Source organism: Aliivibrio sp. SR45-2 (assembly GCF_963890165.1).
In the GTDB taxonomy this organism is placed as follows: Bacteria; Pseudomonadota; Gammaproteobacteria; order Enterobacterales; family Vibrionaceae; genus Aliivibrio; species Aliivibrio salmonicida.
Genome location: NZ_CAWPRC010000156.1, coordinates 1 through 41,429, shown reverse-complemented (window position 1 = coordinate 41,429; position 41,429 = coordinate 1). Strand labels below are relative to the sequence as shown.

Genomic DNA, 41,429 nt, shown 5'->3' with positions numbered 1-41,429 from the left:
ATTAGCCCCAAGGCCTACTCCGGTGGCTTGAATATCAACAACCTTCGTTTTGCCATTAATACTAAGGGACGGATCTTTTGAAGGCGGTATACCAGCAACATCTACATTAACCGTTACATCACCATCAGCATCTCGATACAAATCTCCCATCCCATAAATAATATCAATACCACCACCGAAACTTAAATGTTCATTTACTCGATAAGCCAAACTTAACCCTAAGTTCATACTTTGAACGCTCGTTGTTCCACCAAAAATTGGGGCTTTATAATCAGATTCAAACTCTGTGCCGGTCCCAAAATTTGAGTACGCAGCAACACCGATTGCAAATTTTTCATTTATAGGGTGGATGTAATAGAAGTTTGGAACTACTGCTATTGGAGCGACGCCATCAACATCAGCCACATTGACTGAATCATAACCAACGGCAGCTGAATCAAACGATTTCTTTCCTGTTAGTGGATTATATTTAACGTTCAATGTCCCATTCGGACGATTATACGTTCCATTTTTAACGGTAACGTCAGGTTTGACGACTGTCATACCCATAGAAAACGCGTCTTTATCAAACATCATCATTGCCGCGGCGTTTCGGCTTAATACTGATGCGTTATCAGCAATAACCGCTTCACCTGCGAATGCGCGGCCTAAACCCGTTGCTGAATGTTCGTTGACTTGAAAACCAGCCGCTAACGATGCTGAGCTAATTAATAATGTGCTTGTTGCTAACAGTGAGCGAGAAAAAGGGGTGTTCATCATTTACTTCATATCCACGAGTAGTGGCTAAAATATTCGAACTCTTTTAATAAAAGAATGTCCTAGCATTTCGGCTCTCTTTTTTATAGTGCGCCGAGTGTATGGATATGGATCAATGCCAGAAATCTGACCAGTGATTTTTTGACGTTTATTTAAACCCCCTCTGACAATGGTTAATTCTATTTGAAGATTTTGTAACCATAAGAAAGCACCTAATTGTAATCTTTTGTTACATTATGGAGTAATAACTCTACTCATTATCCGTTTTTTCTACATTTATTGTGCCCATAGAGCGTGCAAGCAAGGTACACTAATGACACTTAATTTTATGAAACAATTTACTATGTTATTTTCATTTTCACCTAAAAACCGTATTTACGAACTCGTTGCTTTTTTTCTGTTTATTGCAGCGATGCTGTTGGTTATTTTGATCATTCCAACACCCAATTTATTTGACCCAATGTCAGAGACAGCAAATAGTCTTCTTAGCTTGTTAAGTCGTTCTGCCGGCCATCCTCTTTTTATCGTCACTTCGGCAATACTTTGTTGCTTACCTATTATTAAGCGTATGCCTTTCAAGAAGATATTGTCCCTCTATCTTCAATTTGCCATCTTATTAGTACTTAGCTTAATACTTAAAACCAGTGTTAAAGCCATCACTGAGATCCCTCGTCCTTTTACTCAAGCATTAACACAAGTCAGTATCGTTGAAAGCCCTGATGCGTTTTACTTATTAAAAGAACAAGATAAACAAGATATGATCTCAATGGTTGAAACGCTTGTTAGCCCAGCTCGTATTGATCAATGGCGTCAAGGTACGAATTATTCATTCCCATCAGGTCATACTATTTTTGCCGCTATCTGTGTTTTATTCTGGGGTGGCTTTTTACTTCGTCATAAGCACTATGTACTAACCGCGGCAGTGATTAGCTGGGGAGTTGGTGTAGGTTTAAGTCGCTTATGGCTTGGAATGCATTGGCCAACGGATCTCATGGCGTCCATCATTAGCGCATCGATTTTGATTCTTTGTGTACCAACAATAAATTTAGAAAAAGAACCCATCGACAAAAACTAAGATTCTATTTCGCAAAGAATGTTCCACACTTTCTCTCCTGCGGGATGCAATCTAGCTTGATAGCGATAAGCATAGTATTCAATCGGAAGTCGTAATGATTGCTCGCCAATGATTGCGACTTTTTTTTGTTTCAATTCTTTCTCAATACTATAAGCAGGAAGCCAAGCAATGCCTTGCTTATCAAGTACTAGCATCTTCAACATATCTGTCATTGACGATGAAAATACGGGTTTCAATAAAACCTCATCTTTTACAGTTTCAACTTGTCTTCCCATATATGAAGTAGAACTATAAGCAAGCCATGGAACTACATTTTTATTATCAAATTGATAAATAGGAGCCCCATTATCATCACATGCGCTCACAGGTAAAAGCTCTGTTTTTGCAATTAGTAATGATTGGTATGGCGGTAACCTTAAAATATCATCATCAAACGCCAATAGAATATCGCACGCTCCATCTCTTAGTTCTTTAGTCGCTTGGTCAACATCAATAGCTTCAATACTTAATATAGGTTTGTAATTACCTTCGGGTAATGTTTTTTGAATCTTAGGAATTAGATGGGTTGCTAATGAATGAGCCGCTGCAACTTGAACAACATTCCCTCCAAGTTGAGATAAATCTGAAATTTGGTCAATACCTGTCACAATTTGATTCACCAATGTCCTGGCGGTCACTCGAAATAACTTACCGCTAGGAGTTAGGCCAATAGGCTTACTTTTTCGATTTATTAATTCAGCACCTATTGTCTCTTCTAATAAACGGATCCTACGGCTAAATGCCGGTTGGGTTACATTTCTAAGTATGGCTGCTTGTGAAAAATTTCTAACTTTAGCCAATACTAAAAAATCTTCTAACCATTTACTTTCTATGTTCATGTCATTTTCTCATCGCAAACTTATAAGGGCAAATATCACTATTCCTAAAGTGCATTATTGCTATTTATTATCTTTTTTTATGCCAACAACCTCTAATAAGTCACTAAAAATTAAAGAAATAGAGCAATAATTGCATAAAAAATAGTCGTTATCTTAAAGTACCGAGAGATAGATTTAGTTTATGTGAAATCCACCATGCTTATTTAGCATAGCAAGATGATTCTTAGCATTTAACAACCTAGACGCCAGCTGACATTATTTATTCAACTTATGCATCGTTCTACGATGAATATAAAAATGAATTACTTAGTAGAAATAGGATGTTTTATGTCGGTATTAATCGAAATTTCAGTGGTATTGATATGTATCGATTGGGGGCTAAAAATGGGGTTCCTTGGTGTGTCTTTGTTTTACCGACTTACTCAACGTCTCTTGGTGCCATTGAGTTTGATTCAACTGGCTCAACACTAATAGGGAAAAAATGATGAATAAAAAACTAGGTATTTTAGGTGGTATGGGGCCATTGGCAACGGTTGAATTTATGATGAAGATTATCAGTCAAACACCTGCACATAACGATCAAGAGCATATTCCATTGATTGTAAGTAGTGTTCCACAGATCCCAGATAGAACGGCATTTATCATGGGTCACGGCACTAACCCTTATCCAGAGCTAAAACACAGTTTTGATCAATTAGAGCAATCGGGTGCAGAGTGTATTGTTATTCCATGCAATACCGCGCATTACTGGTATCCGCAATTGAGTTCAACAAGCCATGTTCACACCATTAGTATTATTGATAGCGTTGTACAAGAAACTCAATTACGTAAGCATAAAACCGTAGGATTATTAGCAACAACGGCAACAATGAAAACCAAGATGTACCAACAAAAACTCAACCAATATAATATTGATGTGATTGAAACTGACGATTTACAACAACAAGCAGTAATGGCAGGAATTTACGAAGTAAAAGCAGGTAATGTTGAGAAAGGGAAAGCGATGATGCTACCTGTATTTGAGGATATGCTAGCTCAAGGCGCTGAAGCGGTTATTTTTGGTTGTACTGAAATTCCAGTCGCATTGGCTGAACAAAATATGAATTCACCCAAGCAGTGCTTAGACTCACTAGAAATATTAGCAAAATATTGTGTTGAATGGTCTTATGAAGCAGAGCACACCGCACTAGCAAGCTAAACTTACTCTTTACGATTCTTCTTCACTGATTTAATCGCCATAATGCCAAAGCCAATAAGTAACAATAACGGCAATAGCCAAAGTACATAGGTTTTAGCATTTAATGGCGGTTCATATAGAACAAAATCGCCAAAACGATGAGTCATAAATGCCACCACTTCTTTATCACTCTTACCTGCTTTGATCTGTTGATACACTTCTAAACGCAGATCTTTCGCTATCGGTGAATTTGACTCAATTAAGTTTTGATTTTGACATTGCGGGCAACGCAAACTTTTCGCCAATGCTATCGCTTGTTGTTGTTGCTCTGAAGAATCAAACTTAAACAGTTCTACGCTTTCTATTGTCGCTTTGTCAGCGGCAACAAATAAACGGTTATTGCTATCCAATGATGCATTAACGGAAAAGACGGAACATAAACAGAGTAATGGCACCAATAGATTAAAAAAACGCTTCATTATTACTCCTCAAAAAAGTCAGCAAATTCACGTTGCCACTTTTTCTCATCTAAAGCGCCAGTAAAGCGATGCAATATCACTCCTTTCTGATCAATTAAGAAAGTGGTCGGCGTACCAAAAACACCTAAATCCATTGCGAGCGATCCTCTTGGATCAAAAATCACCGCTTGATATGGCGAACCAGTCTGCTCTAGCACTTGTTTAGCCGCAATGCGATCATCTCGATAATCTAAACCAATAATGGTTATGCCCTGCTCTTTTAACTGATGCAAAAACTGATGTTCTGTTTTGCAAATCCCACACCACGCAGCCCAAACATTTAGCAAAGTTAGTGGCTGTTGCTGAAATAACGATTCATCTAATAATATAGACGTATCCATGACTTCTGGTAATTCAAACATAGGCACGATCTCTCCCACCATCGCCGTTGATGTACTCGACTCTTTGGTTTCTAATCCTGTAAATAACACACTAAAGATTATCGCGCATATTCCAATCGCTAATCCTACTTTTATTGCTGGCTTCATTTCTTACTACTCTTTCGCTTTATCATTGCCAATACCCCGCCTAGCGCCATCAAAATAGAACCAAACCAAATCCATCGAACGTATGCCTTATATTGTAAACGTAATGCGAAACTGCCGTCTTTTAATTTTTCACCTAACGTCACGTATATATCACCATGCCAAAACCAATGCATTGCAGGTTCACTCATGTTCATTACACGCACTTGATAATGACGACGTTGTGGCTGAACCATGGCTATTTCTTTGCCATTTTCACTGATCAATAAATTTGCTTGTTCTGCAGTGTAATTTGAACCTACCAGTAATTCGGTTTCTTTATAAGTGATCTCATAATCGGCTAATTTAGCGGTTATGCCCGGTTCCATTTTCGCACTGTTTTCAAAAGAGTGTTCACTGTTCATCGCTGCACCAATCATCACTATCGCAATACCAATATGAGCGATAACCATTCCTATCGCTTTGCCTTTGGACTGTATCAGCGACCAAATAGACCCCATTACTACAGCGAAAGCTAGCACCCAAACCAAGCTAGGAATTACTGCGATATTTTCATATTGAACACGATATATTCCTAGCCCTAGCACAATAGACATCAAGCCTGAAATAACGATCTTCTTGGTATTTGCATTTGTCGTCTTTCCTTCCCAACGAACAAAGACCGACACTGCCATCATTAACAAAGCAACAATCGCCATTGGCACAAATAACAGATTAAAATAAGGCGCTCCAACGGAGATATTTCCTAATCCGAAAATTTGGAAAATCATAGGATAAAATGTGCCAAGTAATACCGTGATTGTTGCGATTGAAAATAAACCTGCGAGCAATAAAAATAGAAAATCACGACTGATAAAATGACGAATAGGCTGGCTATTTAACTGTCTACTTTTTAATGAATACAGAGAAAAGGAGACTAGCATAACCACAAATAAGATCAGAAGAAGAATGATCCCACGAGTTGGGTCCACCGCGAATGCATGAACAGAAGTAAGCACCCCTGAGCGGACGACAAACGTCCCTAAAATACTCAAACAAAATGTCACTAACGACAGGATCATCGACGTTTTTAGAAGTTGGTTTTTCTTATCACTCACGATTAAGGTATGCAGTAAACCCGTTGCGGTTAACCAAGGCAACAAAGAGGCGTTTTCAACCGGATCCCAAAACCACCAACCGCCCCAACCGAGCTCATAATATGCCCACCACGATCCTAAACTGATTCCTGCGGTTAATAATGACCACGCTAATAGTGTCCAATGTCTTGCGTGTTTAACCCAATATTGCGGTACGTCTTTCATCATCAACGCAGCAAGTGCAAATGAAAATGTCGCGGCAAATCCGACGTAGCCTAAATACAATAATGGTGGGTGAAATATCAATCCAATATCTTGCAACATTGGATTCAAATCTCGACCTTCTAATGGCGTGTTAACATAAATAATGAAAGGATTTGAAGCAAATAAAGTAAAGGCTGAAAAAATAGCAATTAACGCATTAAGCACCAACAAAACTCGAATAACGTATTCTGTTTGTATGGTTTTTCGATTAAGAGTTATGACACCTGCCCATAACGTTAAGGTTAATACCCAGAACAATAATGACCCTTCATGCCCTCCCCAAATCGCGGCCACTTTAAAAAAGACAGGCAAATCAGAATTAGAATGCTCGGCAATATATCGAATAGAAAAATCATCGATGTAAAACCCATAACCTAATGCAGAAATAGACAACAAACAAAAAATACAACTGAGCAGAGAAAGTGGCAATATCGACATTTGCCACGAGATATTCCCTTTCACGATTCCGTAGCTGGTAGAAATAACACCCACAACAGACAGCACCATCGTTGCTATTAACCAGAACTGACCTATTTCAGCAACCATAATGCTCCACGCATGCATTTTTATTCGTTAATAGTCACGATACTGCTTATAAAAAACAGCATCGCGACACTTCATTATACGACGGTCATTTGTCCAGCATAAAGAACAAAAGTACGTAGCATTAATACCCCAAGCAAACTTAATGAAGTCACAACAAAGATAAACCCTTTACCATGTGTGACTTCTTTAGGTGCAAACGCATTGAGCGCCAATGGAGCTATCATTCCTAAGCCAATCACACCAACCCAGAACCATATCCCCCAAAAACCACCACCAATTGCTGCCCAAGCCGCTACTTCACCTTGGCCTCCACTGAAGATCAATCCAGTAAAGAACGTGATAATAACAAACAATTCAAACAACACGACTGGTCGTTCAAAGTTATGTATCCATGACACTGAAGGACTCTTACTCGGCTCATTAAACCCTAAAATACCAAACAGCAAACACGCCGCGGCACCGGAAGATAAACTAGAGAACAAGAATAGAATCGGCAATACCGGATTATTCAACATTGGGTAGGTTTGTAATGCGGACAATAAAAACCCAGTATAGGCAGCAAGCATTATTGCAAGAATACCTAAAAACAATTCTAACGCATTTTCAAACTTCTCTATTTTCAACAAAATAGCATCAATAAAAGTAAACTTCCCTTTTAAAAATCCCATGATATCTTTGCGGAAAATAATCCCAATCCAAGCAAACAATACGACCATGTAAACTTGGAATAAAACCACCCCCATCGACATTACCGAAGTTGGGTTAAAGTAGATCATGATTTTCCAAAATGCTAACGGTTTTGTTAGATGGAATACCAAAATCAGCAAGCCGACAATAATGCCAAAAGGCGCTAAAATCGCCATGGCTTTTATAATGCCGTTATGCGCAGGATCTCCCTCAATGACGTTACGCTTCAAATACAGTGAAATCATCACCGCACCGGCAGACATACCCGCTAAGAAAAGATAGATCGCGATGATCCAATCCCAAACTAAGGAGTCAAAATTAAACGCAGCTTCCCATGCACTCATCTTAAATCTCCCCTTTTTGGTTTGGGATCTTAAATAACTTAGGCTTAGTGCCTAGATCCACTTTGTCTCGATAAAATACGCTATTGCTTAATACCGCATTAATCTCACTGTTTTTATCGTTCAAGTCACCAAAGATCAGTGCTTTTGTTGGACACGATTCAACACACGCAGGCTGTTTGCCTTGCGCTAAATTCGTCTCACGACAAAAATCACACTTATCTGCAGATTTAGTCACCGGATTAAAGAATCGAACTTGATAAGGACACGCCGCTAAACAATAACCACAACCAACACATTTCTCGTTATGAACATCAACAATACCGGTTGCTTCGTCTTTATAAGCAGCGCCTGTCGGACACACCATCACACACGGAGCATTTTCACAATGCTGGCAGGATTTACGCGTAAAGCGATAATCGACATCAGGGAACTCTCCGCGAGGTTCACTACGGATAATTTCTAATCGAGAAACGCCTTCAGGCACACTGTTCACTTCTCGACATGCTTCAGTACAGGCAGTACAACCAATACAAGCCGTCTCATCATGCACCATACCATAACGTTTTGCGCCATCTTCCATCGAATAGGCAAGTGTCTTTTTACTGCTGATTAATGATGTTGTAGCAACACCCGTAGTAAAAATAACCGCCCCTGAGCCCGCTAAAAAATTTCGTCTAGAACAACTCATACTATTCTCCTAGCTTATTTTCTTTCTGATTAAAATCAGCGTGGCAGTCAACACACATCTTTATCTTTGATGAATGGTCAAAAGAAAGTACCGCTTCTTTTTCTCCATGCACAATATGACAAGATGAGCAGGTTAGGTTTTTAGCATGAACATCGTGCGTCCAGCTATCATCACGTAATCTTTCTGAGGTATGGCAATCAGTACATTGGCTATTAGCTTTTAAAATTTCATCAAACGAAAGGGTCACTTTTTCCGTGCCTACTTTTGATTGTGCCGCAGAATATTTGGTTACTTGAGATGCGCCTTCTCGGTGATCAGGCCCAATTGATTTATGACACTCAACACAGTTCACATCACGTTTAAGAATGGCAAATGCATCTTCTCCGTGTGATCCTTTGAGTGTTTCTTTTTCGTCTTTATGACATTGAGTACATGCGTAGTCGCGGTCACGAATTAACGTCACTTCATATAGCGTCGATGAATTAGCCTCAATTTGGGGCGATTCATCTGCTGCAACATTGAGAGACAAACCATAGAGACAAAATGCGAAGAGTAGCTTCAACATTGTGGCTATGGCTAAATTAACTTTGCCCATGTTATATCCTTCCCTTTCCGATTTTATTTTTGCCTGATTTATCGAAAAATCATGGAGCATAAAAATAAAATGGATGAGTTATTGTATTGATGAAGAAATAAACTCTTCATTGAAATCAATTCTCATTGGATAGTTAGCCACAACGCTTAACAAGGGTATCTTATAGATAAATGTATCAAAATAATACAAATTGTATCTTATAAAACCACTCTTCTACCACTTTTGTGATATGCCGCAAATTTACTTATCTCACTGTTATTTAACATAAATAAGAACCATTATTAATAAGATGCATTTAATTTAATACTTTAGTGGTATATGCATTTATTGGTGATATAGATCACTTATGTAACTTGATGTAAATCAATACATCCTCCGATGGGAAAATCACCATTCCTTATCTACGATATACTTCTTCTGTTTCCAATTCTGATTGATAGTCGCTCTCACAACGCTTGGCTAATTCATAATAAGAATATTGGAGATACCAACAGTGAAAAAGCAATGGACCCGTCGTTCAGCCGCTGCAATTGCCATGGTGACTACGTTATTACTAAGTAGCCACAGCTTTGCCGCTTCTGAAAAAACAGAGCGAGTTGACCCTCGCAACGAAGCATATGCAAAACAACACGCCGATCAATATGAATCTTGGCGATCCACATCAGACAGCGTACAAATTGAAGATGCTTTAGCTGAAGATCCAAACATGGTCATTTTATGGGCCGGTTATGGGTTTGCTAAAGACTATAATAAAGCCCGCGGTCATTTCTATGCCATTGACGATGTACGTGAAACCTTACGTACCGCAGGCCCTACCGATGAAAACTCAGGTCCCATGCCGATGGCATGTTGGAGCTGTAAGAGCCCTGACGTTGGTCGTGTTATTGAAGAGCAAGGCGAAGATGGCTATTTCTCAGGTAAATGGGCACGTCTAGGCAGTGAAATTCAAAACCCAATTGGGTGTGCCGATTGCCATGACACTCGTAGTGAAGAGTTCAAAAATGGCGGCCCTGCTTTAGCCATCACAAAACCTCATGTTGAACGTGCAATGAATGCGATTGGCAAGCCTTTCGATGACCAATCTCGTTTAGATAAACAAGCCTCTGTTTGCGGTCAATGTCATGTTGAATACTATTTCACAGGTAAGACTAAAGCCGTTAAGTTCCCTTGGGATAAAGGGACAACCGTTGATGAAATGGAAGAATATTACGACGAAATTGGGTTTAGTGATTGGACACACAAAGTATCTAAAGCCCCTATGCTAAAAGCACAACATCCAGGCTATGAAACATGGCGAGAAGGCATTCACGGTAAAAACAAAGTGGTTTGTGTTGATTGTCATATGCCAAAAGTGACAAGAGAAGACGGTACGGTTTACACCGATCATAAAGTGGGCAACCCATTCGATCGTTTTGAAGATACTTGTGCAAATTGTCACACGCAATCAAAAGACATGCTTCGTGAAATCGTTTCTAGTCGTAAAGCTCAAGTTTTAAAAATGAAACTAACCGCTGAACGCCAAATTGTCGCGGCACATTTTGAGGCAGGAGCAGCATGGGATGCAGGCGCAACTAAAGAAGAAATGGCACCTATCCTACAAGATATTCGCCACGCACAATGGCGTTGGGATTATGCAATCGCTTCACATGGCATACACATGCATGCACCTGAAATCGCATTAGAAGTCTTAGGTTCGGCGGTTGATCGTGCCGCAGATGCTCGAACTAAATTAGTTCGACTACTTGCGAAAAAAGGCATTACTGATCCAATCGAAATTCCTGATATTTCAACCAAAGCCGCTGCTCAAAAAGCACTAGGTATGGATATGGAAGGCATGGAAGCGGAGAAAAAACACTTCTTAGAAACCGTTGTTCCTAAATGGGATCAACAAGCAAAAGAACGTGAAGCCGCAGATTACCACCCTCTATAAAATAAGGTAAAATAACTCACGCTTTATGCAATAACAAAAAAGCCGACAATTCATAAGAATGTCGGCTTTTTATTTGTCTCTTTTCTTGTTAAATACGACGATTAACGACGTGCTTGCATTAATTGCTTAGCTTGGTTAATCGAATTAATGATTGTCACTCTGTCTACATCAACACGTTCAGAATCTAAAATCTTTTGCCATGCATTGATTGCTTTTTGATAACGGAAAGTTACAAAGTGATCAGAAGCAATTAACGTTAAGGCCGCTTGATTGTATTCATCTAACGCTAACGCTTTATCGAGTAATGTTTCAATTTCTTCATCAAGTAATTGAGAATGTAAATAATATTGAGTCGTTGCCTTTGCTGCATATTGGTTTGCAGTTGGCTCCTCAGTTAATCGAATCGCATAATCAAAACAAATATTGGCTGGTTTCAATTCACCATTAAGTAAATAACCTTGCCCGATTTCAAACCATAATTCCGCATTATTTGGTGATTCTTTAAGCTGGTCTTCTAAATGTCTCATTTTGTCGCTATACGACAATGGACCTAGAGGTTCAGTAATTAAGGTATTATCAACCGCGTACTTTTCTGGTTTTAAGCCTGATGAAAAAACAACTATCATGCTCACTACAACCACAAAAATCATCCATGCCGGATTTAAAGACGTCGCATTGCCACGGCTAAAAAACCACCACAATACGGCGGCGATAAGAACAAAACTACACAACATCATAATTATCATATTTTTGTACTCAAAACTAAAAACGAGACGATCGTAAAGTAAATGGAGAGTGATAGCAATGATCACCATCATTACCTTAATCACAAAAAAAGCCTCAGACCTGCTGAAGCTTTTTTATCGTGTGATTAAACGGCCAATTAATTTGGTGGAAGTAATCTCATGCCAATACCAATACGACTGTGATCATAATTATAATCAATCAGCGTCTCACCATACCCCGTCCAACCTTGTACATAGAGGCCGACAAACTGGTTTACATAAAGTGTATACGCCGCCTCTACGCCACCCTTATCGGTAGCAAAGTTATAATGGAATCGTGTAGAAAATTCACCAATATCATTACCGACTTTTAGCCACACATCATAAGGAGCCATAAAATCATTAATGTCTTCATTGTTTTCTTCGTCGCTGAACACATACCATGCACGAACACCGTATTGCACAGGGCCATCAAGACGCTCTAGTCCACCGTAAATACGATCCCAACTGCGTGATAAACTCGATGTTTGACCATTTGATTCATGCATATAACCAAATTCTGCACTATTAAAAATCAGCATGTTTGATTGATGCATAACAAAAAACTGAGGCTTATAGTTCGTTTCTCTAAAAGGCGATGAAATCTCGCTATTCCCTAGTTGCCATAGCGACTTTTGCGTATAAGAGAACATGAAAGAAGTGCTGTTATTAATTTGAACGATCGGAACCGCTAAAGAAAACTGAAATTTCACTTCCACATTTTGAAGGCCATCGGCGTCTTCAAAACCTCCTGAAATGTATTCATCTTTGTTAATGCTATCAGTGTAACTTCCTAATAAATAGCTGTCTTCATAACCAGATATACGATTAAGCGCTTTTGCAGATGTCATAAAGGGTAGAGCCAATGCAATTAATAGCATCCATTTTTTCATAATTAACCTTTTGTCAGAAACTTGCCTTTAATCACTAACGAAGCAAAAATCATACCCAAAATGACACAGGCGTTCCATTATTGATTATTTAATATCAATGACTCGGCTGGCTTTCTTATATTGAATTTTCCACCCCGTCCAACTGGGTAATTCCCACCGCTTTAACTCCCCTTTTCGTCCTCCCATTTTGTAATGAAGTACTAATCGCTTGCTAAAAGGAAAATATTCTACCGTTAAAGCGAGCTCAGGCAGCAGTACCTGTTGCGGGTACTTGCTTATAAACTCATCCCACTCCCATTCAGGTATTCCGTTAAAGACAAAATCACTCTCATCAAATAACGCCATTTCATCTAAAGAAGTAATGCCGAGCTCGCCTAATTGTTCAGTAAACCAAGATTCAAACGTCAATTCATTCGCTTTTCTGTTGCCATTTAATTGACAATACAGTGTCCAAGCGGCAATTTTTGTCTCAATATCATGTCTAAACCCTGGAAATAATTGCCCTTTTTTCACTTGACCGACGATAGCCGGAATACTTGCTTCATTTTCAGGCTCGCAATAATCGGTATGTATTAAACGATTGGCATAATAATGATGGCGCTCTACTTGTAAAATATCACCATGAGAAACAAGTTCACCCATCTGAATTTCCGCCAATCCCCCGTCAATAAGTAATACTATATCAATCGGAGTAAGCACCGTTGCAATCGTCATCACTTGTTTACTTCCTCGGCCTGGAAGTGAAAATTGATCGAAGACGATCGCAGCCTCTTCCGTTTGAGAAAAGACACTCTCGCGGCCAAGAACCACTTCTTGATATCCATTACCAAAGGCTTCTCTGCGTTTTTTTCTACGTACATAAACAAGCTCTGGCAGCTTATGTACAATTTGAGCCAACACAGACTCTCTTTTAAGTCGGCTACTCACTTCTAAAGAAGGCAGCTCAAGCTCATGTCGTATTTGTTCTGAAAGTGCCTTAGCTTCTTTTAGTACCTCTTCATTAATGACTAAACCAGCGCAATCATGCCCACGAAGAAGAGAGACTAACGTGACAACATCACAACGTTTTGGATTCCACCGTAAAAAAGAATCTAATGCCATTTCTGATTTTTCAAACGAATACAATTTTTGGGAAGCAGACAATGCCGAGACTAAATCAACCACGGTCTCTTTTTCTGCTTTTCCCTCAATGATAGAAATTAAATGGGCAAATAAGGTATCGATTGGCAATGGGAATAATCGTAACCCGTACTCCGTTATCGCTTTGTTATCATCCAGCGCTAACATGGTTTGTAATTTCGTTTCAGCTAAACCCAATGCTTTTTCTGGTAACGGTTCTAAAAAAGACAATTCACACAATACCGACCCACAACTGGCAGCGGCTAGCACAGGCTCGACCAATTCTTCACGTTGTAATTCTGGAGGTGTCATTAGCTCTAGCGGAGCATGTTGTCCATACAAACGAATAGCATGACCTGCTTGTGTTCGACCGGCTCGGCCTGCTCTCTGATCCGCACTTGCTTTAGAAATAGAGTGTAACGCTAATGCTGTGCGTCCATTGCGTTGGTGTGTTCTTCTTTCTAAACCAGAATCAATGACCAACGTAATATTAGGAATGGTTAACGACGTTTCTGCCACATTGGTTGAGAAAATAACCCGCTGTTTTTTAGACTGGCTTAATGCTCGTTGACGTAATTCATCAGACACACCCGCATACAAAGGGATCATATCTAATTCAGGAAAGAGTGAACTCGCCATTTGAACACATTGAGTTATTTCTTTTTTCCCGGGAAGAAAAATAAGCACATCGCCTTCTTGCCCATTAAGCAGTGCCTCCTGCAAAGTAGACACAATTCGGGATTCAAGATCTTTACCAGAAGGCATCAATTGTGATTGTGTCGCAAGAAAAGAGAACGATACCGGATATTGGCGACCTTCTGCTTTTAATACAACCCCATCAATATACTGTGCCAGTCGTTCACTCTCCATTGTTGCGGAAGTGAGCAGTAATCGATGTTTATTGTGTGTATTCAACAACGATAACAAAAGATCACTGTCCCAACGACGTTCATGGAACTCATCAATCATGACAATATCAAAGTGTGCTAATTTATCTTCCATGAACCATTTTAATGCGACCCCTGGGGTAACAAAAATCACTTGGCTTTGATCTGAGTATTGGCTATCTAATTTAATAGCATAACCAATAGAGTCCCCTACCTTCTCTTTTCTTTGTTCCGCTAAATATTCGGCTAATGCAGTACACGCTATTCGTCTTGGCTCTATGACTAAGACTCGTCCGTATTCAGCCGCCCACAAAGGAAGATGAGTCGACTTTCCTGACCCTGTTTCAGATTTCACCACTAAATTTTTATGGCAAATTAAAGAACAAAAGTCAGAATGAATCGCATTTATTGGTAATAAAGACATATAAACCGAAAGATAAAAGAATATTTCACTACTCTAGCGGATTTGATTGATAAAAACATGACTCCTTTCGCACTTTATTCGCATTCACGCTTTGATATTTCAGTAAAGTAGGAATAGGATCGGTGGTTCATTCTTGATTTGAAGAAGCATAACAATGAATAATCACATACGTCCCCTATATATCCCTTATGCTGGCCCAGCACTTCTAAGTACTCCTCTGCTAAACAAAGGCAGCGCATTCAGCACGACTGAGCGTAAATATTTTAACTTAGAAGGCTTACTTCCTGAAGCCATTGAAAGTATCGAAGAACAAACTGGTCGTGCGTACAAGCAATACCAAAGCTTTGAAAATGATATGGATAAACATATCTATCTTCGTAATATTCAAGACACGAATGAAACTTTGTTTTACCGTTTAGTTCAAAATCACATCAGCGAAATGATGCCAATTATTTACACCCCTACGGTTGGCGCTGCTTGTGAAAACTTCTCTAATATTTATCGTCGTGGTCGTGGATTATTCATCTCTTATGAAAACAAAAACCGCATTGATGATCTACTAAACAACGCCGCAAACCAAAACGTAAAAGTTATCGTGGTGACTGATGGCGAACGTATTCTTGGTCTAGGCGATCAGGGGATCGGCGGCATGGGTATTCCAATTGGTAAATTAGCACTGTATACCGCGTGTGGCGGTATTAGTCCTGCTCATACTTTACCAATCGTTCTTGATGTGGGTACAAATAACCCTCAACGTCTTGCCGATCCAATGTACATGGGCTGGCGTCATCCTCGTGTTACTGGTGACGAATATAAAGATTTCGTTGAAGAGTTCATTCAAGCCGTTCAACGTCGTTGGCCTCAAGCTCTCGTTCAATTTGAAGATTTCGCACAAAAAAATGCGATGCCTTTACTTGAACGTTATAAAAACCGTATCTGTTGTTTTAACGATGATATTCAAGGTACAGCTGCCGTTACTGTTGGGTCTTTACTTGCGGCATGTAAAGCAGCAGGCAGTTCATTAGCTCAGCAACGAGTTACCTTCCTTGGTGCAGGCTCGGCGGGTTGTGGTATTGCAGAGGCGATCATTGCTCAAATGGTATCTGAAGGTATTTCTGATGCTCAAGCTCGTTCACAAGTGTACATGGTTGACCGTTGGGGCTTATTGCAAGAAGGCATGCCTAACCTGCTTGATTTCCAACAACGCTTAGTTCAAAAAGCAGAAAATACGAAAGAGTGGGTTTCTGAAGAACCAAATTACTCTCTTGTTGATGTCATGCGTAATGCAAAACCAACCGTTCTTATTGGCGTATCTGGTGCTCCTGGCTTATTTAGCAAAGAAGTTATCCAAGAAATGCACAAGCATTGTGAACGCCCAATTGTATTCCCATTATCGAATCCAACAAGCCGTGTGGAAGCAACACCAAACGACATTATTCGTTGGACAGACGGACAAGCATTAGTGGCAACAGGTAGCCCATTTGATCCAGTAACACACAATGGTCAAACCTACCCAATCGCACAATGTAATAACAGCTTCATCTTCCCGGGTATTGGTCTGGGCGTATTGGCAATTAAGGCGACTCGTGTCTCTGATGAAATGCTAAGAGAATCAAGCCGTGCATTATCAGAATGCTCACCACTTGCCATAAATGGCTCAGGTGCGCTTCTTCCACCATTGGAAGAAATTCATACTGTATCGAAGAAAATTGCTTTTGCCGTGGCTAAAAAGGCCATTGAACAAGGTTATGCTTTAGAGATTACAGATGAAGCATTAATGCAGAAAATTGAACAATATTTCTGGAAACCAGTATACCGTCGCTACAAACGTACTGCTTTTTAATTAAAAATTTCCATCGATATCAAAACCAGAGAAAATTTCTCTGGTTTTTTTTCAACTATCTGTTTCTATTAGCGCTAGAATACCCACTACATTACTATTTTATAAAAAGACGCATTGCATGAATCTCATTATTTCTTTCTTTAACACAATGGGCAGCTACTTGACCCCTTATTTATCCGATATCTCTGTTGCGATGATTGCTTGTGCTCTTGTCATGTTAGGCGGCGATATTAATCGTGCGGTTCGAGCTTTTCTATCAGGCAAGCATTTTTTAATACGTACAGGCGCATTTATTGGCATTAACGCCTTTGGTTATGGGTTACTTATTGTTAAAGCTGCCCCTCTTCTCAGTTCTACTTTACGCTCAATTCAACCGGCATTTATGCTTGCTATTGTACTCTCCACCTTTATTATTATTGGTGCATGGGCACAGAAAAATCGTCAAGTGTAAATTTTAAAAACAGTTACCAGAGGTACAATGAAGATCCTTTTTCCTTCAAAATTAAAAAAATGGCTGAAAATTATTCTATTAGTGAGTGGCATTTTTATTGCCATCGTACTGTTGATGGACCTTTATATTTCCTTATCAACTCAATCGCAGCTGTATGACGATATTCAGGCCCTTCCAACTCAAGAAACCGCATTGGTTTTAGGGACAAGTAAGTACATCCGACGAACACTCAACCCTTATTATCAATACCGTATTGATGCTGCTATTGAGTTATTTAAACAAAATAAAGTGTCCCATTTCTTGCTCAGTGGTGATAATGCCCATCGTTCTTATAATGAACCATGGACGATGAAACGAGATTTACTCAAAGCAGGCGTTCCCGAAGAAAATATAACGTTAGACTATGCCGGCTTTCGAACCTTAGATTCGGTATTAAGAGCCAAAGACATTTTTGATGTCGAGAGTTTAACGATCGTTACTCAGCAATTTCATTGTCAGCGAGCTCTGTTTATTTCTAATCACTCAGATATGGATGCAGTTTGTCTCGTGGTCCCCTCTCCGACAGGTTGGGCAAACACAAAAATTCGCATAAGAGAAGTATTGGCAAGAACCAAAGCAATGCTTGATTTGTATATTTTTAATGTGCAGCCTAAATTCTTAGGCCCAAAAGAACCTATTCAGCATAAAACCATTCCCGTTGAGTAATGCAATTAAATAAAAAAGCCTCGCTATGTATATACAATAGCGAGGCTTTTTTATAGCAGAAGACTAATCCATAAAACGAGAAGCCAATCTTTGATCGGGAAGATTATTACTTCTCACCACCCTATTACGCCCTTGATTTTTAGCTTTATATAGCGCGTCATCCGCTCTTGCTATGACTTCCGAAATACGCTCATTTCCCATTTCGGCCACACCAAAACTGCTGGTTAAAGGGTCATTATGACACCAAAGGTGATGCTCAATCGCACATCGAATATGTTCAGCTTTCTCAAGTGCTTGTTCTAAACTGGTATGTGGACTAAAAACAATAAACTCTTCACCTCCCCAACGAACAAGGAAATCAGTCGTTTTAATCGATCCTGTCACCACCAAAACAAATTCTCGTAGAATATCATCCCCAACTTGGTGACCGAGTTTGTCATTAATGCGTTTAAAGAAATCAATATCAATATAAATGACAGAGAATTGTTGTTTACCCCAACGTACTTGTTGAGACATTCTGTCTAACCAATCTCTTACTGCGTTTCGATTTCTCGCACCAGTTAACGAATCTCGATGTGCTAACTCGGCAAACTCAACATTTTTTTCTTTTAAATTATCATTCATCTTTTGTAATTTGGTTTCACGATACGTACTGGCTTTAAGACGCAGATTTAATCCTTTTTGTTCATAAAGGATGTAACCAATGATCATAGCCAACCAAGCATACAAAATAAATTTCAATAAGGTCGTTTCTTTAACCCAAGAGCCACGTAGTTCAATGCGGTTAATTGTCATTTCAAAATTACCGACACTAAGGCCTGAAGATGTCGCAATTTCAATAATCGATACATTAGAAAATTCAGGCGCAGCATGTTCTACGGCTACTTTGTAATCCGCAATCCACCACGTTAATACTTGAAAATCCGACAGTGATATTTCTTTTGGACCCGTTTTAAATCCAGGTTCATATTCGATGCCATTAAATTTCAATGACGCCGCGTCGTTGCGTTTAGTGTATGCCGGGTTGCTGTTTCGTAAATATACCCGTAAACGACCATTAGGATCGGTACTTTTATAATCGATATCGAGTACCAAGGTAGAATAACCCGAGAGATCGATACCTTCAAAAATACTGCCTGATAAATGAATCGCAGCCTCGCAATAAGGCCAAGCATAATCCCCTTTTTTCATATTACACAACATGCTTGGCACATTATTTTTATCTATTAATGTCGCTTCACTAATCCCTCCAACCTTGCGATCATCAGTGCCGTAATAGCTGTATTTTTCAGGACTAATTGTTAATGTTTTAGTATCCCCTCGAAAATGATGCCAAATAAGTGCACTAATTGAGAGGATTAGCATTACTATTATTATTTTTTGAAATACCCGCATACGACGTTCCTTTCATAGCCAGTAAAAGTTGATCTCCATTCCAAAAAAATAATACCGCACTTAATTTTCATCGCAAAGAAATAATACTTTGTTATTGACTGACTCATGTTTTTACTTCTTTTTTTATGACTAATCTCTAACTTTTCAACTCTATTTTTTATATTTTTTAACAAGAACATCCACAATATAAACCCATGATTTAAATGGCATTTTTTCGACACCATGACAAACCTTTGACTAATGACCATATTTCTCTTTGTCAAGACTTGAAGATCATATTATATAATGGTTTGATCCCCCTCCTGAGTTTTGCATTCCATTTTCTATCTCTATGACGCAGTAAGGTCTTCTACATGCCACAATCTAAAAATGCGACAGTTTCCCTAGCGAATCCCACTGAAATTGCTTACCAATCGACCTCAATGGACATTTGGGAGAGTAAATATTGTCTTAAAAACAAACAAGGCAATCGTGTTGATCTTTCTATGGACGATACCTTTAAACGTGTTGCCAAAGCTCTGTCTGATTTAGAACAACCCGCAGAACAAAAACAATGGAATGAACAATTCTTATGGGCATTGCGTAATGGTGCGATACCGGCTGGACGCATTACATCAAATGCAGGTGCCTTCGAACATAAACCGGCAACATCAACCATTAACTGTACTGTTTCTGGCACCATCGTTGACTCTATGGATGACATTTTAGGAAAAGTACACGAAGCTGGGTTAACGCTTAAAGCTGGCTGCGGTATTGGGTACGACTTTTCAACATTACGTCCTCGTGGCGCATTTGTGTCTGGTGCTGGCGCTTACACGTCAGGCCCTCTGTCGTTCATGGATATCTACGATAAAATGTGTTTTACCGTTTCTTCTGCTGGTGGACGCCGTGGCGCACAAATGGGCACCATGGATATTCGACACCCTGACGTTATCGACTTTATTCGAGCAAAACGAGAAGATGGTCGCCTACGCCAATTTAACTTATCACTGCTCATTACCGAAGATTTTGTAGAAGCAGTTAAAAATCAAAACGATTGGCAACTGATTTTTCCAATTACACTAAAAGAAGCGAAATTAGATCACATGGATCTATACAGCGATAACAGTGTGGTATGGGCTGACTGGCCAGTAAAAGAAGGGTTCGCAGAAAATGAAGAAGGCTTAGTTGCTTGTAAGGTCTATCGTACGATGCCAGCTCAAAATCTGTGGAACATCATAATGACATCAACGTATGATTACGCAGAACCTGGCTTTATTCTAATCGACAAAGTAAACCAGATGAACAACAACTGGTTCTGTGAAGAAATAAGAGCAACAAACCCTTGTGGTGAACAGCCTCTTCCTCCTTATGGAGCTTGTTTATTAGGATCGATTAATTTGACTAAGTTTGTCCGTAATCCATTTACTGACACTGCTTTTTTTGATTGGGGTGCTTATCGTAATGTCGTTTCTATCTTCACTCGCATGCTTGATAACGTTGTTGAAATTAATCAGTTACCACTAGAGCAACAACGTCATGAGATCATGCATAAACGTCGTCATGGCATGGGTTTCTTAGGCCTTGGTTCAACATTAACCATGCTACAACACAAATATGGCAGTATTGAATCCATTGGGTTTACGGAACAAGTTGCTCAAGAAATGGCGGTTACTGGTTGGAAATCAGGACTCGATTTAGCCGCTGAGAAAGGCTCTGCACCAATCATGGAAGAAAGCTTTATCGTGACAGCAAAAATGCTTCGCCAACGCCCTGAGATGGCAGAGGATGGCATTAAACTGGGTGATAAAGTAAAAGGAAAAGTATTGCACGCTAAGTACAGTCGTTACATGCAACAGTTGGCAATCATTGAACCAGAACTCGTCGCTAAGATCATTGAACAAGGTGTTCGTTTTACCCACCACAGTTCTATTGCACCAACAGGCACAATCTCACTATCTCTTGCTAATAATGCAAGTAATGGCATAGAGCCAAGCTTTGCACACCATTACACTCGTAATGTCATTAAGACAGGTAAAAAATCAAAAGAAAGTGTTGATGTCTACAGCTATGAATTACTAGCGTATCGTGCATTAATTAATGACAAAGCAATGCCATACAGTACTAATGAAGAAAATAAGCTACCTGATTATTTTATTACTGCTGACGACATAACCCCTCAGCAACATGTTGCTGTGCAGGCTGCGGCTCAGAAATGGATTGATTCATCGATTTCTAAAACAGCAAACATACCGACAGACTTCCCATTCGAAGAGTTCAAAGACATTTATATGGATGCTTACGACAAAGGATTAAAGGGCTGTACAACTTTCCGCTTTAACCCTGAAGTATTCCAAGGGGTTCTCGTTAAAGAAGAAGACCTAGAAAATACAACGTATTGTTTTACGCTAGAAGATGGCTCGACATTAGAAGCAAAAGGCAATGAAAAAATTGAGTACGATGGTGAGATGCATACCGCCGCTAATTTATATGATGCGCTAAAAGAAGGTTACTACGGTAAATTTTAATTTACCGCCCTCATCCAATTCAATATAACTAATAATAAAAATTAGGGAGCATTCCTCCCTATTTAAAGATTAAGAAGGGTTTACCATGGTCAAGAAAATTGACAGCAAAATCATTGGCTTTAAAGTAAAATCAAAAGAAGACATCGCACAAGGACAGGTTGCTGAGACAGAAGAAACAATAGAGCAAATGCATGAGATGATCCAACGCCCAGAGAAGTTATTAGGTTCAACCTACAAACTAAAAACACCTGAGCATGTTTCTGAACACTCTTTATTTATCACAATTAATGATGTGATATTAAATGAAGGAACAAAACATGAGATCCGTCGTCCATTCGAAATGTTTATTAATTCAAAAAGCTTAGAACACTACCAATGGATTATCGCCCTCACCCGCATCATGTCTGCCGTTTTCCGTAAAGGCGGCGATTGTACGTTCTTAGTAGAAGAGCTTCGCTCAGTGTTTGACCCTCGTGGTGGCTACTGGAATAAAGGCAAATATGTGCCTTCTTTAATCGCTGAAATTGGTAATGTCATTGAACAACATTTAAAAGATATTGGTTTAATTGAAGATCCTGAAATGGATAAACACCAAAAAGCATTTTTAGACGCAAAAAAAGCAGAACTAGCGACTAAAGAAGAACCGAAAGAAGAGACGATTGAATCTAGTTTTCCACCAAGCGCAACACTTTGCTATAAGTGCCATAATAAATCCGTGGTTGTTAAAGACGGTTGTCAAACCTGCTTAAACTGTGGCGACTCTAAGTGTGGTTAATCGTAAAAACCAGTAAACTATAAATATAAAATGGCTCTATATTATTGAATATAGAGCCATTTTTTACACTACTAACAATTAGTGTTAAATATCAAATTGAACATAAATACTGTTATAATTACTTCCGCCTTTAATTCGTCCATATTGAGATGAATTTTCAAAAATAGCCGATCGATGATGAATACTGTAACCAAGCCAAACACCATCTAACTCTCGATGATTAAATAAGTCGCCTAGGTTCAAGTCAAAAGAGAAATCAAGATAGTTTAGTAGTTTGCTTTCCTTGTACCCTTTTTTATCCATTTCTGATTGTTCAATATAAGACACATTATTAATATAAGACAAACCTTCAGCTACACCAAAACGCCATTTAGTCGGCCATGGAATCGTTACATACGCTTTAATGGCGACCACAAATTCTGAACTTAAATTTTGAACGTCTGATTTCCAATGCTGAACATAACCAGGGGTTAAAAATAAATCCACTGGCAATGAAAACACTTCATCAGTTAGCGGTAGGCCATAAAAAATAGAGGTCATTTGGTTATTATAAGGATCTTTTTCTGAATCCAGATTGATAATATCCCCAATATTCGAAGGCGTAGCCCAACCATGCGCTATACGTAAATAAGGTTTATTACTGATGTCTTTTTTTGAATTATCACTATTTGTAAAAAAACCAACACCCAGAAAATACTCATATTCCCATCGCTGATCAATATATTGGCTACTGTAAGCATTATCATCAAGACGATTAATATAAGCACCGCCTAGAAGGTACAAGTTAGAGGTCACATGATAACGAGACATAAAACCGGCTTTAGCATCAATACCTGCGCCTAAATTTTCGTCATTGCTTGTCTCACCATTCAATGCATAATAATAACTATTAAAATCAGCACTTTTCCATCGAGTTTCAATCGTAGGATTAAACCACCAATCACCAGATTCAATCTCTGCACCTATTTTAAATGTTAAGTACGATCGGAACTCAGGGTCAACCATTACGCCAGAATCAATATACCATTCATCATTAAAATGATAACGAGCTTGAATACCAGTATCTACAACATCCCCACCCACTTGATTCTGCAGTTCTTTAGGCAAATCAAAATAACGTAAGCGCATCAACGCACTTAGTTGCCAATCACGGTACTGATATAAATAAATTCCACCTTCCATACCATTAATAAAGACGTAATCATTTTCAAAAAACATCATTGGAATAAAAGTGGATACCGTCTCAATATCGGTAGCATAAGGTATACTGGCTGTTCGGATTACCGCTGCAATACCCCACTGTTTTTCTTTTTCTGATATAACATCTGTATTCTCTGTATTCTCTGTATTTTGATGACCCGAAGCATATACACTAGGTACATTCATTATTTGAAGAAATAATAAACCAATAAATGGTAAGGTGAAAATGCGTTTGAACAAAAGTGATAATCTCTAAATTAGGGGGGATAAGATAACCAATTGATATAATATTATTTCAATCAACTGTAGATTTTCAGTATAGTGTCGATAACGTTTATAGTAATCAAAGTCTTGAGAAAAAATGTGAAAATATCAGAACTTATACAAGTTTTACAAACAATCCAAGAAACAACGAGTGATGACTTAGAAGTTGTGACTGGCGAAGAATGGTTTCCAGAACAATTACTTGAATCTAATGTAAATCACAACATGGCTTTTTTAAAGTTTGACCGTATGCCAAATGATATTCCGGCTGAAATTGATGCCAGAGGTTTTTTTGAGCATGAAGAATTGCTTATTAAAAATATAATCAATAAAGTAATTTTCAGTGAATTAGAACCCGAAGAGATGGTAGAAAAACTAGCTACGATGCTTTTTTTCAGTCACGAAAATATCAGCTCTGATGTCATTGAAGCCTTTAGCCAAGAAATAAAATAATTATCATCGGCCAAATTCAATAATAAAAAAGTAGGTACTGAGCCTACTTTTTTATTATCTACGCTACATAGTGACTAAAATGGATACCAGAATAACGACGTTTCCATCACTCTTTTAGTAATCGCCATCACGACAATGAATAGTAAACCACTAATGACCCATACATCGATGTTCGTCATCGCTTTTTCACTAAACCACGTTCGACTTTTACCTCGACCAAATCCGCGTAACACCATTGCGTTTGATATTTCATCCGCACGATCTAAACTTGAGAAAATCAATGGCCCTAATATTTTTGCGATATTACTAATGCGAGTAAACACCGGAACATTTTTAGATAGATCGACACCACGAGCTTGCTGGGCGTGCATTATATTAACAAAATCACTTTTTACTTCAGGTAAATAACGCAATGTTAAACTCACGGCATAAGCAATTTTATACGGTAATCCAAGTCGATTTAAACTTGCAGCAAACTCCGTTGGATGCGTTGTAAATACAAATACCAACGCAATTGGGAACATACTAAAATATTTCAGTGTCACCGTAATAAGATAAAATAACGTTTCTTGTGTTACCACATAGCTCCCAAAAATAGGAAATAATACGGTTGTAGAACCCAATAATTCATTACCTTGATTTGGAGCTAATAGAAACATAAAAATAGCATTCATACTAAGTACAGATGCCGTTCCTATTAATAACGGTTTATACGTAGCTAAAGGCACCTTTGTTTCTTTTAATAACCATAAACCAAACAAAATCAGCGGGATAATAATACGGAGATCAAACGTAGTTAATACCACCGTAATCCAAGCAATAAACAATAAGAATTTAGTCACCCCGTTTAAACGGTGCAGCCATGTATCTAAATCCACGAAATTAATACCGAAACTTTGCTTTTTAGTGGACATTCTTATCACTCTCACGCTCAGTGCTAATAAACTGATTCATAAAACCCGTTATATTCTTTATGCCTGCTTTATTAGCCAGCTCATACAAACTGGTCACCGTCAAATTGGCTTTATCTAATAATTCTGGTTGACTAAATATAGAAATAACGCGGTCATCCGCAACACAATGGCTATCTGCAATCACAATGGCACGAGTGGTATGCTCAAGTACTAAATGCATATCATGAGAAATGATAATCACTGTTAAACCCAACGTTTGGTTCAGCTCGTTAATGAAGTGAAGCATTGATGTATAGTTTCGATAATCTTGACCTGCCGTTGGCTCATCAAGGATCAATAATTCAGGTTCAAGAACAAGAATTGACGCGATGGTCACTCGTTTTTTCTGCCCGTAACTCAATGCATCAATAGGCCAATGACGGAAACGACGTAATCCACACAGATCTAATGCTTTTGTTACTTTACTCTCAATCTCCGCCTCAGACAGGCCGCTATTAACTAAGCCAAATGCGATTTCATCAAAAATCATGTGATGCGAGATCATATGATTTGGGTTTTGTAAAACAACGCCCACTTTTTGGGAGCGTTCAAAAATGGATAGTTGACTTAAATCTTGTCCATTCAAACTGATCGAACCCAGATCCGGTTGTAAAACACCCATGATCAATTTTGTAATGGTTGACTTACCAGAACCATTTTTACCTAAAATTGAAACAAATTCGCCTTTGTTTACATTAAAAGAAATATTATCTAATGCGTTAACGTCGCCATCATAAGAATAAGTTAAGTTATCAATACTAAGTAATGCTTCTGTTTTACTTTCAACAAGAACATCACTGTCGGTATTTACAAACCATTGGTTCATACTTAACGCTATTTTTTGATTATCTAATGATGAAAGCTGACTGATGTGGGGCTCTTGAGATATATCAAACCCACTGGATTTTAATGCAGAGATATAAAGTGGTTCACGGATACCATGCTCAACAAGCAGTGATGTTTGCAGCAGTTTATCAGGGGTTGTATCTGCAACAATCTCGCCTTGATCCATTAAGATCACTCGATCGATCGAACGATGTAAAACATCCTCTAAGCGGTGCTCAATAATAATAACCGTTTTGCCACGATTTTTATGAAGCTCATCAATAATCTCAATCGTTGCTTTGCCGGTTTTAGGATCTAGACTTGCTAAAGGTTCATCAAATAATAGAATATCGACATTATCGACCAGAATACCACCCAATGACACACGTTGCTTTTGACCACCACTCAAATCATAAGGTGACTTTTTAAGTAGTGCGGTCAAATCTACCATTTTGGCAACATCACGAACAACTGGGTACATTTCAGCTTTTGAGAGCATTTGATTCTCAAGTGCAAAGGCAATATCTTCCCCAACCGTTAATCCAACAAATTGACTGTCTGTATCTTGTAAAACAGTGCCCACATTCTCAGTGTATTGTTCGATTTTCCAATCAGCAACATCGCATTCATTAATGAACAGTTGTCCTTCTACCTCACCTTTGATGGTGTGAGGGATTAAGCCATTTAAACATTGACCTAATGTTGATTTACCGCTGCCACTTGGCCCGATAATCACAATCTTTTCGCCTTGTTCTATCCTTAGATTGATATTTTTAAGCGTCGGTTTATCCTGTGACGCATATCGAAAAGAGAAATTAGAAAAGGTTACGCTCATTAATTATTGAGCCTCTGTTAAATGAGTACTTTGTTTCTTACGTTTGGCTAAATTTGTCAAAATAAAGTAACCAACAACAGCAATAAGCACGGTATTGCCTGCAGCAATAATACAAAGTTGAGCGAATACTTTTGTAAATGGTTCTGCATAAAGAACGGTGTCTAAAAATGCAGACGTCCCATAACCAATCACGTTACCAACAAAGGCCAGAACAACAAAAATAAAGAAGTCTTTTTTATCAAATAAACCTACTTCAATTCGTCTCTTAGTTAAGATAGGAAATAAGCCAATAATCATACCAACAATGCCAGAGCCTAATACCCATGTTAGCCACACTCCCCATCCTGCAAATAAGTCCGTAACCCAGTGGCCAATAAAACCAACTAAGAACCCTACAATTGGCCCATACAATACAGAGAACAACGCTAGAACAGCCATTGCTGGTTTTAAGGTTGTATTAGCAAATACAGGAATACCAAACATAGGTAGACCACCGATGCCATAAAGAGCAGCACCGATAGCGATAACGACGACAGTTTTAGCAGAAAGGTTCATAATGTTCGCCTTGAAGCAAAAATGAGATTAATAATGAGGCGCGAATTATACAGTAACTCAAGCGGTTTGGAAATATTTACATCTAGACGGCTGTAATACCAAACCACGGATATATTGAATAAAATCAATGTGGAATTACAGGCAAGAAAAAAGGCTTATCATTTCTGATAAGCCTTCTTAAAAGATGGTGCCCCGGGCCGGACTTGAACCGGCACAGCGCGAACGCCGAGGGATTTTAAATCCCTTGTGTCTACCAATTCCACCACCAGGGCACGCAATTTAATGCGATGCTTCTAACCATGTTCTCTATAAATAGAGAGGCTGACACCATCTGTAATTATCGCCTAAGCAATAACTTTTAATTCTGTATTAAGAAATGGAGGCGCCTCCCGGAATCGAACCGAGGTACACGGATTTGCAATCCGCTGCATAACCACTCTGCCAAGGCGCCATCTCTCTTACGGGGCTTAATGTAACCGATTTAAAAAAAGAGTCAAACAAAAATTGTGTTTTTTATTTCGTTTGAATACTTTGCCATCAATCCGTACATTATTCACTCTAAGATCATGAAAGCAAACTTATTTTGCTCGCCATACTTTAATAGTAGACTGCGGTTTATCTTGATCTCTACCCTCATCTCTTCGTTGAGAGTACGATTTACCAAAACCACGATCTTTCGATTCTTCACGGCGTTTTTGACTAAATGTATTATTCGAATGATGATTACGTCCAGAACTTGCCTTTTTGATGGTTCTAATTTTCCCATCAACTTCTTTCACTTTACGTGACGCTTCTTCTGTCTTACTTGATGTACCAATCATATTATTGATTTGTTCCATCTCTGAAGCCGTTAAATAACGCCATTCACCAGACGCAAGTGTGCCTAAGTCAATATTCATAATTCGAACGCGTTTAAGTTTAAACACTTCATAATCTAAGTATTCACACATACGACGAATTTGACGATTTAAACCCTGCGTTAACGTAATTCGGAAAACAAAGCGTGATTCTTGTTTAACCTGACAAGGTAGCGTTACGGTATCTAAAATAGGAACACCCGCCGCCATTTGTGCTAGAAAATCATCAGTAATAGGTTTATCAACACGAACGACATATTCTTTTTCATGCGCATTACCCGCACGAAGAATCTTATTAACGATATCTCCATCACTGGTTAAGAAAATCAAACCATCAGACGGCTTATCCAATCGACCAATAGGGAAAATACGCTGTTCGTGGTTAATATAATCAATAATATTACCTTCGACATGACGCTCGCTTGTACAAGTAATACCGACTGGCTTATTGAATGCAATATAGATACGTTCTTGCTTTGCTTTCAATGGTTTTCCATCAACCAGAACATCATCACCTTCAGCTACTTTTGTACCCATTTCAGGAACGTTGCCATTAATAGTAATTCGCTGCTGATCAATCAATTTATCAGCTTCTCTTCGTGAGCAATAACCCGTATCACTAATGTATTTGTTTAAACGAGTTAGTTTAGGTTCTGGTGATGTCATGGTGTACCTCAAAAAAATGAACAGCCGGAGTGTATCAGAAACTTTAAAAAATAAATAAAAAAAGCGCTCTAGACGGTAGTTTAGAACGCTTAATTATAATGACTAATGATTATTTAACCACTTATTCAGAAACAATCACGCCTTCATTCGTTGTCTCTTCATTTACTGTTTTCACAGCGACAGGGGCTTTAACTGCTGCTTCTTGAGTTTTTGGCTTTGTTACGACAGGAACCACTACCGCCTCTTCCGTACTTTTCGCCTTCACTTCATCGGCAATAATCGCCGTTTTTTCAGACTCAACAACAGGAAGCTCCGCCTTCTCTTCGGCCACTTTTTCAGTCGCTTGTTCTTTCTCTTTAAACGATGCAATCACATCATTTAGGTTTTTAATTAAATTATCGTTACGCTCTAATTGCTGCGTTAGTACTAATACTTGTTTTTGCACACCAGAACGGTCTTCAGTTTGGTTCTCAATGGTAAGCGCTTGGCTTTTAATTTGTGCACTGAGTTCTTGTATTTTCTTCTCTAACACAACGGTATTATTTGCTTCGTGCATTTGCTGCACCGAATCTAAAATAGACGTTGTTTGAGTTCTTAATGGTTGATCGCGGTAATCGTTCCCGTTAATCGCCTGAGATATTGATAATAATTTATTTTCAAACTCTAATACTGGCTGTTCAAATTGACCATTTTTAACCGCCTGCAATAATTTTACTTCAGCCGCCATATTTTTAAGATGATCTAATTGAAAAACAGTACGATTTACAGCACTGCTAATTAGCGCTTCATCGCGGTTATTCGCTTGAACTGCTTTCTGAGTTTTATCTAATTCGGCTTTCGCTTGGCCGTAACTAATAGGCGCGATGGTTTTAAACCCTTTTTGAGAGAGTTGATTAAATTCTTTTTCAAGAGGATAAACATAAATCTTTAACGTTGTATCTATTTCAATCGCTTTTGCATTCGTTAAAAAAGAAGCTTGCTCAGTTTGAGCTTCTGCAATATCGTCTTCAATCACCGTAATAAATAACGTTTTATATTGCGAATTTAGAGATGCAAACTCAGCAGGATAATAAGCATTTACATCAATAGAGGTCATGTAATCCATTTGTGATATCGCATCGGAAAGAACAACATCGGCTTGCTCTTTATACCCTTTAAGCTTACCAAGCTCTGCATCTGCTTTCGTTATGTATTCGCTGTATTTAGCGGCATAAGATCCAGAAGAAAACATCGAATATTCTTCATTAATTAATCCTGGTTCTTTTTCTACCTCTAAATAAATCTCTTTAGCATCATTCCATGATTCGGTCATTATGTTGTAAGTTGGCTCAGAGTAAAGTCTAAACTGCTCAACAGAATCAAACGTTGCTTTGTCTAAAGTGTATTGTTTTTGTAATACATCAAATGTTGATACTGATGATACGGATCTGTTTTTTTCTACAGCTACCGAAGTCTCCGTATTATTCGTACTTTGACAACCAACCACACTAGACAATGCCGTAGCAATTATTGCCATCTTAAAATATTGTTTCATTCTGAACCTATTTTTATTATATGAATAGACAAAGTGCATGTGCACTTTTTTCGAATCCTACTACATAACAACAATTAAATCAGTATTTACAATGAGTTCACGATTAATTATAACGATTGCATTATAGGTATAAAAAAAGCCGCTCAAATAAGAGCGGCTTTAACATTATCTTTTTTATCGATGATTAAACTAAAATCAATCACCAGCAAACATGTACCCTTCACCATGAACAGTAACAAATATTTGAGGATTTTTTGGATCCACTTCCATTTTGGCACGCATTCGCCTGATCAAAACGTCAATCGTTCTGTCATTTGGCGCATCAACACGGTGGCTGATCATATTTAAAATACGTTCACGTGATAATACCGTGTTCGGATAAGACGACAAAGCAACTAATAGCTCATATTCGGCTTTCGTTAACTTAACTGGCTCACCATTGTTCGATAAAGCACGACGTTGAATATCAAACGTCCATTCCCCGAAACGAATTAAATTTGATTCATCTAATTCTACGGGTTCATTTGCTAATGACATACGCCAAAATAGATTTTTAACTCGGACTAAAAGCTCACGTAACTCCACAGGTTTTGTTACGTAATCATCCGCACCCATCTCTAAACCTACGATGCGGTCAATACTATCAGTTCGTCCTGTAACTAAAATAATACCAATATTAGACTGGCTGCGTAATTCACGCGCCAATAATAAACCATCCTCTCCTGGTAGGTTTATATCAAGCATAATTAAATCAACTTTTTGTTCAGCCAAAACAGTTCGCATTTCTGCGCCCGTTTCAGCCTCGCTCACTTGATATCCCTCGGCTTCAAAATAGCCTACAAGCTTAGAGCGAGTTACCACTTCGTCTTCAACAACTAAAATGTGATAGCTCATAATTTTCTCTTTTTTTTATGGTTATTAGGATGGTTCTTATTACATTCTATTCATATATTGTAATAATGCCAATTCTCAATTGATATTTCTGTATATTATTTGATTCAGAACAAATCTTGTCGCGTATTAATCTTTGCTAATATCTTTATACACCCTGTTAATGATAGGTGCTATTCCTTTTCACACTTATGCCGTACAATTATTTAGTCAATTTTTTGGAGCTTATTTTACATGAACGAACTAAATGCATTTAATGAACAACGTGCTGAAATTTATTGGTGGTTATCTAGCCTATTTGCACACGAGCTAACTAAAGAGCAATTAGAGCAGTATAACAGTTTTGAGATTCGTACCTTTTTAACGAACCTTTCTGAAACTCCAGAGCTAACCGACTCTATTTCTTCGATTGTAACAAAATTGAATGAATTACAAACACGCGAAGATGCACAGCTTGAACTATCGGCTGACTTCTGTGAAGCGTTCTTAGGCTCTGATAAGAACAGTGCGCTTCCTTATGCTTCAATGTATTTAGATAAATCACGCCTTCTTAATGCGAAACCGGCACAAGATATGCGTGATTTATTAGAAAAATACAACATCACTCAAAAAGCTGAATTCAATGAACCTGCAGATCACATTGCTATTGAGTTAGATTTCTTAGGCAATCTAATTGTCATGACGAATCAGCAAACAACGGAACCAGAATTCGAGCAATTCATGGCCGCACAACTGCAATTTATTAACGAGCAGTTATTATCTTGGGCGCCACGTTTTAACCAACTTTGTTCTGAACGAGATACATTTGGCTTCTATGCTACCGTTACTCACTTCCTTGTTACGTTCTTAGAATTGGATGTGAAATTCCTAGCGGGCGAATAACAAAAGCATGTACAACTGGTAAGATAAGTTAACAATAGTGTGATATATATCAAAACGACTATTAAAATTTATTAAATCAGCAATTGTTTGCGCTACGCTTTATAGATAAAATGTGAACGCAAACGATAAAATTTGAATATCAATGAAAACCGCATTTATCGCGGTTTTTTTCATTTATACCACCTAGATTATTCTCTAATCTACTATTGGTAATATACTCACAGGGCCTATTTACCTTCCAACAATCTTTATTAAAAAATAAAGAGAGACTTTGACACTATTGTTGGAACATAAATAGCCCCTTAATAAATTAAGGCTTTTAATATGGCTACCATTAAAGACGTTGCGAAACTTGCTTCTGTTTCGACAACCACCGTTTCTCATGTAATTAACAAAACTCGATTTGTTGCAGAAGCAACTCAAAAACGAGTATGGGAAGCCGTTGAAGAACTAAACTATGCACCGAGTGCCGTTGCTCGTAGTTTAAAGTGCAACACAACTCGAACTATCGGCATGCTAGTTACCCAGTCTTTTAATCCATTTTTTGCCGAAATGATGCACGGTGTTGAGAACTACTGTTACAAGCAAGGTTACACATTATTTATGTGTAATACCGAAGGTGATCTAGATAAACAAAAGCACTACCTTCGTATGCTGGCAGAAAAACGTGTCGATGGCTTATTAGTTATGTGTTCTGATCTAAATGAACAGTTATTAGCACAACTTGAAAAAAACACAGAATTACCAATGGTAATCATGGACTGGGGTCCAGATAGCCCTCATACCGACAAAATTATTGATAATTCTGAAGAAGGTGGTTATTTAGCAACAAAACACCTGATTGAAAATGGACACACAAAAATTGGCTGTGTTACCGGTCAGCTTGATAAAGCAACCTGTAAAGAACGAATTCATGGTTTCTACAGAGCTTTATCTGAAGCAAATTTAACGTCAAATCCAGATTGGATATTTGAAGGTGATTTCGAGTGTTCTTCTGCCTCTAAATCTGTTGAAAAAATGCTACAGATGGAAGATAAACCAACTGCATTATTTTGTTTTAACGACATTATGGCATTAGCGGCTATCAGCAAAATTCAACAAACTGGCTTACGTGTACCTGAAGATATCTCAATCATTGGTTACGATAATATTGAACTTTCTGCATATTTCTCTCCACCATTGACGACGATTCACCAACCTAAACGTCGCGTTGGTAAGACAGCCGTTGAAATATTGTTGGAACGAATTAAAGATAAGCACCATGAAAGACGCATTTTTGAAATGCATCCAGAAGTGGTAACTCGGAAAAGTGTCCATAAGTTGTAACAATGAGTGATGCATTAATCATAAATATGCAAGTGAAAAAATATTTATTTATTTAAAACTTGAACTGGCATAACAGAAAATCATTCCTATTTTCTGAACCAATGTCACATAACTTACAAGTGGACAACATTTCATCTTATTGATTACTATATCATCTTAACTGTCACGAACAGGGCAAACTGTGCGAAAGCTCAGGACGCAAAGCTTCCGGCCTACGTATTTATATAAGGTAGCGGGGTTGCCGATGGCAGGTATTTATATCTGCACATTGTTAATTTTTACTTAGAAATAACAATGTGTGGTTTTGAACTTGCTACTATTTCCTCGGGCTCAGTTGTTTAGTGACATAGACTTACTAACCGAGAATTATTGCAATGGATAAACCAATACTAAAAGATTCACTTCGATTACTTTCCTCTCTAGGAAAAATCACTTCACGCTCCATGTTTGGCGGCTTTGGTGTTTTTATTGATGACACAATGTTTGCACTTGTTGTTCAGGACAGACTGCATTTGCGAGCAAGCGATAACACTATTAATTTATTTAAAGACCAAGGTTTTGAACCTTACGTTTATAAAAAACGTGGTTTCCCCGTGGTAACTAAATATTTTGCTATTTCACCTGAATGTTGGGATGAACCTGATTCAATCCTAATTCAAGCTGTTGTTGCTTTAGATGTTGCTAAAAAAGACAAAGAAAAACAAAAAACAGCAGGTCCCTCTCGAATTAAGGATTTACCCAATCTAAGATTAGCGACAGAGAGAATGCTGAAAAAAGCAGGAATAACGACCGTAAAAGAACTAATGGAGACGGGATCTGTAAACGCTTATAAAGCGATTCAACAGACTCATTCAAGTTCTGTTAGTGACGAATTACTGTGGTCGCTTGAAGGAGCGATTAAAGGTACTCACTGGTCTGTTATCTCTACTGATATTAGAAATGAATTAAGAAAACAACTTTAAATACATTTTCCTACATTTATTTTACATTCGCCCTACTCTTATGTTGTCTTTACCTGTATAAATTAAAGACAACATAAGGCTAGGAAATGAATTATGAATAAAAAATTACTCTTATTAATCACTCTTCTTACAGCCTTTGCTGTTATCTTTTTTAACTTTGGTCATCTATTTACTCTAGAGCAGGCTAAGGCATACCATCAAGCCCTTCAAAGTGACATCCAAGAAAACCTTTTCTTTTATAGCACCCTTTATTTCTTTGGTTACATTACCGTCACTGCATTATCAATACCAGGCGCCGCAGTAGTCACATTGCTTGGTGCGGCCTTATTTGGTTTTTGGTGGAGCTTATTGTTGGTTTCTTTTGCCAGTTCCATTGGTGCTACTATTGCCTTCCTAAGCAGCCGTTATTTATTAAGAGAATGGGTTGATCGTAAATTTGGGGACAAATTAATTTCCATCAATCAAGGTATTGAAAAAGATGGCGCTTTTTACTTACTGACTCTTCGTTTAATTCCTATATTTCCATTCTTTCTTATTAATTTAGTCATGGGATTAACAAAACTAACCGCCGCTCGGTTTTACTTATTTAGTCAATTAGGCATGCTGCCCGGAACCATGGTATTTTTAAATGCCGGAACTCAATTAGCTGAAATAACCTCACTATCAGGGTTAATATCACCAAATATACTCGGCTCTCTTGCTCTTCTTGGTTTATTTCCAATCGTTGCAAAATTTATTATTAGTTATGTTCAGAAAAAACGCACCTCTTAAAATTGCGAATAAGAGATAGACATTATTCTATTTCTTATCCCTTCTCTCACTGATTACCTGCAGGATTCATTTTACGTTCATGTTTAATAATTTATACTGCCTGTAGTTTAATTTTTAGAGTGCGTATTTATGTTTACTCGTCAGCCATTAGCTATACTTATATTTAGCCTCTCAATGTGTTTATCGCCATTGAGCTTTGCTCAAGATCATGCAATTCCCGCAGTTCAAGATATTACCCTCCCTCTCAATACAACCATTGAGTTTGATGAAGACCGTGATGAAATTATCATGGCTGTAGAACAAGGCCTTATTAAGCCTTTCTCTGCTCTTTATCAGACAGTAAACCAAGACCTTTATGGCAGAATCATAAAAGTTGAGTTAGAAGAAGACGATGATGAATGGACTTATGAACTAAAACTTATCTACGAAAATCAGATCATAAAAGTTGAATACAACGCGTCTTCTCTTCAAATGCTAGAGCTTAAAGGCCGTCATCTACAAAAGGTTATAAAATAATAATATGAAAATTTTAGTTGTTGAAGATGACCAACGTTTAGGTCAACAAATTATTGACGCTCTCGAAGCAAATAACTGGACACCAGAGCTTTCTCAAGATGGTATTGATGCATTATACCGTGCAACGTCAGAATCTTGGGATGCCATTGTTCTCGATCTAGGTTTACCTAAATTGGATGGGTTGACGGTACTTAAAGGCTTAAGAGATGAATCAGTCAATATTCCTGTCATTATTTTAAGTGCTCGTGATACGTTAACTCAACGCATTGATGGCCTTAATGCAGGGGCTGACGATTACGTAACGAAACCCTTTGAATTACCAGAGTTAATCGCCCGCTTACGCGTTCAACTTCGCCGCGCTTCAGGCAGTGCCTCTTCAGTATTAAAAATCGGTAATTTAAGCTTAGATACGTGTTCTTCTAAAATTGTTTGGTGTGGTGAAACTATCGAATTAACCGCATTAGAATATAAAGTTGTTGCTTACTTTATGCATAACAAAGAAAAAGTCATTTCTCGAACGGAATTAGTCGAACATATCTACAAACAAGATTTTGATCGCGATTCAAATACTATTGAAGTGTTTATTGGACGAATTCGAAGAAAATTATCGCCTTCCGTAATAAAAACAGTGCGTGGACTTGGGTACCAACTTAATGCCGAATAACAAAAGTAACTTCAAGCATTTAAGTTTAAAAAATCGCTTATTGTTAACGACTACCTTATGGTTAAGCCTGATGCTTGTCAGTGCTGGATTATTGATCCCTTATTTAATAAATGACTACTTAACCACAGATATAAAAAAGACACTCAGTCATTCAATGGATGAAATCATTGCGAATTTAGAAGTCGACAGTAACGGAAAATTAGTTCAGTCCGGTCAATTATCTGATCCTCGATTTAAGCGTCCCTACAGTGGACTCTATTGGTATGCCGAAAGTAAAAAGCAAACCTTACGATCTCGCTCTTTATGGGACAGTTCCTTACAAGAAAAAAAACACCATTACCTTGGACCTAATAATGAAGAACTGATCACGATTAAAAAATCAATTTCTTTATTTGATGTAAAAGGCCCGGTCTCCATCATTGTTGGCATTGATAAAGCCCCACTGTCTTCAACCATTGAGCAGGTAATGCAACGAATATGGCTATTATTAAGCCTCTTATTTATTGGCGTATTTACCTTAATCAGTTTTCAGGTAAAATGGTCTTTAAAGCCTTTATCTAAGCTGCAAACCGAGTTGCAAAAACTTCGTGATGGAGAACAAAACGCTTTAAAGCAATATTACCCTAACGAGATCCAACCACTCGTGACTGATCTCAATGCACTCGTTTTCCACTATCAAGAATTATTAGATCGTGCTCGTCATCATGCAGGAAATCTTTCTCATGCTTTAAAAACACCATTGTCCATTTTAAAAAATGAAACAGAAACACTGCCAGAAGAAAAAAAGAAACACTTTGAGCCCGCGTTATATGACTTACAACATCATATTGATTACCACTTAAATCGAGCACGTATGGCTGGCTCAAAACACATTCTATCAGCCAATAGCTCTCCCTCTAAGCGTATTGATAGCATGTCTATTGCCTTTGATAAACTGTACAGCCAACACTCTATTCTCGTTATTAACGAAATAGACTACGATCTTTTAGTCAATGTTGAACAAACGGATTTAGATGAAATTTTAGGAAACCTACTTGAAAACGGGTACAAATGGGCGACATCAATTATTCGTATCACGGCTAATATTGTGGATGATTTTGTTGAAATAAATATTGAAGATGATGGCCTTGGTATTCCCGAAAATAAATTCAAAGAAGTACTAAAAAGAGGTATACGACTGGATGAATCGGTAAAAGGGACAGGACTCGGTCTCAATATCGTACAAGAAGTCATTCATAGTTATCGCGGAAAACTCAACATTTCGAGATCACATTTAGGCGGTGCTAAAATTACGATTTACCTTCCATTATTTAAACAAAATTAATATATCGAGTATCAACAACGCTAAACCACTACCAAAATTAAAACTCTGGTCTGTATCTTGCTTTACAAAAGTATAATGTCAATTTATCTAATACGTTACTAACAAATAACACTATTAAATTTAATGAGCATCAGATACTCTTGCATTTACATCAAACAGAACAACAGACGATTAATTTTTGGCAGTCCAATGAAAAAAAATACCATCAGTAAAAAATGGCTATACTTCCCGATAATTAGCATGGTTATTTCTATGTTTATTGGGCTTTTCGTTTTTAATTCAACACTTTCGGATTGGCTAGAAAAGAAAGTTGAAGGGGGATTATCAAATGAAATCACAAGAACCATCAAAGAAATTAATGAAGACCAAATCTCTTTTGATGATCCTGTTCAGCTCGATATCTATTTCAAAACACAAGTTGAAGTAGCAAAAGAAGACCACATTACTCTAATAAAAGAAGACGGTACTCCAATTGCGGATAGCGATATTTCTTTAGCCTCAGTGTTAGCACTTGAAAACCATTTAAATCGACAAGAAGTTATTGATGCCAAAGATGGTTCGTACGGCACAACGACTCGTTTTAGTACCTCTCGCTTTAAAAATTTACTCTATTCAGCGAAATCATTTGAATACCAAGGGCAAACTTACATTCTTCGAGCGGCAACACCATTAACTCGAATAGATGCCATGGTTGAAGAGTTAATGAATATTCTCATTGTTTTGATGGGAATTAACATTGTATTGGTTATTGGCTCTTCCTTGTTAAGTAACAAACTGATTCATCAGCAAGTTAAGAATGAGCAAGACCAACAAGAAGAACGCATCGAACAGAGCACGCAAGAAATTGAATTGCTTCATCGCCTTGCCAACATGCTTGCTGCTTGTAATTCAATTACTGAAGCTCAAATGGTGGTTGAAGATATTCTTCCTCGTATTTTAGGCGACGTAAATGGCGTTGTTTCTCTCATCCGCTCATCACGCAATCAATTATTAGTTAAATTGGATTGGGGTGGCTCATGGCCAGGAAGTAAAACCTATGCTCCTGAAGAGTGCTGGGCATTACGAAAAGGCAAATTCCACCTAGCTAATGATAAATACACCACACTTCCTTGTTCACATATGGCGGCCACCGGTACTGATCAAACCCTATGTATCCCATTGATTGCTCATGGTAATACAATAGGAATGATGCATCTTTATCTTGGTCCAAATAAAGACATTGAAGAAAAAACTCAAAAACTGGCATTTACAGTCGCAGAACATTTGGGCCTTGCACTTGCTAATCTCAACTTACAAGAAAAGCTTCGAGAACAAGCAATCAGTGACCCATTAACAGGGCTATATAATCGCCGTTATTACGAAGAAACCATTAATCAAGAATTGATGCGATCTAATCGACACAAACAAGAAATGTCGTTATTAATGCTCGATTTAGACCATTTTAAACGATTTAATGATAATTACGGGCATGACGCTGGTGATTACGTGCTGAAAACCATTGGTTCCTTACTGCTTAGTACCATGCGTGGAGAAGATACGATTTGTCGTCTTGGTGGCGAAGAACTCGCGATTATCTTACCCAATACCAGTGCTGAAGCGGCAATCAAGGTTGCTAACAGCTTATGTCGATCAGTCAGTGATTTACATCTAGCCATCAAAGATTTATCTCTTGGCAAGTTAAGCGTCTCTATTGGTATCTCAACTTACCCTGCGAATGGCCTGCAAGCCGATGACTTAACTAAATTGGCTGATATTGCTCTTTATGAAGCAAAAGGAAGAGGACGAGATCAATCTTGCCATTATGATGATTTAACCCAAAACGCAGAAAGCATCATTGAAAATACAGATAAAAATACGTGTAACAATGAAAATGTGACCGCGATAAAACAGTAAGTGGGCACAATAAAAGAGGCTGATAATTCGGCCTCTTTTATTCCCATTACACCTTAAATATTGGCGACATCCCAAGCACTTGAGAGTTAAGTAACAGCAATCCAAAAATCATTAAGACAATCCCCCCACTTAGCTGCAACAGTGAATGAGCCCGAGTTACACGTGATGCACTTTTACTCGCTACTTTTAAATAACGCTGCACGACTTTCTTTCCAGTAATCGTCATCACAGCGATCGTTGATGTTGTCAGTGCAGTGCCTATCGCCATAACAAAAGCACTTATCACCCCAAGCCAATAAATATTAATCATATTAGCAAAAAGTAAGACCATTATAGCCCCAGTACAAGGCCGCATGCCGATGCTAATAATAATACCGATGTATTCTCTCACAGAAGAAGCACGGTTCATTTCATCTGCAGTAGCAAAATGTTTATGACCGCATGAACAAGAAGAGACCGCGGTATTATTTATATTTTGATTGTTCAATAAAGAAGACGGCCTGATCCTCACTGCCCCTTTTATTTTAAATCCCCCTTCTTTTGGGTTGTTCAAAGAACGCCATAATTGCTTTAATGATCGAATCACAATTAAGCCACCAAGAATCAACACAATATAAAAACTCAATCTAATGAATTGGTCTGCTTGCGCATTGACTTCATGCATTGACGCTTTAAATAAAACCAGAAGCACAGAGACTAAAGTAACCGCGACAAGCGCCTGCACCACTGAGGATAATAAGGTTAAAAGTAAACTGGTGTTCACCTTTGTTGGATGAGTGACCAGATAAGTCGTTACGATCATCTTTCCATGTCCGGGACCTAATGAATGAAACATCCCATATAAAAAACTTAAGCCAATTAACATGACCCCTGAAGCTACATTATCAGCCTTTGCTTCATAAAGAAGATCACTTAATTCAGCATAAATATCTCGTTGCATATTAATACTTGTTATCACCAAAGAAGGCCACTCCTGCCATAAAACATCCAGAGCAATAATACTTACCGTAATAAAAACTAAGATATTGATAACCGGTTTCATTGCCTGTTTGGACATTTTTGAACTTATCATTTTATTCACTCACTTCACCTTTTGGATTCATATCTACTTTGCAATGAACAACCGCACGTTGTGTAAAAAGTTGCCCCAACGCATTATCAGGGGCGGCATCTTGAGGCAATGACATCGCGTAAGCCATCTGTTTTGCGGTTGGGTGAGGGGTTATGATTTCAACCCTACATTGTTGAGATAATGCTTTCGAAAGCGTAATTGATG

39 protein-coding genes, 2 tRNA genes and 1 riboswitch are annotated in these 41,429 nt (G+C 38.2%); of the genes, 18 read left to right on the top strand and 23 right to left on the bottom strand.

From position 1 onward, the window contains the following. A partial coding sequence (locus tag AACV33_RS11545) for an outer membrane protein transport protein (protein WP_182700245.1) occupies positions 1 to 756 on the bottom strand: 756 nt, incomplete at its 3' end. A gap of 313 nt (positions 757 to 1,069) precedes the next feature. Here AACV33_RS11545 and AACV33_RS11540 point away from each other — a divergent pair. Continuing rightward, positions 1,070 to 1,831, top strand: a complete 762-nt coding sequence (locus AACV33_RS11540; protein ID WP_017023616.1) for a phosphatase PAP2 family protein — start codon at positions 1,070 to 1,072, stop codon at positions 1,829 to 1,831. Here AACV33_RS11540 and AACV33_RS11535 read toward each other — a convergent pair. Beyond that, positions 1,828 to 2,709: a LysR family transcriptional regulator gene (locus AACV33_RS11535; protein ID WP_017023615.1), complete on the bottom strand. Its 882-nt coding sequence runs from the start codon at positions 2,707 to 2,709 to the stop codon at positions 1,828 to 1,830. The two genes, AACV33_RS11540 and AACV33_RS11535, sit on opposite strands and share 4 nt — an antisense overlap. A gap of 320 nt (positions 2,710 to 3,029) precedes the next feature. On the opposite strand from AACV33_RS11535, the gene AACV33_RS11530 reads away from it, so the two are divergent. Together AACV33_RS11530 and AACV33_RS11525 are read left to right on the top strand one after the other, a co-directional pair. Further along, positions 3,030 to 3,194 (top strand): hypothetical protein, encoded by a 165-nt coding sequence (locus tag AACV33_RS11530; RefSeq protein WP_182700246.1) that lies wholly within the window; start codon positions 3,030 to 3,032, stop codon positions 3,192 to 3,194. Beyond that, positions 3,194 to 3,907, top strand: a complete 714-nt coding sequence (locus AACV33_RS11525) for an aspartate/glutamate racemase family protein (protein ID WP_182700244.1) — start codon at positions 3,194 to 3,196, stop codon at positions 3,905 to 3,907. Before AACV33_RS11530 ends, AACV33_RS11525 begins: the two co-directional genes overlap by 1 nt. Before the next feature lie 2 nt (positions 3,908 to 3,909). Here AACV33_RS11525 and nrfF read toward each other — a convergent pair whose 3' ends face one another. The 6 genes from nrfF to nrfB all read right to left on the bottom strand — a co-directional run bounded on the left by nrfF (position 3,910) and on the right by nrfB (position 9,089). Beyond that, positions 3,910 to 4,365, bottom strand: coding sequence for a heme lyase NrfEFG subunit NrfF (nrfF, locus tag AACV33_RS11520; protein WP_182700241.1), 456 nt, complete (start codon positions 4,363 to 4,365; stop codon positions 3,910 to 3,912). Positions 4,366 to 4,367: 2 nt separating this feature from the next. Then, positions 4,368 to 4,892, bottom strand: a complete 525-nt coding sequence (locus AACV33_RS11515; protein ID WP_182700240.1) for a DsbE family thiol:disulfide interchange protein — start codon at positions 4,890 to 4,892, stop codon at positions 4,368 to 4,370. After that, positions 4,889 to 6,775, bottom strand: a complete 1,887-nt coding sequence (locus AACV33_RS11510; protein WP_182700239.1) for a heme lyase CcmF/NrfE family subunit — start codon at positions 6,773 to 6,775, stop codon at positions 4,889 to 4,891. The genes AACV33_RS11515 and AACV33_RS11510 overlap by 4 nt, the downstream gene beginning before the upstream one ends. A 74-nt stretch (positions 6,776 to 6,849) precedes the next feature. Next, positions 6,850 to 7,806 carry a cytochrome c nitrite reductase subunit NrfD gene (gene nrfD, locus AACV33_RS11505; RefSeq protein ID WP_182700238.1) on the bottom strand — a complete coding sequence of 319 codons (957 nt, stop codon included), beginning with the start codon at positions 7,804 to 7,806 and terminating at the stop codon, positions 6,850 to 6,852. A 1-nt stretch (position 7,807) separates the two neighbouring features. After that, positions 7,808 to 8,494: a cytochrome c nitrite reductase Fe-S protein gene (gene nrfC / locus AACV33_RS11500; protein ID WP_017023609.1), complete on the bottom strand. Its 687-nt coding sequence runs from the start codon at positions 8,492 to 8,494 to the stop codon at positions 7,808 to 7,810. Between the two features lies 1 nt (position 8,495). Then, positions 8,496 to 9,089 carry a cytochrome c nitrite reductase pentaheme subunit gene (nrfB, locus tag AACV33_RS11495; protein ID WP_182700237.1) on the bottom strand — a complete coding sequence of 198 codons (594 nt, stop codon included), beginning with the start codon at positions 9,087 to 9,089 and terminating at the stop codon, positions 8,496 to 8,498. 493 nt (positions 9,090 to 9,582) lie between these two features. Between nrfB and nrfA the strand changes: the two genes are divergently transcribed. Further along, complete coding sequence (gene nrfA, locus AACV33_RS11490; RefSeq protein WP_017023607.1) at positions 9,583 to 11,019, top strand: ammonia-forming nitrite reductase cytochrome c552 subunit; 1,437 nt, start codon at positions 9,583 to 9,585, stop codon at positions 11,017 to 11,019. Between the two features lie 101 nt (positions 11,020 to 11,120). Here the strand turns inward: nrfA and AACV33_RS11485 are convergent, their stop codons facing one another. The 3 genes from AACV33_RS11485 to AACV33_RS11475 form a co-directional block, all read right to left on the bottom strand. Further along, entirely contained in the window at positions 11,121 to 11,765 is a 645-nt protein-coding gene (locus AACV33_RS11485; protein WP_023603496.1) for a heme lyase (NrfEFG) for insertion of heme into c552, subunit NrfG, read from the bottom strand. A 137-nt stretch (positions 11,766 to 11,902) separates the two neighbouring features. Beyond that, complete coding sequence (locus AACV33_RS11480) at positions 11,903 to 12,676, bottom strand: phospholipase A (RefSeq protein ID WP_017023605.1); 774 nt, start codon at positions 12,674 to 12,676, stop codon at positions 11,903 to 11,905. A gap of 84 nt (positions 12,677 to 12,760) precedes the next feature. Further along, positions 12,761 to 15,106: a helicase-related protein gene (locus AACV33_RS11475; RefSeq protein ID WP_182700236.1), complete on the bottom strand. Its 2,346-nt coding sequence runs from the start codon at positions 15,104 to 15,106 to the stop codon at positions 12,761 to 12,763. Positions 15,107 to 15,260: 154 nt separating this feature from the next. On the opposite strand from AACV33_RS11475, the gene AACV33_RS11470 reads away from it, so the two are divergent. From AACV33_RS11470 to AACV33_RS11460, 3 genes are all read left to right on the top strand, one after another. After that, complete coding sequence (locus AACV33_RS11470; RefSeq protein ID WP_017023603.1) at positions 15,261 to 16,949, top strand: NAD-dependent malic enzyme; 1,689 nt, start codon at positions 15,261 to 15,263, stop codon at positions 16,947 to 16,949. Between the two features lie 118 nt (positions 16,950 to 17,067). Continuing rightward, positions 17,068 to 17,400 carry a DUF3392 domain-containing protein gene (locus AACV33_RS11465; protein WP_012549993.1) on the top strand — a complete coding sequence of 111 codons (333 nt, stop codon included), beginning with the start codon at positions 17,068 to 17,070 and terminating at the stop codon, positions 17,398 to 17,400. A 27-nt stretch (positions 17,401 to 17,427) separates the two neighbouring features. After that, positions 17,428 to 18,105, top strand: a complete 678-nt coding sequence (locus AACV33_RS11460) for a SanA/YdcF family protein (RefSeq protein ID WP_017023602.1) — start codon at positions 17,428 to 17,430, stop codon at positions 18,103 to 18,105. A 63-nt stretch (positions 18,106 to 18,168) separates the two neighbouring features. Here the strand turns inward: AACV33_RS11460 and AACV33_RS11455 are convergent, their stop codons facing one another. After that, entirely contained in the window at positions 18,169 to 19,500 is a 1,332-nt protein-coding gene (locus AACV33_RS11455; RefSeq protein WP_182700235.1) for a GGDEF domain-containing protein, read from the bottom strand. 353 nt (positions 19,501 to 19,853) lie between these two features. Between AACV33_RS11455 and AACV33_RS11450 the strand changes: the two genes are divergently transcribed. Both AACV33_RS11450 and AACV33_RS11445 read left to right on the top strand, forming a co-directional pair. Further along, positions 19,854 to 22,007, top strand: a complete 2,154-nt coding sequence (locus AACV33_RS11450; protein WP_065612080.1) for an adenosylcobalamin-dependent ribonucleoside-diphosphate reductase — start codon at positions 19,854 to 19,856, stop codon at positions 22,005 to 22,007. A gap of 85 nt (positions 22,008 to 22,092) precedes the next feature. Next, a complete protein-coding gene (locus tag AACV33_RS11445) occupies positions 22,093 to 22,782 on the top strand; it encodes a TSCPD domain-containing protein (RefSeq protein WP_065612079.1) in 690 nt (229 codons plus the stop codon). Between the two features lie 84 nt (positions 22,783 to 22,866). Here the strand turns inward: AACV33_RS11445 and AACV33_RS11440 are convergent, their stop codons facing one another. Then, a complete protein-coding gene (locus AACV33_RS11440) occupies positions 22,867 to 24,168 on the bottom strand; it encodes a MipA/OmpV family protein (protein ID WP_182700243.1) in 1,302 nt (433 codons plus the stop codon). Positions 24,169 to 24,345: 177 nt separating this feature from the next. Here AACV33_RS11440 and AACV33_RS11435 point away from each other — a divergent pair, with 177 nt between their 5' ends. After that, a complete protein-coding gene (locus AACV33_RS11435; RefSeq protein ID WP_017023596.1) occupies positions 24,346 to 24,699 on the top strand; it encodes a hypothetical protein in 354 nt (117 codons plus the stop codon). 74 nt (positions 24,700 to 24,773) lie between these two features. Here the strand turns inward: AACV33_RS11435 and AACV33_RS11430 are convergent, their stop codons facing one another. From AACV33_RS11430 to torR, 8 genes are all read right to left on the bottom strand, one after another. Further along, positions 24,774 to 25,613, bottom strand: coding sequence for an energy-coupling factor transporter transmembrane component T family protein (locus AACV33_RS11430; RefSeq protein WP_017023595.1), 840 nt, complete (start codon positions 25,611 to 25,613; stop codon positions 24,774 to 24,776). Beyond that, positions 25,603 to 27,312, bottom strand: coding sequence for an ABC transporter ATP-binding protein (locus AACV33_RS11425; RefSeq protein WP_182700234.1), 1,710 nt, complete (start codon positions 27,310 to 27,312; stop codon positions 25,603 to 25,605). Before AACV33_RS11425 ends, AACV33_RS11430 begins: the two co-directional genes overlap by 11 nt. A gap of 3 nt (positions 27,313 to 27,315) precedes the next feature. After that, positions 27,316 to 27,867: an ECF-type riboflavin transporter substrate-binding protein gene (locus AACV33_RS11420; RefSeq protein WP_017023593.1), complete on the bottom strand. Its 552-nt coding sequence runs from the start codon at positions 27,865 to 27,867 to the stop codon at positions 27,316 to 27,318. A 185-nt stretch (positions 27,868 to 28,052) separates the two neighbouring features. Continuing rightward, positions 28,053 to 28,139 (bottom strand) — tRNA-Leu (locus tag AACV33_RS11415). A 105-nt stretch (positions 28,140 to 28,244) separates the two neighbouring features. Beyond that, a tRNA-Cys gene (locus AACV33_RS11410) sits at positions 28,245 to 28,318 on the bottom strand. Positions 28,319 to 28,445: 127 nt separating this feature from the next. Next, positions 28,446 to 29,390, bottom strand: a complete 945-nt coding sequence (gene rluF, locus AACV33_RS11405) for a 23S rRNA pseudouridine(2604) synthase RluF (RefSeq protein ID WP_182700233.1) — start codon at positions 29,388 to 29,390, stop codon at positions 28,446 to 28,448. A gap of 121 nt (positions 29,391 to 29,511) precedes the next feature. Further along, positions 29,512 to 30,924, bottom strand: coding sequence for a hypothetical protein (locus AACV33_RS11400; protein WP_182700232.1), 1,413 nt, complete (start codon positions 30,922 to 30,924; stop codon positions 29,512 to 29,514). 195 nt (positions 30,925 to 31,119) lie between these two features. After that, positions 31,120 to 31,818: a two-component system response regulator TorR gene (torR, locus tag AACV33_RS11395; RefSeq protein WP_017020992.1), complete on the bottom strand. Its 699-nt coding sequence runs from the start codon at positions 31,816 to 31,818 to the stop codon at positions 31,120 to 31,122. 231 nt (positions 31,819 to 32,049) lie between these two features. Here torR and torD point away from each other — a divergent pair, with 231 nt between their 5' ends. The 8 genes from torD to AACV33_RS11355 all read left to right on the top strand — a co-directional run bounded on the left by torD (position 32,050) and on the right by AACV33_RS11355 (position 40,153). Then, the gene (gene torD, locus AACV33_RS11390) at positions 32,050 to 32,697 is read left to right on the top strand and encodes a molecular chaperone TorD (RefSeq protein WP_182700231.1); all 648 of its coding nucleotides are present in this window, start codon (positions 32,050 to 32,052) and stop codon (positions 32,695 to 32,697) included. A 324-nt stretch (positions 32,698 to 33,021) separates the two neighbouring features. After that, complete coding sequence (gene purR / locus AACV33_RS11385) at positions 33,022 to 34,023, top strand: HTH-type transcriptional repressor PurR (protein ID WP_012550543.1); 1,002 nt, start codon at positions 33,022 to 33,024, stop codon at positions 34,021 to 34,023. Positions 34,024 to 34,186: 163 nt separating this feature from the next. Continuing rightward, a riboswitch (cyclic di-GMP riboswitch) is annotated at positions 34,187 to 34,269 on the top strand. A gap of 128 nt (positions 34,270 to 34,397) precedes the next feature. After that, positions 34,398 to 34,985, top strand: a complete 588-nt coding sequence (locus AACV33_RS11380; RefSeq protein ID WP_017020993.1) for a TfoX/Sxy family DNA transformation protein — start codon at positions 34,398 to 34,400, stop codon at positions 34,983 to 34,985. Positions 34,986 to 35,078: 93 nt separating this feature from the next. Continuing rightward, on the top strand, positions 35,079 to 35,756 hold the full coding sequence (locus AACV33_RS11375) for a TVP38/TMEM64 family protein (RefSeq protein ID WP_065612076.1): 678 nt from the start codon (positions 35,079 to 35,081) through the stop codon (positions 35,754 to 35,756). A gap of 129 nt (positions 35,757 to 35,885) precedes the next feature. Next, positions 35,886 to 36,272 carry a PepSY domain-containing protein gene (locus AACV33_RS11370; RefSeq protein ID WP_017020995.1) on the top strand — a complete coding sequence of 129 codons (387 nt, stop codon included), beginning with the start codon at positions 35,886 to 35,888 and terminating at the stop codon, positions 36,270 to 36,272. 4 nt (positions 36,273 to 36,276) lie between these two features. Further along, complete coding sequence (locus tag AACV33_RS11365) at positions 36,277 to 36,936, top strand: response regulator transcription factor (protein WP_182700230.1); 660 nt, start codon at positions 36,277 to 36,279, stop codon at positions 36,934 to 36,936. Next, entirely contained in the window at positions 36,926 to 38,260 is a 1,335-nt protein-coding gene (locus AACV33_RS11360; RefSeq protein WP_017020997.1) for an ATP-binding protein, read from the top strand. Before AACV33_RS11365 ends, AACV33_RS11360 begins: the two co-directional genes overlap by 11 nt. A 189-nt stretch (positions 38,261 to 38,449) precedes the next feature. Further along, positions 38,450 to 40,153 carry a sensor domain-containing diguanylate cyclase gene (locus AACV33_RS11355; protein ID WP_023603506.1) on the top strand — a complete coding sequence of 568 codons (1,704 nt, stop codon included), beginning with the start codon at positions 38,450 to 38,452 and terminating at the stop codon, positions 40,151 to 40,153. A 46-nt stretch (positions 40,154 to 40,199) separates the two neighbouring features. On the opposite strand, the gene AACV33_RS11350 is transcribed toward AACV33_RS11355, so the two are convergent. Both AACV33_RS11350 and AACV33_RS11345 read right to left on the bottom strand, forming a co-directional pair. After that, positions 40,200 to 41,225, bottom strand: a complete 1,026-nt coding sequence (locus AACV33_RS11350; RefSeq protein WP_182700242.1) for a nickel/cobalt transporter — start codon at positions 41,223 to 41,225, stop codon at positions 40,200 to 40,202. A gap of 1 nt (position 41,226) precedes the next feature. After that, a partial coding sequence (locus tag AACV33_RS11345; RefSeq protein WP_182700229.1) for a DUF1007 family protein occupies positions 41,227 to 41,429 on the bottom strand: 203 nt, incomplete at its 5' end.

Excerpts from the sequence above, each read along its gene's own strand:
- AACV33_RS11540 (WP_017023616.1), top strand. The coding sequence starts at position 1,070 with ATGACACTTAATTTTATGAAACAATTTACTATGTTATTTTCATTTTCA.
- AACV33_RS11535 (WP_017023615.1), bottom strand. The coding sequence starts at position 2,709 with ATGAACATAGAAAGTAAATGGTTAGAAGATTTTTTAGTATTGGCTAAA.
- AACV33_RS11530 (WP_182700246.1), top strand. The coding sequence starts at position 3,030 with ATGTTTTATGTCGGTATTAATCGAAATTTCAGTGGTATTGATATGTAT.
- AACV33_RS11525 (WP_182700244.1), top strand. The coding sequence starts at position 3,194 with ATGAATAAAAAACTAGGTATTTTAGGTGGTATGGGGCCATTGGCAACG.
- nrfF (WP_182700241.1), bottom strand. The coding sequence starts at position 4,365 with ATGAAGCGTTTTTTTAATCTATTGGTGCCATTACTCTGTTTATGTTCC.
- AACV33_RS11515 (WP_182700240.1), bottom strand. The coding sequence starts at position 4,892 with ATGAAGCCAGCAATAAAAGTAGGATTAGCGATTGGAATATGCGCGATA.
- AACV33_RS11510 (WP_182700239.1), bottom strand. The coding sequence starts at position 6,775 with ATGGTTGCTGAAATAGGTCAGTTCTGGTTAATAGCAACGATGGTGCTG.
- nrfD (WP_182700238.1), bottom strand. The coding sequence starts at position 7,806 with ATGAGTGCATGGGAAGCTGCGTTTAATTTTGACTCCTTAGTTTGGGAT.
- nrfC (WP_017023609.1), bottom strand. The coding sequence starts at position 8,494 with ATGAGTTGTTCTAGACGAAATTTTTTAGCGGGCTCAGGGGCGGTTATT.
- nrfB (WP_182700237.1), bottom strand. The coding sequence starts at position 9,089 with ATGGGCAAAGTTAATTTAGCCATAGCCACAATGTTGAAGCTACTCTTC.
- AACV33_RS11485 (WP_023603496.1), bottom strand. The coding sequence starts at position 11,765 with ATGATAATTATGATGTTGTGTAGTTTTGTTCTTATCGCCGCCGTATTG.
- AACV33_RS11480 (WP_017023605.1), bottom strand. The coding sequence starts at position 12,676 with ATGAAAAAATGGATGCTATTAATTGCATTGGCTCTACCCTTTATGACA.
- AACV33_RS11475 (WP_182700236.1), bottom strand. The coding sequence starts at position 15,106 with ATGTCTTTATTACCAATAAATGCGATTCATTCTGACTTTTGTTCTTTA.
- AACV33_RS11470 (WP_017023603.1), top strand. The coding sequence starts at position 15,261 with ATGAATAATCACATACGTCCCCTATATATCCCTTATGCTGGCCCAGCA.
- AACV33_RS11465 (WP_012549993.1), top strand. The coding sequence starts at position 17,068 with ATGAATCTCATTATTTCTTTCTTTAACACAATGGGCAGCTACTTGACC.
- AACV33_RS11460 (WP_017023602.1), top strand. The coding sequence starts at position 17,428 with ATGAAGATCCTTTTTCCTTCAAAATTAAAAAAATGGCTGAAAATTATT.
- AACV33_RS11455 (WP_182700235.1), bottom strand. The coding sequence starts at position 19,500 with ATGCGGGTATTTCAAAAAATAATAATAGTAATGCTAATCCTCTCAATT.
- AACV33_RS11450 (WP_065612080.1), top strand. The coding sequence starts at position 19,854 with ATGCCACAATCTAAAAATGCGACAGTTTCCCTAGCGAATCCCACTGAA.
- AACV33_RS11445 (WP_065612079.1), top strand. The coding sequence starts at position 22,093 with ATGGTCAAGAAAATTGACAGCAAAATCATTGGCTTTAAAGTAAAATCA.
- AACV33_RS11440 (WP_182700243.1), bottom strand. The coding sequence starts at position 24,168 with ATGAATGTACCTAGTGTATATGCTTCGGGTCATCAAAATACAGAGAAT.
- AACV33_RS11430 (WP_017023595.1), bottom strand. The coding sequence starts at position 25,613 with ATGTCCACTAAAAAGCAAAGTTTCGGTATTAATTTCGTGGATTTAGAT.
- AACV33_RS11425 (WP_182700234.1), bottom strand. The coding sequence starts at position 27,312 with ATGAGCGTAACCTTTTCTAATTTCTCTTTTCGATATGCGTCACAGGAT.
- AACV33_RS11420 (WP_017023593.1), bottom strand. The coding sequence starts at position 27,867 with ATGAACCTTTCTGCTAAAACTGTCGTCGTTATCGCTATCGGTGCTGCT.
- rluF (WP_182700233.1), bottom strand. The coding sequence starts at position 29,390 with ATGACATCACCAGAACCTAAACTAACTCGTTTAAACAAATACATTAGT.
- AACV33_RS11400 (WP_182700232.1), bottom strand. The coding sequence starts at position 30,924 with ATGAAACAATATTTTAAGATGGCAATAATTGCTACGGCATTGTCTAGT.
- torR (WP_017020992.1), bottom strand. The coding sequence starts at position 31,818 with ATGAGCTATCACATTTTAGTTGTTGAAGACGAAGTGGTAACTCGCTCT.
- torD (WP_182700231.1), top strand. The coding sequence starts at position 32,050 with ATGAACGAACTAAATGCATTTAATGAACAACGTGCTGAAATTTATTGG.
- purR (WP_012550543.1), top strand. The coding sequence starts at position 33,022 with ATGGCTACCATTAAAGACGTTGCGAAACTTGCTTCTGTTTCGACAACC.
- AACV33_RS11380 (WP_017020993.1), top strand. The coding sequence starts at position 34,398 with ATGGATAAACCAATACTAAAAGATTCACTTCGATTACTTTCCTCTCTA.
- AACV33_RS11375 (WP_065612076.1), top strand. The coding sequence starts at position 35,079 with ATGAATAAAAAATTACTCTTATTAATCACTCTTCTTACAGCCTTTGCT.
- AACV33_RS11370 (WP_017020995.1), top strand. The coding sequence starts at position 35,886 with ATGTTTACTCGTCAGCCATTAGCTATACTTATATTTAGCCTCTCAATG.
- AACV33_RS11365 (WP_182700230.1), top strand. The coding sequence starts at position 36,277 with ATGAAAATTTTAGTTGTTGAAGATGACCAACGTTTAGGTCAACAAATT.
- AACV33_RS11360 (WP_017020997.1), top strand. The coding sequence starts at position 36,926 with ATGCCGAATAACAAAAGTAACTTCAAGCATTTAAGTTTAAAAAATCGC.
- AACV33_RS11355 (WP_023603506.1), top strand. The coding sequence starts at position 38,450 with ATGAAAAAAAATACCATCAGTAAAAAATGGCTATACTTCCCGATAATT.
- AACV33_RS11350 (WP_182700242.1), bottom strand. The coding sequence starts at position 41,225 with ATGATAAGTTCAAAAATGTCCAAACAGGCAATGAAACCGGTTATCAAT.